This window comes from Gluconobacter japonicus (assembly GCF_015244665.1).
Classification (GTDB): domain Bacteria; phylum Pseudomonadota; class Alphaproteobacteria; order Acetobacterales; family Acetobacteraceae; genus Gluconobacter; species Gluconobacter japonicus.
This window is the reverse complement of the sequence record NZ_JABCQN010000012.1, coordinates 1-52,410: the sequence shown is the minus strand read 5'-3', so window position 1 is coordinate 52,410 and position 52,410 is coordinate 1. Positions and strand designations below refer to the sequence as shown.

Below are 52,410 nucleotides of genomic sequence, written 5' to 3'. Positions count from 1 at the left end.
ATAATTTCGGGCGAAGACTCAAGACCCTCAGTGGCCTTACCCCTTACGAATACGTCTGCAAAATCTGGACTTCAGAGCCGGAAAGATTCATCATCAATCCAACCCATCAAATCCCGGGACTAAACACCTAGAACGCCAGCATCCGGGTGACGCATGGCGTTTTTCCTGTTTGATGCAAATCCCAGCATCGCAGCCAGATCACCCTCAAGAAAAATCGCTAGTTCTCCACTCTCGGGAATAAGGCGGATCCGCGTGATCAGAGAACGGATCGCTTCTACCGTCTGTGTTCTGCTGACTTCATTTTGAAGACTCTCGTGGAGCGTCGCGATCTTCTGGCGATACAATTCCGCCATGTTGGGGTGCAGCAGGTGCGTCGACCAACCGTGTTTCAATCTCTGCCTTGCGGGCTTCGAGTTCTTCCATGCGTGTCTTGAGAGCAGGGCTGGCAAAGCCGTCGAGGATCGCCTGCACGGCCTTGTCGAGTTCGCGCTCGATTTTGGGGAGTTCGGATTTCAGAGCGACCAGATCGGCCCCTTTCTCCATGCGCAGACGATTGACCTCACGCGTGAACTCCTCACAGAATTCTTTGAAGAGTGCGGGCTTCATCATCTGGGTCCGCAGGCCGTTGAGTACGGATTTTTCCAGAGCATCCCGGCGGATCGTCAGGCGGTTCTCGCAGGTGCCTTTGTTGCGGGCTGTCGAGCATTTGCTCTGCCGGGCTTTGACCGCATCCCAGAGATCCTGTTCGATAATCCGGAGGCCAGGCACGTTCTGAAGAAACCATTCCGATTCAGGGTTGAGGCGGGAGACGCGTTTTCCGGTGCTCGGATCCGAGATGTGTTGCATCGATCATCAGGCGCTTCGAACGACCGGCCTGTTCTGTCAGGGCGATAAAGATCCTGTCAAAGACACCCAGGCGGCTCCAGCGGATGAAGCGGTTGTATAAAGTCTTGTGCGGACCATACGCTTTCGGAGCGTCTTTCTACTGAAGACCATTGCGGATCACATAAACGATCCCGCTCAGAACACGCCGGTCATCCAAGCGTGGCACTCCACGCGCCAGAGAGAAAAATGGCTCAATCCGCTCCATCTGCCTTTCAGACAGCAAAAACACGTCACTCACAGCATCACCTCCACCGGTAAGCCTGTGAATCACGGAACACCGTTCAGTTCAATGAATTAACAGGTCTTGAGCCGAGACCGCGACACGTCCAGTTTATCGCCGGAGGGCCGGCCCGATATGGGGTAGGTTATGCCAGATCCGGAGTTGGTAGGCGTGGTTGAAAATAGGGGTTGCGGAATTATAGTTCCCGACGCGCTCCCAGAACTTCCGACTATCCGCGGGAGTCGAGGCCCCGATATTGCGCGACAGTATCCACGCGCCGACATGGACGTTCAGGCAGTCATCCGCAAGAAGAGCATCACGGCTGATACCAAGGCGCGCCAGTTCGGGTAGATGGATGGAGTTGATCTGAGCGGGACCGATATCGTAGCTGCCGTTGCTGTTTTTGGAAATAGTGCCCCGTTTGCCATTCTCGGTTTTCAGGACCGCCTGAAGCAGAATGACGGGAAGATGATATCGGGAGGCCGCTGCGGTCACACAGCGATTATCGCTGGACGCGACAGACGCAAGAAGCGGTCGAGACCCGGTCGACCGAGGCGCGAGCCGGGCGCGCGCCATCAGCCATGTTCCGGCGGCGATATTCACGCACATATTGCGTCGGACGGCATCTTCGGAAAAGCCGGAGCTGGCGAGGAGCGGCAGGCTGGCCGGGCTGATGGCCATCGCGCCGACGCCCCGCCGCGTTCGGGTGAAGAGTTGGTGTTCCACCGCGCTCGCCGGAACATGATAGGCTGCGGCCGCCTCTATGGCGCAGGGCGGCAGCGTCACGGCTGGTAGGCCTGCGTGTCGGCGGCAGAGTGTGATATTGGGTCTGCCGGAACATCAGTCATGCGTGTCAGGACACTGTCCGCCGCATCTCCGCAATGTGACGCGCAGTTGGCGACGAGGTGGGCCGTGTTGCGTGTGGTGCGAAGGGCCCTGCGTAGGATGACCGCGCCTGTCGGTCCCATGATGTCCTGCAACACGGTCGCGAGGCGCGCGACGTCATCCGGGCTCACGATCTGGAAAGCGGGGTTGCGTATGGCAGCATGGACCGCATTGCGAAATGCCGCGATATCCGCAAAACGGTCCGTCGGGTTTTTGGCAAGCGCGCGGTCGATTACCTCTGCCAGTGCGGGCGGGAGATCGGGGCTAAGGGTCAGAAGCGGCACATGGGGATGGCCGACGATTTGTATGACCGTGCGGGTATAGTCGCTGCCCTGAAAGGGAAGGTTCCCGGACAGGAGGAAGTAGAACAGACATCCTGCCGAGAAAATGTTGGAAGACTGTGCCCAAGGCTCCCCGACTGCCTGTTCTGGCGACATGAGTGCTGCGTCCTCCGGGCGGGCGAGGGCGGGGTTCAAAAGGTCTCCCACGTCGCCCGGTGTGATGCCGAACTCCAGAATTTTCAGGTCATGGGATGGCGTTACGAAGAAATTTCTGAGCCGGAGATCGGTTAGGTCAAGCTGCTGTCGGTGGGCGGCCTCGAAGGCATCGAGCGCCTGCAGGATCAGGGAAACGGCGATGTCCACGGGCATGCCCCGGCGCTCCTCAAGAGGCCGGGCCGTAGCCAGAGGGTCCATGATGATGAAGGCATCATCACCCTCTACGACAAGTCCGTGCGAATTGAGGACGGCAGGATGGCCAAAACCCGAGACCTGCTGGATCTGACGGCTGATGCGCGCGCGATATGCGTCCCTCTCCCTGATGTCGAACTGGCGCAGATCGATCTGGCGGAGGCTGACATCGGCCAGGCTCTGACAGTCGATGGCGTTCAGAAGCACACCACGCTGATCGCGCCGGATGAACGTCGTAACCTGAAAGCGGTGTGGGGTGTCGGACGAAGAGGGCGATTCCGCTGTCATGCTCATGCCGGATATTGACGCAATGCCCCGAGGGCAGAGCCTGTGTGATAACAGTCTCTGGGCAGATGTGCGAGCGCGAACAGGATGCAATCAGGTTGCGGGTGTGCTTTCGTCCGCATCCAGCAGGCGGATAGCCCCGGAATAGCCCCGGCGCAGGCGTGTCATTGCGCGTGACATGTGCACCGCATCTGGATCGGGGTCGTTCAGTACCGGCGCGTCGTCGAAATGGCCCAGACTGAGCGAGACCAGACTTGAGGTGACGATTTCCAGACGGCGAAGGACTGTTAGTTCCACCAGCAGGCAGAGCGCGGCCAGTGTCAAGCACCATAGCACCGACAAGCCGATATCTTCTCCCCAAGACCCGGTGCCCCAGAGTGGATGGGTCAGCAGCGCGAGAACACCCGGTGCGCCCACAAGGCCGAAACGCACGCGCAGGGCCCTCCGCATCGGGGCGGAAGGCGACAGGGAGGACAGAATGCGAGACATCAGCATAACGCGACAGACCAGTTTTGACGGAAGCGGGTGCTGCATGATGGACAAAGAATGCGGTAGCGTCACCCTATCATTAGTCTGGATCATTATCCGGGGTGGGGGCGCTTGACCTCGTTTGACTCCGAATGTTTCTATCGGCTGCGGCCTGGGTAATCCTCCGGTCAGATGGCTTCGCAGAGGATGATGAATTCACGATGACCATGCCCGATATGAGCCTCCGGACACGATCGTCCGTGCGTATACTGGCCCGGATGGGAACCGCAGGCCTGTTTCTGGCGTGCGGACTCGTAGGGGGGTGTGTGTCTACGTCAGACGTCCAGTCCCAGAACGCCTCGCGCGAGCGCAGGGCGGCGCAGGATCCCGAGGCGCTTGCCCGGATTGGCGATGCCGCCGCACGCCAGAACGATATGAAGACAGCGGCTGCTTTTTACGGAAAGGCCGTGGCGCTGAAGCCCGACGATCTCCATTTTGCCCTGTCCTATGCGGAGGCGCTCGCGTCTTCCGGCAGAGCAGAGGAGGCGATTTCCGCTGTGCGGGGCGCACTCCCGCACATGGCTGAGAATGGGAAGATGCGACTGACGGTCGTTCTGGCTCGCCTTTTGACGGCCTCGCGTCACAATCAGGACGCGATCGCGCTTTTGCGGCCGGCGATCGCGTCCCGGCCCGATGATGCGGCCCTACAGATCGCAATGGGTGTGGCGCTCGATACGGCACAGGATCATGCGGGTGCCCAGACCGCTTATCGCAGAGCTCTTGCGATCGACCCGTCAAGCCTCTCGGCCCAGAATGATCTTGCATTGTCTCAGGCTCTGGCCGGACATAAAGCCGAGGCTCTCTCCGACCTCCGTCGATTGCGGACACTGGCTGTGGAGCAGGGCGCATCGGACGCGCAGATTGCGACCATCGATGGCAATATCGCCATCGTCTACGCGTTGGAGGGTGACGTTCAGAATGCTCGCCGCTCTGGAACGGGGGCGGCCGCCACGGACAGCGACCGCCGCGAGAATGCCCTCTTCTATTCATTGCTCGCGGCAGGGGGCGGGGGCAGGGACGTCATGCCGTCCACCCCTGCCGACTGACCGGTATTTCCCAGAAGCGCTGCACTCCCTGGCGTCCCTGTCGATCCTCCGCTGCCTCCCCCCGGTCCGGTGACGGAAGAACTGCCTGAAGATTGCTGGCTACCTTTCTCCTGATGCTTCTCCCACAGTTCGACAACCTGCCCGAAGCGGGCGCCGTTTGCGGGCTGAAGCTGTGCAGGATCGACCAGATCTCCAGCGTTATCGAGTTCCTGCCCGAGGGCGCGGGCCTGTGTGCAGGTGCCAAGAGCCGTCATGCTGCCTGAAACATCGCCAAACCACGAGCGTCGGAGCGCCCCCCCGCATTCAGGGAGGACGAGCGTATAGGCGTACAGAACGAACGTCATGGACGGATCGGATGTGTGTCTGATCCGGGCTGCGTTCACACCGGATCGAATCAGCGCCGCCTCCGTCAGGGCCGAAAGCCGCGGGTTTGCGGTATTGATGACCGCATGGATATCGCGGCCCGGCCCCAGAGAGGCGATGGCCTGCCGGATATCGGAATCAGGGCTATAAGCCGAGAGCGAACCCCTATGGACCAGTTGTCTAAGCAGCAGAGGGGGGGAAACCGCTTTCTGGATGGCGGTATTCTCGTTGCACCCCGCGAGAGCGGTGAAGCTGAGGCACAGGACAATGAAAGCTGCGCGTATCATTGGTAGAGAAAGCCTCCCGCGCCGTGAAGATGAGGCATGCGCTCTGGGTCGGGTGATGTCTGTGTGCTGACGGCGGTTCGGTTGAGCAGTAGGGATTCCAGCGCCGTCGTCGGGCGCACGTAATCGGTTGGAAGTTCGGGAACGCTATCTCCCGGATGCACGACATAGGCCGTGACCACGATAATCAGTTCGCTCTCATTGCGCTGAAAGGATGTGGAGCGGAAAAGCGCACCCAGAACCGGGATGTCTCCAAGGCCCGGAACCTTGGAGATTGCGTTCTGCGCATTATTGGAAATCAGACCGCCAATGGCAAAACTCTGACCTGATGCAAGCTGTATGGTCGTATCAGCACGGTTTGTCCGGATTGCGGGAACGGATGAGCCGTTGGTTCCCGGGAACGAGTAGGCACCGTCATTGGCCGCGGTCGAGATCGTGCTGACTTCGGGGGCGACATGCATGGAAATCGTTCCGTCCGCCAGAACGGTGGGTGTAAAGGCGATGCTGACGCCGAAACTCTGATAACTGATGCCCACCGTGCCGAAGCCTTGGGGGATGGGAACGGGAAACTGGCCCCCTGAGAGAAAGGTCGCAGGCTCGCCAGACATCGTCGTGAGGTTGGGTTCGGCGAGCATCGTAGCCAGCCCTTCTGACGCCATGGCATCCAGTGTTCCGGTAACGGATCCGTGGCCGTTGGTATAGCTGCCGGAAACGCCGTTCATGCTGCGGGCAGCATCGGTAATGAAATTTGCAGCATTCCCTCCGAGGCCGCCCGTTGCAGCACCGATGGCGAATGACCCGACATTATTGAAAACCGTACTCCAGTCGAAGCCAAGCTCTTGCGAAACGCTGCGCTGCACTTCCGCCACGCGCACGCGGAGGCTCACCTGAACGGGGGCGCCAATCGTCAGGCGATTGAGCACGGCCTTGCCGTCTCCCGCATATTGCCGCGCCAGTTCGCCCAGATGAGCGGCGGCGCGTGCGTCGGGAACGGACCCGCTCAGCACTACGCCCTGGGGAGATTCCTGAACCGTGATATTATGTCCGCCTTCAGCGAGAATGGCGCTTTTCATGGCGCTCATATCGTCATGAACCGTCACGTCGGAAGACAACATCGTCTGGCCGTTACGGTCCAGAATGATGATGGTTGTATGGCCCGGTTTCTTCCCGAACAGAAACAGTGTGTTATGTGCCGTGTATTGAACGTCCATAATTGCAGGGTCGGCGATCATGATATTCGACGTCGCGCGTGGCAAATGGATAATCTGGCCGCCACCCACGCTGATCTCCATCGCCCGGGAAGCATGCCATGTGCTTTTCTGAGGGGCGGGCTCCTGGGCCAATGCAACGCCCACCCCCTGACCGAAGACAAGGCCGGACAGGAGAAAAAGGGAACGAAGTGTTCCGGTGGATGATGACAAGAGGAACTCCCGTGTTTTTGGGTTTCCCGGCCGCAGGTTTCGGGACGGGAAGGACCCGGTGGACCGGACCGCGTTCTGCCGGGATATTGATTTGCGGAACGGCAAGCTAGGTTGTCGCATGGGAAAGGGACGGAATTGCCGATCTGTGCGCGTGAGCCGTATATCCACCGGGGTCGGCGGCCTGCGTTCGGGTGCGCGTGGTTTTGCTTCTGGGGGCCAGCCTGTAGCCGACGCCGCGCACAGCCTCAATGGTGAGCGACGATCTAACGCTGCCGAGCTGACGCCTGATGCGGCTGATGCGCACCTCAAGCGCGTTCGGGCAGCAATCGGCCAGCGCGCCATAGGCGTCGTGCTCCAGCCCCGAACGTGGCACGACCTTTCCCTTGCGGCGGATCAGTGATTCCAGAATGGCCGTCTCGCGCCTCTGGAGCGGCAGGAGGACGTCATTGACGCGCACTTCCCGGCTTTGTAGGCAGAGGGAGAGTTCCTCAAACCGGTAATGCTCCTGCACGGACTCCTGTGGACGCCGGAGAACGGCCCGGATGCGCGCCACCAGCTCGCGGGGATTGACGCTATGGCTCACACAGTCGTCTGCGCCGTTCTCAAGCGCGAAGATACGGTTCTGCTCTTCCGTCGCGATCATGATGACGTAGGGCGTTTTTACGACATCGCGCCAGTCCCTTTCGAGAAGATAGCATCCCTGTTCCTTGTTGCAGAAATACTGATCCACCACGATCAGATCGTAACTGTTGGCGAACAGGGCCTCTCTGGCCTCTGCTGAGGAATGAAAACTGTCCACGCCATATCCTGCGGCATGGATGGTCTGCACGAGGTTCCGGAAGCCGGTTTCCTGTTTGAGCAAGGTCATCAGTCGCATCGTGTCAGCCTTCCCTTATCTGTGTCATGGCGGGGATTGCATGGCGTCGTGCGCGCACGCGCTGCCAGAAATAATGGTGCATGGTCATCAGGCCTGCGCCGCAGTGGAGATTTCTCCGGCAAGCCCCAAGCTGATCGACCCGATGGGATGGACGGGAAATTCGGTGGCGAGATCCTGATAGGAGAGCACAGGATGATCGAGATCGTTACGTACGAGAAAGCCGCGTACAAAACGGCGTATATCAACAGAGGTAATGACGATCGGTGTCATCTGGGCCGCGTTTTTCGGACGACCCTCGACTGACAGCCGCGTGCGGAACGCTGAGAGCAGACGCTGGGAAACATCCGGATCGAGCGCGAGAAACGAGCCGCCGGACGTGTCCCTGACGGCCTGACGCACAGCCTGTTCGACATCCTGGCCGAGAACGAGGCCCGCCATCGCCTTGTGAGAGCCCGCGTGGCGGTGGCAGATCTGCCGGGAAAGAGCCTGCCGGACATATTCCACGAGCATGAGGGAGCGGGTTTCCTTCTCCCCCCACTCCACGAGGGTTTCAAGAATGAGCCGCATGTTTTTCAGTGGCACGCCCTCCTCGACCAGACGTCTCAGAATATCGGCCAGACGCTGGGTCGGGACAATCCGCATGGCCTCGCGCACTAGGTCGCCGTAACCGGGCTCGAGACGCAGGACGAGACGGCGGGCTTCCTGAAGGCCTATGAACCGACCAACATGTTTGCGCGCGATCGTTCGAAAGCGGTTCGCGATGATGGCGGGCAGGTCGAGATAGCCGATACCGGCTGCCTTGAGGCGTGTTTCATCGGTCCGTGCAATCCAGAGCGAGGCCCCGCTGTCGGTCAATGGTTCGCCGCTCTGACTGGCTATCCCGGCGAGATCCAGATGAACCGGATCGTCGTGGAGGAGGAGATGATTGGGCAGAGCATCGTGCTCTTCGACCGGAACATCTTCCAAATCGATCGAGAAATGGAAGGCGTCGGTCTCCGCGGTCGATCGGATCGCGGGTTTCGGGCAGACGACGCCAAGATCGCTTTCTACATCCTCGCAGGCAATGGCCAGCAGCCGGTCTAGGCGCGGTTTGTCCATGACACGCATGACGGCGGGTGACAGGGATATGGCCAGAAGGGGGGAGAAACTGTCGGCGATGGCCGTGGCAGCCGTAGATTCCGTCGTGACCGACCGGGCGAATTCTTCCGCTTCCGCGCTTTCGAGGGAGGTTCGGGAAAAACGACCCCAAAGTTTCTTCCAGTCAGGGCGGCTGCCCAGAAGAAATAAAATCGACAGCCCCAGAAACACGGACTTGGGGAAGCCTGGAATCATCGCCATGATCAGCAGCATGATCGCGGCGACCAGAAGCGCGCGCCGGTCTGCCGTCAACTGCCCGACCATTTCCTTTCCAAGATCCTGCCCGTGGCTGCCTACTCTCGTGACGACAACCGCCGCTGCGATGGACAGGAGCAGTGCGGGGATCTGCGAGATCAGTGCGTCACCAACCGTCAAGAGTGTGTAGGTATGCATTGCGTCGCTCAGGCTCAGTCCGCGCTGTGCAACTCCAATGCCGATTCCACCCGCCAGATTGACGCCGATGATCACAAGGCCCGCGATTGCGTCGCCCTTTACGAATTTGAGCGCGCCGTCCATGGCGCCGTGCAGGGCGCTCTCGCTGGCGAGTTCCTGACGCCGCTTCCGCGCCTCAGCCTGATCGATGTCGCCTGAGCGCAGATCGCTGTCGATGCTCATCTGTTTGCCGGGCATGGCATCGAGCGTAAACCGGGCCCCGACTTCTGCAACGCGCTCCGTACCTTTCGTGACTACGATGAACTGGACCGTCGTGACGATGGCGAAGACAACGAGGCCGACGACAATATTGCCCCCGATCACGAATTCTCCGAACGTGGCGACGATCGTGCCTGCGTCTCCGGACGTAAGGATGAGGCGTGTCACCGTGACTTCCAGAGCCAGGCGGAAAACCGTCGAGACGAGGATCATGCCCGGAAGCGCGGTCAGATCCAGCGGAGAGCGGAGATAGACCGCAACCATCAGCAGTAGCGCGGAGAACGCGAGATTGCACCCGATCAGTATGTCAGCCAGCGCGGCGGGCATCGGCATGATCAGCATGGCAACCGTCAGCACCAGCACGGCAACTAGTGCAAGATCCTGGCGTTGAGAGACGAGGCGAAATGCGTTCTGGAAGTTCTTCATGAGGCGAGAGCCCGAACATTCGACTGGGCGAAGACTGAGAAAGCGGTCTGTGCTTCCTTGAACCGGCCGGTTCTGTGAAGGGCCCGTGCGCGCAGGAGAGCATCGCCGGGCTCCTCGGTAGGGCGAAGGCGCCTGATCCTGTCGAGTACGACAAGCGCCAGCTCACCGCGTTTCATCGCGGTGTAGACATGAGCCAGAAGACGCAGGCAGTCACAGTCATCGGGGTTTTCAGCCGCGACAAGCAACAATAACGGCAGGGCACGTGGCTCGCGATCGCATGACGCATACATGTAGGCGAGCGATAGAAGAAGGTCGCGCTGGGCCTGATCCAAGACATCACCCTCCGATGAGACTGTCGCGGTAGCGCATGAGCAGTTCAAGATTGTGCAGCTCGAAAGACAGTGCCTCCAGGCCACCGGGCACGACGGGGCCGAAACTGCTCTGCGCTCGAGCTTCCAGGCGCGTCAGAAGTGTTTTCCGCTGGTCGGATCTGAGAATGCCAGCGCTTTTCAGGTGTGGCATGAGATGGAGGAAAAGCGCGTCCGTCAGCGTCGGAGGCTCGATCCCCTCCGATGCATGTTGGCGCACCGACAGGGTCTTGTGGAATGCGACGAGGTCAGGTGCGATAGCGGCATCCGGCGTATTGGCCACGACCTCCTCGATTGCATGGTCAAGACGGATCATGGGTTGGGATGGGATGCGGCTCATGAGAATAACGCTCCTCAAATGACAATCTGATCAGTAAGTCACGAGAAATTCATCATGTCCATCAAGAACTGAGACTTTGTGGGCGGAGATACCAGTAATTTTCTGGCCCGATTCCAGAATGGATCCAATATAATATCTCTGCCCTTTTATGGTCACATTTGCCCTTTGTCCCAACCATATACTTTGTATCGGCAAGGACAGTACTTTATTTGGCGATTCTTTGACGTCGGAAATCCACGTATACTGCTGGCCATAAGATGCGTCAAACCATTGCTCCGCATCCCGGAACGCTGTCAGCCGCTCATGGGGGACTGCGCCGCTCACTGTTACGACACCACCGGAAACACGGACGGCCAGCCCGAAAAGATCATGGTTGCGAAGTTCGTGGATCACGGACTCTCCAAGATCGTGATCGCTCAGCGCCATGTTCTGTTTTCGCGCTGGAAGATCCGAGACTGCCTCTGATCCTGTCGAAGGCGAAGACGCGGGCTGAGCAGGGCTTGAGGCTGGATGCCAGAAAATCCCTTCCAACAGGAGAAGTCCGAGTATGCCTGCGACACATATGACGATGTTTCGTGTCAGGCTTTGAGCACTGAAAAGGGCTGGGAGCCGGGAGATGGGGAAAGCGCTGGTATGGCCAGTCTCTGCGGTTGCGGTGTCCGTAATGCTCAGTGGAACGGACGCAAGCCTGATATCGATCGGGAGCGCAAAACTATGGCTTTTTCCGCTGTCCAGAACGTGGTCATTGATGATGACACCTTCAGCCAAGGCCGTGCATCTGAACTGTCCGCCCGGAAGTGGGGCGACGGCGAGATGGGATGGCTGGATACCCTCGTCGAGCAGGGTGATGTCCGCGTCTGACCCGGAGCCGATCGTTACGGGGCGATCGCCGATTTCACATGTCGCATCCGCGTGTAGGCCGGAAAGAACGTGGAGGGCGAATGAAGGAGCGGAAAGCAAGTGAATTGCCGTTTGTCCCAGAGCAATGGATGATTGGAAACAGTGGAGAGATCGGAACCAGCAGGCGCTGCTAAGATAGGTTTCTGTTTGTAACTTAATCTTGCTATCAAGAAACTATCGACTTGTGAGGAACCTGCAAAGAAGATTCACTAAATTTTCATAATTCTGATTGGGTCGCGATGGGAACCCCACTGACAAGACGTGTTGACCTTTATCGGGGGGGTATTTTCTGCATCGTAGAGCCACGATAGATCGTCACGCCATCGCTTTGAACTTCGCCCAGTGCGGCAATCGTCTGGTTGACCAAGGCGCGGAAGCGGGGTGGCCCGAAGACGGTAATATGTTGCCCGTCAGGCGTGCGACGCACGAGAAAGCGTGCATCGGAAATCTGGCGGGCTTTCAGGGATTCCGTCAGGGTCGGAAACGGCACGCCATCGAGTGCGACATCCTCGGAGACGGTTTCCGACGCAGGCGTTACGAACAGGGTCTGGCCATCGAAATACCAGTCGAGATGGTAGTCCGTGCAGATACGGTTGAGAAATCCACGTGGGGTAGAGGCCGTCAGCCCTTTCCGTACTGGCTGGGTCAGGGACGGGTCAGATGAGACGTGCAGATCGATATCCGCGCCAAACTGATCCAGAGCCTGAATGACGCTGCCCTGAAGCATCGTGAACTGCCCCGTTTCGGGAAGGTAGAGCGGGGCTGCCCGGAGTGGCTGTGACAGAGCGATCACTGTCAGCCCCACATGGACGGTGGTTTTTGCAAGTGCCCACACAGAGGACCTAGTCGCCCTGTTGTTCGGGGAACTGACCTGAAGACCGTCACCTGTCGGCGTCATGGCAAATGCAAATCCTTAATCGGCGACGCCGGGCAGACGTGATGCTTTCGTGTTCGGATGCATGAGGGGGACGGTTTGGTCAACCGATACAATTGTCGCCGGGACGAGGTAGGGTGCAGAGCTGGTCAGGTTGAAGTCAGGATATGATGCGAGGTCTGGGGCAGCACGAGACTGGCGAAGGTCGACACGAAAAAGGGAGAAGGACGATGTCTGGATTGGCCGGAATTGCCGCCGTCGCTGCCAGTCAGGCTGCGTCTGCCACGCCCTCGCTTACAGCCCCTGCGCCGGTTGGGGCGTTTCATCAGGCTGATGTCGCCGCGTTTCACGATACGGCACGGACGCAGCTTGCTTTTTCCGAAGCCATTCCTGCATCTCCCATAAGTCAGATCGTTCCCGTACAGTCGGAGCCGACACTGGGCGACCGTATTCTCGATAGCCTGAGTCGTATTGGCAGCAGCTTCGGCCGGCTCGATGCTCTCGCTCCGCAGGGGCTAGCGCCGGACCGTGCGGGACCAGCGATATCGGCTCAGACGCTGTCTGACAAAAATGGCGTGACGACGGGTATGGATACGGGCGGTGGGATTTCGCATCCTTCCGCAAAACATGATGTCCTGGCGGCTCATCATGCGGGTGCCCGTTCGGCAACAGATCCCGAAAGCCTGCTCGGGCGGATCCAGCAGCAGGGCGAACAGCTTTATAATGAGTCGATTTCACGTCAGATCGCACTGACGAATGCCGAGTTCGAGACGCATGTCATCACCGTGGCGTCACAGGATATGGCCAGCACGCTTAAAAGTCTATTGAGCCAGGGTGGATGATGGGAGTGAGATGGGTCTCTGCTTCTCTGCTGATCCTGTGCCTTGGGCTGACGGCGTGCCAGTCCGAACTTTATACCGGGCTATCCGAACGGGATGCGATGCAGATGGTTGCCATTCTGCTTCAGCACGGGATCTCTGCTGACCGCGTGATCAGCAAGGATGGAAGCAGTGCGATTGAGGTGTCCAGCAGCCGGATTGCCGATGCGGTCAATGTCCTGAAGGCCGCGCACTATCCGCGGAATGAATATGCGAGCATGGACAAGGTTTTCCAGCAGCAGGGGCTTATCAGTTCTCCTGCGGCGGAACGTGCCAAGCTTTATTTTGGGATCAGTCAGGAGCTTGACCGCACTCTGAATGATATTGATGGCGTCGTAGATGCGCGGGTTCATATTGCGGCGTCAGCCAGTGATCCTGTGACAGGTGTGGAAAAACCGGCCACGGCCGCCGTTGTCCTGCGTTACGACGAAGGAAGCAGCGCCGGGACGCTGATCCCGAAGATCAAGCAGCTCGTCGCCAACGCCGTGCAGGATTTGAGCTATGACCGAGTTTCGGTCATTTTGATTCCTGTTCAATCACAGAATATTCCGCTCACGCCCGCAGGCCCCGGTCCTCTTGCAGTAACAGGATGGGTTCTGGCTGTATTCTGGCCGTCGCTTGCGGGAGGGTGGTATCTCTGGAGGCGCTTTCGTGGAAAGAGGTTTACCTCCAGAACGACGCAGGTTGCAGTGGTTTCCGACAGGGCCGCATGAGCAGGGCGAACGCGACCGAAACACTTGTCGACCTTCATCCGTCCCATTTCCAGCGCGCGATGCCGATGCTGCGGCGCGAGACGGTGGAACGGATCCAGCGGTGTGACCGTCTGGCGCATCGTCTGGCAAAACTCATAGACTATCGCATTGACCGCCCGGAACAGGCCGCGTCGGATTTCGACGTTCTGGCGTACCGTCCGCGCTTTGAGGTGGAAGTGGCAGGACGGCATATGGGGGCTCTGATCTTCGGTCGGGCTCTGGCCCGATATGTCGATACGGCGTCAATAGCCGTCCTGAACCGGGAGGTAGGTACTTCGGCGCGTATGTTCGGGATCCGACATTCCGTCCAGATTGTTTCGCCCATTGTGCTGCCGACTATTGAGGGAGGCGCGGAAGAGCTGGCTTCTGCGATCAATGACTGGGGTTGGCGTTGCTTGGTGCGATGGCGCGATCAGGTGTCACCGACCTGTCAGAAAGCGGCTACGCTACGTCTGCCCGCTGTGGGGCTGCCGGATGCTGCGCCTGAGACAAGCGATGCCATCATCCGGCACGTTATCGCGACTTTCTTCGCTCCCGCAAACGTCAAGGAAGATGAAGCATTAGAGGAGAGTGGTATATGACCGAATTCGCCACGCTCTCTCCCGAACAGCGTATCCTGAACCCTGAAGAGATGACCCTGTGGTGTGAGGCGCAGGCAGCTTATCGGAGCGCTCTGGCGGACGCCAGTCGGCTGAGGGCCACCGCCAGAGCCGCTTACGACGCAGAAAAGCAGCGTGGTCTGGAGGAGGGCCGTGCGCAGGCGCGCGTGGAAATGGCGCAGCAGATCATGTCATCTGCTCAAGCCGCGTCGCAGGTGCTGCAAAATCTTGAGTGCAGCCTGCCAGAGATCGTCGTGGATATCGTGGCTGACATGCTCGGGCGCGTGGATATCAGCGACGTCCTGCCACTGGCAATCGAGCATGGCTTGTCACGCATCCGGCGCGGGACGGTAGCACAGCTTCGGATTGCCCCGGACTGTGTCGCGCCTCTGGCGGAGTTCATGTCCCTTCTTCAGGACAGCGACGGTGGCGTGCATATCGAGGTGGACGCAGGTCTGGCGTCCGGCCGGTGTGTTCTGGAGAGCGAGTTCGGCGTGTCTGAGCTCGGCATCGCCGACCAGACGCGTCTTCTGCGCGAGCGTCTTGCGGCGCAGTGGGATCAGTTGGCCGATCTGGCGGACACGCCGGGGCACGGATCATGACATCACGGCCAGCGCTGTCGGACACTGAGGTCACATCGGTACAGCAGGATATCTCGCTGCTAGCAGCCTTGTCGTCCGCCCATTCCACCTTGGCCTCTACAGAGGATTCAGGGCGAAGTATTATAGCGGAGAACCCACGACCTTTTATACCGGAAGAGCCAGTCAGGCCGGTCGGACCGGATGAACATCCGCCTGAAGGCGCCGTTGTGGGTATTTCGATCAGGCGTGACGGACAGTCGGGCGGTAGCCAGGGCGACGATTCCGGGGAGGCAGGGCCGAATATGGCGGGTGGTGCGTCCGTAACAAGCCCGTGCGGTGAGCGTGACATATCGGTCCCGCCCTCGCGTGATGGTCTCGTCGGGACGCGGAGCCTGAAGCGGCTGCGAGCGGCGCCGGAAGGCCCCGATTTTGGCGAGTCTGCTTCTCCTGAGATAGTGCGGACTGACGAAAGCGCGCAACGACGGATCGGGGAGCCGCCTCCGCGGGGGAGCAGCCGTGGGTTTTCGAACGGCGATTCCGGCATGCCCGATCTTGCGGAAGGGAGGGGTGACGGCAAAGACCCGGGGCATGTCGTCGAGCGGATGCGGCACCTGCTTCCACTGTTGCGCTCCAAGGCGGCATCGCTGGAATCCCATCCGGTCCAGGGGCGCGTCGTTGCTGCGACCGGAACGATCATCCGCGCGATTTTGCCCAATGTCGCGGTTGGTGATCTCTGCCTCCTGCGGGACCGCAAGCGGGACTGGAGTATGAACGCTGAAGTTGTGGGGCTGGTCGGGCGTGAGGTCCTTCTGGCGCCGATGGGCAATCTGGAGGGCATTTCCGCTGAGACGGAGGTTCTTCCGACGGGCGGGCGACGTCAGTTCCCGGTCGGGCAGCGTGTTCTGGGGCGCGTTCTGGATGCGCTCGGAGCGCCCATGGACGGTAAAGGACCACTCCCGTCCGGCCCCAGCGCCCCGATTACAGCCCGCCCGCCCGATGCAATGCGACGCAGAATGATCGACCGCCCTCTGCCGATCGGCCTTCGCGCGATCGACAGCGTCCTGACCTGTGGGGAGGGGCAGCGTCTGGGGATCTATGGTGAGGCAGGGGGCGGAAAGTCCACGCTGATGGCCTCCATCGTCAAGGGAAGTGATGCGGATGTCACGGTTGTCGCGCTGGTCGGGGAACGTGGCCGTGAGGTTCGGGAATTCATAGAGCATAACCTCGGGCCTGATGGGCTGGCCCGTTCGGTCGTCGTGGTGGCAACGTCGGACAGGCCGGCGGCGGAACGTGTGGCCTGTGCACAGGCTGCGACCGCGATTGCGGAGCATTTTCGCGATCTGGGGCTCAAGGTCCTTCTGTTCGTCGATAACGTTACGCGCTTTGCACGTGCCCTGCGTGAGATTGGTCTTGCCGCCGGCGAGCCGCCGACCCGGCGGGGCTTTCCGCCGTCCGTTTTTACGGCTCTTCCCAAGCTCATGGAGCGGGCGGGAATGGGAGAACGAGGTTCCATCACTGCCTTTTACGCCGTTCTTGTGGAAGACGGGCAGAGCGATCCAATCGCGGAAGAAACACGCGGGATTCTAGATGGGCATATCATCCTTTCCCGCGCGCTTGCGGCGTCGGGGCATTATCCGGCAATCGACATTCTGAGCAGCCGGTCGCGTGTGATGAGCCTCGTGACGTCTGCGGAGCATCAGGTTCGAGCCGATCGGCTCAGGGCACTCTGGGCGCGCTATCAGGATGTCGCGTTCCTGTTGCAGGTTGGAGAATACAAGCCCGGTGGTGATCCTCTGGCCGATGAAGCCATTGAAAAAATCGATGAGATGAGGGGGTTGCTGCGGCAGGGCAACGAGGAGCGGACAACATTTGCGGAGATGACGGAATGGATGACCCGACTGTTGGGCTGATGGCGGTCATTCCCGTTCCGATGGCGCAGAAACTCGTGCGCCTGCGCGAGCTGCGCGCGGCACAGGCCAGAAAGACCGCTCTGCTACGCACCCAGGAGGCCCATGCCGGGTGGGAGGACGTAAAACGTAGCCAGACCGTGCTTGACAGCCACCGTGAGCACTGGCGTGCGGTGGAGGCGGAAGGTACGGCACGCATGAATGGTACGGTCAGTCCGCAGGCTCTGCGGGACAGGCACGATCATCTGGGGGCGCTGGCAGATCGAGCCATTGCGCTCCAGAAGGATGTGGGTTTGCGGGCTGACACGGCCAGAAAGCAGGACGAGGCTGCCGCGCTCGCATGGCGGGCGCACCGGGAGTTCGACCAGCGTTGCGGTCATGCTGCACGCCTGCTCGACGGAGCCCGGAACGCAGAGAGGCGCGAACAGGAAGCGTTGGACGAACAGGAGCTGGAGGATCTGGCTCTAATGCGGCATGCCGCCCGGGATTTCGAGGGGTCATGAGCCGGAAAGATACCGTACGCCCGTACAGGGCGCCCACGCTTGCGTATTCTCCTGCCGTTTCGGAGTTTTTCGGTCGGTACCCGCTCAAAATTCCGGTTGAACCGGATATCTGGAGTGTCGCGTTCCTGCCCCCGTTTTCGCCGGGGGAAGACTGGCTCTGTCTGCAATTGAAGATCGGCGCGCAGGAAGGGCAATGCCTGTTGCCACGCGGTCTGTTGCGAATGATCCTGCGTCTGGCCGAGCCTCAGCCGCGCGCGCCCCTAAACAGCGATATCGCTATTCTTCTTGTCGAGATGGTGTTTAACGAAGCTCTGATGGATCTCGAGACGCGACTGGGCTGCACACTGTCCATCCTGCGCTTCGATAGTTGTGCCAGACCGGTCGAATTCGAGGAGGCCGTTTCTGGGCAATCGCCACTGCGTGTGGGGTTCAGGGTCTCATTTGGTGCGCAAGAGGTGTTCGACGGGCTGCTTCATCTTGCGCAGGAAACGTTTTCGGCGCTCAGGCCGCATTTTCCGGCTCTGATCCGCACGTTCGAGGCGCCGCCGGTGGCGGTCAGCCTTCGTGTTGGGGGCATGTCTCTTTCCGTGGCAGAGGTGCGTGCGCTCAGGCCGGGCTGCGGGATTGTCATCGGCCCAACTGCCCGGCGGAGCGTGGCGCTCGTGGCCGGAGAGGCGCTGGCGACCCTGGCGGTTCACGATGGATACAGGATCGTCATACAGGGTGGTTGGCAGGATATTGCACAATTTTCTTTACCGGAATGGATCGGACACATGACAGACGGATCGGCCGCCCCACCTCTCTTTTCCTCGCCCGAAGCAGAGCAGTTTCCGGAAACCGAAGTCCCTGAAGTGCAGTTCGATACCGTTCAGGTGCCGCTGAGTTTCGAGATCGGACGCAGGGTTTTTACTCTTGGCGAGTTGCAGGAAATCGGTGAGGGGCATGTTATCGAAATCGGCTCCCTGAGTGACCAGAAAGTATCGGTGCTGGCGCATGGGCGGCGCATCGGAGAGGGCGAACTGGTGGAAGTCGGAGCCGCATTGGCTGTCCGGCTGACACGGATCAACGCCTGATGCAGGGGGCAGGAGCAATGATGGGCAGCGGGCTCGCGTCCACGAATCTCGTCACCGCGCTGATTTTGACGCTGGCATTCGCACTTCTGACGCTGGCGGTGATTTCGACAACTTCTTTCGTCAAGATTTCAGTCGTCCTGTTCCTGTTGCGCACTGCGCTCGGGATTCAGCAGTCCCCCCCGAACGTGGTGCTTTATTCGATTGCCCTGATCCTGACGCTCTTCATTTCCGCCCCGATGGGTAAGGAAGTTTATCAAAGTGTCACGGATGCGGGCCTGAAATACGAGAGCATCAGTGATTACGTGCAGGCTTACGAAGTTGCCCAGGCCCCGGTGGCCCAGCATCTCATGCGCTTTACCCAGCCACGCGAGCGGGCATTCTTCGTCAATTCGGCGCAACGGCTCTGGCCGGAAGACATGCGGGCCACTCTCGCGCCCGACTCTCTTCCGGTCCTGTTGCCGGCCTATCTGACCGGGGAGCTCAAAAGAGCTTTCGAGATCGGGTTTCTTATCTATCTGCCTTTCATTGTGATCGATCTCGTCGTCACGACGATCCTCATTGCCATGGGATTGTCACAGGTGCAGCCAAACACGATTTCTGTTCCGCTCAAACTGCTCCTGTTCGTTCTGGCTGGCGGGTGGACACGGCTGCTGCATGGTCTGGTGCTGAGTTATGCATGATGGAAGGGAGGTTTGCCGATGGATGACGGAGGACTGACGCAGCAGCTTTCAGCCGCGCTTTTCCTGTTCGCCTCGATTGCAGGACCACCGCTGTTGATCGCTACGGTGATCGGTATTGCAATTGGAATACTGCAGGCGGTGACGCAGCTTCAGGATCAGACAATGCCACTGACGTTCAAGGTCGTAGCGGTCTGCGCCACACTTCTGCTCATGGGCGGGACACTCCTGCCGCCCCTGCTGACGTTTACGGAGCATATTTTCGACGATTTCCCCGTGATGACGCGCAGCTGACGATGCCGGCGGCACATTTCACGACCAGTCTGATGCCGCTGCTGTCCGCGGTTGCGATTGCGATGGGGCGGCCTGCGGGTGCGGCTCTGGTTCTTCCAGTTTTCACGCGGGCGCAACTGGGAGGCGTCGTGCGGGCGGCTTTCGCTTTCGTCGTAGGGCTGCCGGTAATTCCCGGACTCTACAGAGACCTTCAGCAGACGTCCCTCAACCTGCCTTCGCTGGCTTTGATTGGCGCGCGCGAGATGATGATTGGCGTCATCATCGGTTTCCTTGCAGGATTGCCGATATGGGCCGTGCAGAGCGCGGGGGAGTGGCTTGATACCCAGAGAAGCGCGACACAGGGACAGGCTTCCGAACCCGATGGGGAGCAGGAGTCGCTGTCGGCCTCGCTGCTGGCGATGACGACTGTCGCGCTGTACGTCATTGGTAACGGGCTCGGGCTTCTCGATCAGGCTATCGTGGATTCAGAGATTGCATGGCCTCCTCTGGTTCTCGCTCTGACCCCACAGCCCGGTTTTGCGACGACCGCACTGGGTCTGCTCGACCGTTTTGAAATCCTGTCGATGAAAATCGCGGTGCCGGTCATTCTGGCCATGCTGCTGTGTGACGGGTGCATCATTTTGCTGATGCGCGCGATCCCTAAACTTCATCTTTACGATCTCGCGCCCACCCTCAGGAATCTGGCCTTCACGTTGATGATGTGTGGATACGCATCCTGGCTCGTTGTTTATGCGCGCAGGGACATTCTGGATATGTCCATTATGCATGATCTCGGAGGGTTGCTGGCACCATGAGTGGCAGCAGCGAAGAGCGGAACCTTCCGGCATCCGCCAAAAAACTGACGGATGAGCGCAGAAAAGGTCGCCTTGCCAAGGCCCCCGACATGCAATCCGCCATGGTCTCGATCGTTCTGATCGGCTGGGTGCTGATGGGCGCCTCGTCTATTTCTGCACGGCTCGGGAGACTCTTTGCGGTGGTGGGCGCGGCTACGACCCTTCCTTTTGATGAAGCAGTGCGCGATATGTCGGGCGCGATAAAAGGCGCATTGCTTCATTGCGCGCTTGTGCCGCTACTTCTGGCTATCGGGGCAGCATTGTTCGCGGGTCTGTTGATCAATCGCGGATTCATTTTCTCTATCGATCCGCTGATGCCGAAACTGGAGAAGCTCAATCCGATCGGTGGTTTGAAGAGCATATTCAAGCCGAAGAATTTCGTTGATCTGGCGCTTTCGATTTTGAAGGTCCTTGTATTCGGGGGGGCGCTTGCAGCGATCGCCCTGCACGAAGTGAACGATCTAATCCGTGTACCGGAAATGGCTCCAACAGAGTGGCCGAAAATTCTCTCGGCGTTGGTGGTGCCGATGATGCTGGGTGCGTGTGCTTTTTATCTGGCGACTGGTATCGCCGATCTGATGATCCAGAAGCGTTTTTTTATGCGTGAAATGCGCATGACCCAGACAGAGTTGAAAAACGAGCGGAAGGAAACGCAGGGTAATCCGCAAATCAAGATGCAGCGGATGAGAATTGCCAACGAAAACCGCCGTGCCCCCGCGAAACTTGGTCCCAAGCAGGCAACGCTGATGATCTGTCAGGAGGGCGTAACGGTCGGAATACGCTACAAGCCGGGAGATACGCCTGTGCCGCGCGTGGTGTGCATCGGGCAGGGGGGCGCTGCCGAGAAATATCGGACGATAGCGCGCGAGCAGGGCGTTCCCATGTACTGGAACCGCGAACTGGCGGGTGATCTTAAAAAGAATTTCAGGCCAGGCATGACCATAACGCAGGCTTTTTTTAATTCCGTTGCGCATGCGATCCAGAATACGTCCGTGTGATATGGAAGAGTATGTTCTTGGACCCTCGCAGCGTGCGATGAGAGCATAATGTCACATGAGATACTCTTTTATCGGCTGAGCAGTCATGCAAGTATTTTGAATAGACTCCAGACTGCTTTACTTTGAGGATATCGATATGACGATCTCTAACGTGTCGTCGTTGGACGACATCAATAAATTTTCACAAGGGCTGGAAAAAGCCGGCATCGACCCGTCAGAGCTTATCCGAATGTTTGATGCCGTGATGGCGCAGGAAGGAGAGAAAAAAAATGCCTCTCCAGCCGCATCTGCTCCCGCACAGGGCTCGGCTTCGCCGGCCGCATCCGTATCGGCAGCTGCAGCGCCATCGGCTACTCCTGTCGCGGCTGCGGAGAAGGCTGCGGGAACGGGAGAAAATTCGGTCAGTATCTCCAATACCAGCAATCACGACGAAAAAATCGGTGAGTTCCTGAACGGTGGCTCAACGACAGCACCTGTGGCGGAAATCACGCTCAAGCCTGGCGAAACTGGAAAACTGAGTTACGCGAACGGGCAGGGCGGCTTTATGGCGGAGGCAGATTCCTCCGGCGCGTATAAGCCCAGTGCATCGCGCCTCGAGTTTTATGCCGATGCCAAGGGAATCAATAATACGGATGTGAGTTATATCGACGGGCGGAACGCGGCGATTCAGGTTTCTGACGGCAAGGGAAAGAGCGCAGGCGACACGCAGAATATCGCGTCGCAGGCCCCGTCGGATATCGTCAGTCATGACAGCGGCGGCAATGCGACGGTTACTGGCTGGTATGATGGTTCGAGCGCCGCGATGCAGGCAGGGGGGAGCTTCATGGAGCAGAAACTGGGAACCGGGAACGCATATATTCATCCCGATGACGACCAGAAGAGAACGCAATCGGCAAATCCGATGACGATGGCGCAGGACAGTAGCCAGAATTATACAGCCAGTTTCGGCGATGCCTGAAGAAGTCCTGGTACGGTTCAAAAAAACGGGGGACGGAGAGTCCCCCGTTTTTTTTGGACAACACAAGATTTATCGTGTGAGTGACAAGTTTTCTTTGTCACGGTGGCTTCATAAATTTTTCATATATTTCTCAATTCTGTAACGACGTATGTCGTATCTTCATTTCGATTTCATTCGTAAAAAATTTACGAAAAAACGGTAATATGTGGCTGTTTCCAGAGAATTGCGTAGGGCCGGACTGACTGCATCTCGGGTTTTTCGTGTTGTTGCGGCCCCGTGCGACACGTCAGGTTCTGATCAGCTTCGTAAAATAACAATGATGGGCAGGAGAGGGCGATATCTGGTTGCCAGGTCGGGACTTCTCTCATTGTGCAGACACTCCGACGATAAATGTCGGGTTCAGCGTTATCGATTTTGTATCGAAAGGTTTTTCTTATGAGCGGCACCACTTCCGATATGAGCAGCACACTGTCTTCGATCATGCAGCAGTCTCAGGCGATGGAAGAACAGAACCTGCAGGAACAGTTCGAGATGTCGAAGCTTTCCAACTCCCAGTCTCTCGCAAACAACTTCGAGCAGACCATGGCCAGCAATGCCAAGCAGGCCTTCTCCAAGGACTGATCTGCGCTTTTGGCTTCAGGGGGTTCTAACGAGTACCGTTCGGAACCCTCTGCCCACTAACTTTAGATTTTTTGCCGCTTTACGGCAGTATAAACATTATTTTATGGAATAAAAAAATGTCTGATGTGTCGTTGAGCGGTAACATGACGATGGACGTGCAGACCCTTCAGTCGATGGTTGATCAAGGGGGCGCGGCCGGCAATCAGAGTATTCAGGATTTCGCACTTGCTGTCATGCGCGAGGCGCAGCAGAAAGGGAATGGCCAGGAAGCTCAGGCCGCTTCGAATATCGCGGGCAGCCTCAACGACGGGACGTATAGTCAGGGTGCGAGCAATGATGCCCTCTACGCCAGTCTGCAGGGCCAATCTGTTGATTCGGCTGGTCTCGGGATCGAAAACACACGCAATCGCATCGTGTCCGGTGATTCGTCATCTTCAATCGCCCACGATCTAGACGCACTTGGTACCGAGATTGGCGGAGATGACGGGGCCAAGCTGAAGGCAATCGCTGCTCAGGTTTCCAATGGCACGGCAACCACTACCAGTGCAGTGTCTCTGCTCAACCAACTGGGGCAACAGCATGGCCTACCAGATGTGACGACGGGATCAAGCTCTGGCGCGGCCACGACAACGCCGCTTTCCGTCAACCTGCGGGGCGGTGTGGAGCAAGGTGAGGAAGCAGGCGCTTTCTTCGCTGCCATGTTTGGCAGCCAGCAGCTGAAATTTTCCTCAACTGATGAATTTCCGACACTTGATAAGAATGAAAAAAATGCCTGAGGAAATTGTACGGTACTCGCCAGGCGGCGATCACTGAACTCTCAGGACATAATAATCACCCGAATTGCAAATGTAAGGAAATAAACCATGGAAGCTGTAAGCCACCCAACCTCTCCACACCTCCCGGAAACTGTTCCGACGGAGACTGGAGGGACAGCCAAGCCCAACGCCACGCATTCGTCCGGTAACAGCGCAGGCAGCGACACGACTGCGATCGAACAGTTTCTCCAACTCCTCCAGCAGGTTGAAGGTTCTGTATCGGGGTCCGGATCTGCAAATCCTAATCTTGGGCAGCTTGGGAGCGCTTTTGGTGGCGGAGACGGTACGCAATCTCCGACCAGCACAGCCCCCTCAGACAATCCCCTAGGTTTTGAAGGCAGTCAGGGCGCGCAGGGTTCAACCGCAACCAATGCCGCCGGCCAAACTGACTTCGCCAATGCAGTTACGGATCTGCACGGCAAGGATCAAGAGGCATTCGATCAGTTCCAGAAAGATGCCAACGACGGTAACGGTAACGCAATGGTCAATGATATCATTGCTGACTACAAAAACGGTGACCTCACGAAAGACCAGGCCAACTCTCTGGCGCTGGATGTGCAGCAGGTGGCCAACGTCAATGGCGGTGGCAAAATCAACAAAAAAGAGCGTCATAAGTTGCAGGATGCGCTGGGAAACAATGGTGATGTCATCACGAATGGTCACACCAAGGCTGCGGACTGGTGGAAAGAGCACGGCAGCCAGTTCTTAGATGGACTTGGTCTCGCAGCCCAGGTCGGTACGGAAGTTGCGACAAAAGCCTAGGTCACGTTGGCAAAAGATCCAATCTAGAGCCTTGCTGCGGCGATATTGAGGAAACTCACGAAGGACGGGGCGGTCTTGTTGTAGTGGATCGCAATGCGGCGCATCTGCTTGAGGTGGTTGAAGATCCGCTCGACGCGGTTGCGGTCCCTGTAACGTTGCCAGTCTGTTTTCTGTGGAACACTGCGGCCTTTTTGTGAGGGAATAACCGGCAGGATCCCGTGGATCAGCAGGTCCTGGCGGAAACCGTCGCTGTCATAACCCCCGATCAGCCAGCATGGCCCTGGGGTTTGGAGCCGGAAGTTCCAGCAGGGCATTTACGGCTTTATAGTCCGAGACCTGCTCGTCGGTGAGGACAAAACCAAGAGGACGTCCCTGATTGTCGCATCGGGCGTGGATTTTGCTCGTAAAGCTGCCGCGTGACCGACCAAAAGCTTCCGCATGAGCCCCTCTTTTGCGCCAGTTGCCTGTGAATGGGCACGAACCACGGTACTGTCGAGCATATGCTGCCAGTCATCCAAGGTTTGCAGCAAGGCGTCCCACACGTCCTGTTCAGTCCAACGGCGAAACCGAACATAAACCGAGTCCATTTCCCGTAGCGTTCATGCATGTCCCGACAGGGACAGCCTGTACGCAGAACATGCAGCATGCCGTTGGACGTGTCACGGTTTAGTGCCGGACCTTTAAGACCGAAGATGGTCATGAAGGAGAATTGGAATGGGACGAGTTTACAAAGCTGAGTTCAGACACGAGGCGGTGCGTTTAGCTCTGAGCAGCGGTCTGTCGCGTGAGCGTATTGCACGGGATCTGGGTATCGGCTCCTCGACGTTGAAGAAATGGATCCGCTATGCGCAAAAGCTTGATACTGTAGTCGCTGACACAACGGATCATACGGCGCTATTGCGTGAGAATGAGAGATTACGCCGTGAGAACCTCCTGCTGCAGGAGGAGAGGGAGCTGTTAAAAAAGGCGACACAGTTCTTCGCGAGCCAAAGGTCGTGAGGTTTGCCTTTATTTCTCGATATAATGGGCCGCTTTCACGCGAACGGGTCTGTCGCCTGTTTGGCGTCAGCGACCGGGGTTTCAGGGCCTGGCGACGAAGCCCGGTCTGTGCCCGCAAAAGACAGGATGACATCCTGATGGTCCATATCCGCGCCATTCACGCTCAGAGCAGGCGAAGCTACGGACGCCCCCGTATGACAGAAGAACTCAGGGCTGCGGGTCTGTCTGTCGGGCATCGTCGCGTTGGACGTCTGATGCGCGAGAATGCCATTCGTGTTGTCAGGACACGACGCTTCAAGGTGACTACGAACAGTTCGCACAAGCACAGTATTGAACCCAACCTTCTGAGGCAGGATTTTTCAGCACCAGCGCTGAACCAGAAATGGACAGCGGACATCACATATATCTGGACATGTGAAGGCTGGGTTTACCTGCTGTGGTGCTGGACCTCTTTTCACGAAGAGTCATCGGCTGGAACCTTGAGGTCCGTATAACCGCAGGTCTTGCCACGACTGCGTTACAGCGCGCTATTGCCTTGCGTCAGCCACCACCAGGCTGCATCCATCATGCGGATCGTGGCAGTCAGTATTGTTCAGAGGCTTACCGGAAGCTCCTTTCTGCTCATGGTTTTCTCGTGTCCATGAGCAGAAAGGAAAACTGCTGGGATAATGCGGTGACGGAGAGTTTCTTCAAGACCTTAAAAGCGGAACTCCTGTGGCGGCAAGCCTGGATGACGCGTCAGGACGTCGAGCAGGTCATCACATCCTACATTAATGATTTCTATAATCCGCAGAGGCTGCACTCTGCACTTCAATGGAAAAGCTTTCTGGATTATGAGCGCAACGCCCCTTAACAGATAACCCATGGTCCGGAACTAAACCGTGACACGTCCACTTTTCGCCAGCACACTTTACTGCCGCTGGATGACTGCCTTTATGCCCTGCAGGCCAGCATTCCCCATCTGATACGTTTGGCCCTGCATCGCTGCTTTCAGCGTCACAAGATCTCACTGCTTCCGGACATGAAGGGAGACAAGCCAAAACGACAGCGATTCAAACGCTATCCCATCGACTTTTTTCACATCGATATTGCCGAAGTCGAGACTGCTTAGGGTAAGCTGCATCTCTTCGTTGCTATCGACCGGACAAGCAAATTCGCTGTCACACAACTGGTGGGGAAAGCCGATCGGAAGACAGCCTGAGAATTCCTCGAACATCGTCCGACGAAACCCAATCATTCCTGGACGAACGATCAGGTTGAGCGGATAAACCGGACAATCAAGAAAGCAACCGTCAAGCGATTCCATTACGACAGGCATGAGCAATTGAGGACACACCTCAACGACTTCATGGCGGCTTATAATTTCGGGCAAAGGCTCAAGACCCTGAACGGCCTTATCCCTTACGAATACATCTGCAAAATCTGGACTTCAGAGCCAGAAAGATTCATCATCAATCCAAACCATCAAACCACGGGACTAAACACCTAGAATTCCGATACTTTACCCCAAGCCGATTTTTTAAAGCGATCAAGTTTATACTGTTCAACTTCGGTAATTGGTTCCCGCCCCAACAATAGATCTGCGATAAGATGTCCAGCACCGGGCCCGATGCCAAAGCCATGCCCCGAAAAACCGGCCGCAATGAAGAGGCCTGGAACGCCACTCTCCGGGTCAATAACGGGAACCCCATCCGGTGTACTATCAATGTATCCTGCCCATTCGGCCTGAACAGACACCTCTTTCAGCGCAGGCAGAAGTGCTTGGGCGTTTTCAAGGGTTTTACGAATGGTTCTAGCATCCGGCTTCGGATCCAAGATACGTGTTCTTTCCATTTGTGTCGGCCGATCGAGTTTCCATTTAGCGATGGTATCAAAACCATATCGCCAGCCCTGAAAATCGCCAGGCGCAAGATGGCGCCATCGTCGGGCAAACATTGGGAGAAATTCTGTTGCACTTTTCAGTATCCCAGGTGTGGGATCGACGCGACCATTTCCAGAAATAGCGAGTGTGTAGCCGCCATCGCCGCGCCTTGTGACAGATGCATCATGAGTATGCAGAGCGTCTGGAAGGCCGAATGCACCCGGTTTGACAGAAAGAATTGACGATCGGACAGATGCTTGCGGAAGGTTAACCCCAACCTGATTCAGGAAAGACCGAGCCCAAACGCCTCCAGCCATGACAACCTGTGATGTGCGAATGGTTCCACGTTCCGTCACAACACTGCAGATAGCTCCGCCTGACACCTCCACGCCACGAGCTGCGCAGTTCTGAACGACGTGACCACCGTGTTTGAGGACTCCCTTGGCAATCATGGGCGCGGCGAGTGACGGGTCAGCAATGCCATCAGTCGGAGACCATACGCCCCCAAGCCATTTTCGGTGTGTAGCGTTTCCTCGCTCTGCGGCTTCAGTCGCGTTCAGCATTCTGGTGTCTACGCCTTCGCCTCTGGCAAATTCGCCCCAGCGTGTCCATCCGTCCAGCTCAACCTGACTGTTTGTCAGATACAGTAACCCACAGCGGCGGAAGCCAAGATTTTCACCGATGTCTGCTGTCATGTCTTCCCAAAGAGAAAGACTTCGGGTGGAGAGGGGTAGCTCGCGTGCATCGCGATTTTGCTGGCGACACCATCCCCAGTTTCTGCTGGATTGCTCAGCTCCAACCGTACCTTTCTCGAGGAGAAGGACCTTCATTCCCGCCCTGGCCAGCCAGTAAGCTGCTGAAACACCCACAATTCCAGCACCGATAACAACGACATCTGCTTCTGCAGGAATGTTGGAACTGGTCTGAATCAGGTGCAGTGGGGCAGGCATGAAAGTCTCCGTGCTGGGTGCGGACGAGTGTAGGGGTATTCAGACAGGTTTTGACACTGCAAACCCTGCCTGAATGGCAGAGTATTGCGAACTTCAGCTCAGGTTCAGTAGGGACACGGCATATGATCATTCCACGAAGACATAGATCTTTTTGACTGTTTCTATTGTTTCCCACGTTCCAACAAAGCCGGGTTTCATAATGAAGCTATCTCCAGCTTTGAAGAGATAGGACTCTCCTTCGTTTTCCGTGATTCTGACAAGGCCTTCAAGGATATGACAGAATTCGAAAGCTTCACCCTTAATGGATTTAGTTGTGCCGGGAGTGGCTTCCCATACACCTGTGCGAACATTCCCGTTGCGGGACGTATCTAGCGCCCATGTTTTAAAAGCTGGAGAGCCTGAAATGAGACGTTCTGGAGTCGATACGGATTCACGTGGGGTAAAGTCCGGGCTCGTCTGAACAGGAAGAAGCAGGCTCATGGAAGATCTCACACAGTGGGGATTTGCAGATCTAATGTGCTGCGTTCTGCGCCGGTTCTGATCCTGATTTTTAAACCTGGGCAGCAGAGCGTGCTACATCCTCGTTTGAATATGAAATTTCCTGCGTCAAACAATAAAAACCTGATAACGACTATCGGCCTGAAGGCGGCATCATAACGATTATGCCAGACAGTAATGGCCTCACAAGGAATCGTATATGACCTTCCGTCCCAAGTTCATTACCTTTGACTGCTACGGCACGTTGACATTTTTCGATATGGCCGGTGCGGCCCGTAGGATCTACGGTGAAGTACTGAGTGAGCCAGCGATGCAGCTCTTCATCAAAAATTTTGCCGCTTACCGGCTCGATGAGGTGCTGGGCGCATGGAAACCCTATGCGGAGATTGTGCACAATGCTCTGGAACGGACGTGCAAGAAGAATGGCGTGCCATTCCGTGAGGAAGATGCCTTGCAGATTTATAATGAGGTTCCAACCTGGGGGCCTCATCCCGATGTGCCTGCGGGTCTTGCCAAGGTTGCCAAGGAGATCCCCTTGGTCATTTTATCCAACGCCATGAACAGTCAGATCATGTCGAATGTCGAGAAGCTGGGTGCACCGTTTTACAAGGTCATCACGGCTGAGGAAACGGGCACTTACAAGCCGCAGATGAACGGTTTTGAATATATGCTTGATATTCTCGGTTGTGGGCCAGAAGACATCACGCACGTATCATCGTCTTTCCGCTATGATCTTATGACCGCTTACGATCTGGGAATCCGGTCAAAAGTCTGGGTCAACCGGGGTCATGAACCCGCTAATCCCTTTTATGAATATGAAGAAATCAAGGATATCAGTGGGCTTTCCGGCGTCTTCGGCCTTTAACGATAGTAAGCCAGCAGGAGGATCACTCTCCCGCTGGCTTATCTGAAAACATTAAAGATATTTGTCCTTAGCACGATAATAGGCACCCACGACGGGCATGAAATGCGTTGCTAGTCCGTAAGCTGGGATAGGCTGCCATGGACGGTTCCACACAGGAATATCAACCTGTTCCCCGGAAAGCTTTTGTCCTAACAGGTGACCAAGATGGACGGACATTTGAACGCCATGTCCGCTCAGGCCCATCGCATAGGTGACGCCATTCCACTCACCAGCATGTGGCAGGCGATCCACGCTCATGTCGACGTTGCCGCCCCAGCAATAATCGATTTCCGTGCTATCAAGTTCAGGATAGATTTCTGTCAGCGCGGCATGAAGAATCTGCCCTGACTGAATGTCAGACTTCTCGCTGGATTGCGAAAAATTGGCGCGGCCGCCGAAGATTAGACGTCGGTCTGCGGTCGTCCGAAAATAGTTATGGATGTTTCGGGTCGTGACGACATTGCGACGCCCGGGAAGAATGCGGGAAAACAAATCTTCCGACATGGGCGCCGTGGCAACAATGAAGCTGCCAACCGGCATGATGCGGCGGCGGAACCAGTTTGGTGCTTTTCGGCTTGTTCCGGTTGCCAGCAGCACATTTTGTGCCTGAATAACACCCGCGGAAGAGGAAACTTCAAACACGTTGCCTGCACGGCGAAGTGCTGTCATAGGCGTGTTTTCGAAGATTTTCGCACCTGCGGACATGGCGTTCGCTGCAAGCGCACTCCCAAATTTTCCGACATGCATCTGTGCGCTTTTGCGATACAGCATCCCGCCTTCGAATGTTGTAGAGCCACCGATTTCTGCTGCAACGGCGTTGCGGTCGAGAAGATCAGTTTCTGGGTCAACATGCTGTTTTACAGCGTCCTGATCCGCCCGCAGACCAGCCAGATGCTTTTCAGTCCAGGCAACTTTCAGCTTTCCGCATCGACGGAAGTCACAGTCGATGTTTTCGGTCGTGACGATCTGCTCGACCGTATCTACAGCATCATCAAAGAACCGGTACAGTGCAACGGCCTGTTCGAGGCCATATTTTTCGACCATGGTCCGAAAATTGCCAGCCGTCCCGTTGTTGACGTGTCCGCCATTTCGGCCAGAGGCATGACATGCAATCTGGTCTGCTTCGAGGACGACAACAGTCTTGCCGGCCTTGGCTAGGGTTCGAGCGGCTGAGAGGCCAGTAAAGCCGCCGCCTACAACCACGACATCTGCACGGGTAGGAAATTCCGACAGAGCATTACCTGATACAGGTGAAATGCTATCCAGCCAGTAGGGAACAAGTTTCATGGAATGATCTCCGTTAGGAGGCGCAGATGGAAGAAGAGGGTGATTGGGTCTGGGAAAGAGGTTCTCCCAAGGACGCATTCTTTGTTTCTGGAGCCCAGATCCAACTGATAAGCAGTCCTGCCAGCATGAAGCTGGCTGCTATGAGCATCATGGGTTGCATCCCAAATTGCGTATATCCCAGAGGAAGCAGAAACGTTCCGAGTGCTGCACCCAGTCTGCTGAAGGAGCAGGCCATACCGACCGCACTGGCACGGATTGCTGTTGGAAACAGCTCGTTAGGATAGACAAACTGCAGGCCGCTTCCTGCTGCCTCGGATACCGAATACAGAATAAACCCGGAAAAGATCATCCAGCTGGCAGGTGTGGTTGAAACTCCGAGGAGCAAAAGGCCCAGCATGCTGATTGCAAAAGTGCCGATCAGTAACAGGCGCCGGCCCATCAGATTGATCAGCCCAAGCGTAACGGGAAGAATTCCCAGGATGGTCAGTCCGGTAATGCAGAGAGATCCGAGAAGCGCGTTCTGGACGTGATACTGATGCAGGAGTTGAGCCTGAAGAGTGTGGATGGCAAATCCCGGAGCGCTTTGCAGGATCCAGAACGCGCTGACAAACACGAGTGCCCCACGATAGGGAGATCGAATGATCTGAAGCAGGGAGAGATGCCTCTGATATTCTACGCTGGGGAGAATATCCGCCTTCAGGTGCTCGCGTATAACGTTTCTTGCGTCTTCGGTCCGTCCCTGCTGAACCAGCCAGCGGGGAGATTCAGGCAATCCCATACGCAGGCAGAAGAGCACAATTGACGGAATGGCGCTGGAGACCAGCATGATCCGCCACGAGATATCCGGGAAGAAGGAAAGTCCATAGCCCACGGCGTAGCTTGCGGTATATCCTACCCACCAGGCGAGGATTAACCCGGAAAGAATTGGACCGCGGAGTTTACGTGGCATGAATTCTGCGACGTAAGACGTCGCAATTGGATAATCCGCACCAACTGCTACACCGAGCAGGAAGCGAAGGGTTACCAGTAATACAAGACCGGAGCACGTTCCCTGCAAGAGGGAGAAGATTACGAACGCTGCGATGTTTAAGGTAAAAAGAGGCCGTCGCCCAAGGCGATCCGAAACTGTGCCCCCCAGCATTCCGCCTGCCAGAACGCCAAGAAGGGCAGCCGCTCCGACGAGGCCTGTCTCCGCGCCTGTGAGATGAAGTTCCCGCACGATGGATGGGAGAGCAATGCCGATGATCCCGAGGATGTAGCCGTCACAAAACGGTCCCCCGGCAGAAATCAGGGCCAGTTTTGAATGAAAGCCGTTAGCAGGCAGATCATCCAGAGTGGTCGGTCCAGAGGAGGAAACTTCAGGTGTCATGATGGGGCAACCTTCTGCTTCCTCCTCTGGCGTGGTCAGGCTTTGAGAGCGCTGGCTACGGCTGGATCTTCCATTACGCGGTCCAGTACCGAGACAATACCGTCACAAAGCTGATCCATTTCGGCGATCGTGCTACACAGTGGGGGAGCAAGTCCGATGACATCGTCGCCAAAGGCTCGGAAAAGAATACCTTGCTCATAGCCATAGCGGCTGAGTTTTCTGGAAATGCCAAGCTGGGCATCCGGTTTGGTTTTATTTGCCTTGTCGGTCACAAGTTCAATGCCGGCAAGCATTCCAACAGATCGGGTTGTGCCGACGAGTGGATGATTGTCTAGACCGCGCAAACGCAAAGCAAGATGCTCGCCAACACGGGTTCCATTTTCAAGCAGGCCGCCTTCATAGAGATCCAGTACTGCGAGGCCGATGGCCGCACTGACGGGATGGGCGCTATAGGTCTGCCCATGTCCGACTGAGACACCTGACGGGGTCTTGTCACGGATCGTCTCGTAGATTGTATCAGACATGAAAACGCCACCCATTGGGGCGTAGCCAGCCGTTAGACCCTTTGCAACGGTCATCATGTCCGGTTCAATGTTCTCATGAGCACAGGCAAAGAGAGGGCCGGTTCGCCCGAAACCTGTGATGACTTCATCAACGACGAACAGAATATCCAACTCGCGGCAGGCTGCCTGCATTGCCGTTGCCCAGCCCTTTGGCGGGATAATGACGCCGCCGGACCCCTGAACAAGTTCGCAATAGAAGGCTGCAACATGCTGTGGACCGCCAATTTTTACGATTTCATTATGGAACGCCTGTACCGAAGCCTGAATGATGGCTTCAGCGTCCGGTCCTGCAGGATGGCGGTAGGGATCGGGGCTTGGAATATGATGCTGCCACGGGAGTGGGACATCTGCATCACGATGGAAGGCCGGAAGCGCAGTCAGGCCTGCGCCGACGAAGGATGAACCATGATAGCCCTTCTGTAGCCCGATGACATGGCGCTTTTCGGGCGTACCCCGTGCATGCTGGTAGTAACGAATGAAGCGAAGCGTGCTGTCCACCGCATCGGAGCCACCAAGAGCAAAATAGATGTGATTGAGGTGCCCTGGAGCATGTTGTGTCAATCGTGCTGCCAGTTCGATAGCGGGCTCATTTGAAAAGCCGAAATATCCAGTGGCATAGGGAAGCTTTTCAAGTTGGCGACGACCTGCCTCGATAACGCTCTCGCAGCCGTAACCGGTATTGACGCACCAAAGCCCAGAAAAACCATCCAGAAGATGGTGGCCTTTGCTGTCCGTCAGCCAGACCCCCTTGCCAGTTTCGAGAATGGTCGCTCCACTGGCTTCGTGCCCCTGCCATGACGAGACGGGATGGATGAGGTGTTCGCGGTCAAGCGAGACGAGACGTGGCGTATCCATGATGATTCCTGTCCTGATCCTGTAGGTGATCATCACGCAAAGCCTGCGATATGTAATGCAAGAAAAGCCAAGATCCGGAGCATAAAATGCTGTTGGTGCGGTCGTAATAGCAGGGATATTCAAATGTGCTGAGGAAGTATTTTGCCGTTTGCTCCACATGTCCTGCTGCGCACATTGTATCTCTCTCGCAATGGTCTTTCGCAGGCATGAATGATGACAGGCATTACCTTTAACCCTGCCCAGGTGGCGCTACCAAACGCGCATTTTGTGGGTGGAAAGCTTCTGAAAGGTGAGGGCGTTATTCCTGTTCGCGCGCCTTCGAATGGTCGGTTGATCTGTCATCTGCCGGAAGCCGGTGCGGATCTGGTGGATTATGCGGTCTGCCTGGCGAGAGATGTACAAGTGCGTTCTGGTTGGGCGACCTGTGCCCCGCGGGAGCGGGGGCGTGTGCTGAGGCGCTGGGCCGATCTTGTAGAAGGCAATGCTGTGGAACTGGCGCGTCTGGAGACAGTCTGTTCGACGCGCCCTATTGCAGAGACAACGGGCTGGGACGTGCCTTTTACGGCAGAGGGCATCCGCTTTTTTGCCGAATATTCCGATAAGTTGGGCGGGGAGGTCGCTGCGACCCAGAGTGACATGTTAGGCTTTGTTCTAGCTGAACCATATGGCGTCATTGGGGCCATTGCTCCTTGGAATTTCCCTCTGGTCATGGGGAGTTGGAAAGTGATTCCGGCGTTGGTGGCTGGAAATGGTGTCGTTCTTAAGCCGTCAGAAATGACGCCTTTTTCGATTGTTCGTCTGGCGGAACTGGCTGTCGAAGCGGGTGTTCCGGCAGGCTTGTTCAACGTTGTGCAGGGAACGGGTCCCATCACGGGCGATGCTCTGGCACGACATCCGGTCTGTGGAAAGCTGACATTCACTGGTTCTACAAGAACTGGCATCGAAATCATGAAGGCGGCAGCGGAGAGCGGCCCCAAGCCTGTTACGCTTGAGTTAGGCGGGAAAAGTCCGCAGATCGTTTTCGATGATATTCGTAATGTAGATGGTGTTGCTGACCGTATCCTGAGAGCTTTCACGGGAAATGCGGGACAGGTCTGTGTTTCTGGATCGCGTCTTATTGTTCAGAGGGCGGTTCATGATGTCCTTGTGGAGAAGATCGTTGAGCGCGCGCAGGGCCTCGTTGCCGGTGCGCTTGAAAAGGCCGAAACACGGTACTCCCCGATTATCTCAGAGCGACAGGCGACATCCATTGAGCTTGCGGTTCAGGATAGTGTGCAGGCGGGAGCCTCAGCGTTTCTTCCTCTCAGCCGTCTGAGTAGTTCAGGAGGGACATTTCTCTCACCGTGCATTCTTACCAATGTCACGCCGCAGACGCGGGCCGTAAAAGACGAGCTCTTTGGCCCGGTGCTGACGGTTCAGACATTTGATGACGAGGCTGAGGCACTCTCTCTGGCGTCTCATGCCACTTACGGTCTAGCTGCCGGGGTTCATACGTCGGATCTCGGGCGTACCATGCGGGCTGTGCGGAACCTGAAAGCTGGCACCGTCTGGGTTAATCGGTACGGCCGCTCATCAGACTTTGTGATCCCTACTGGCGGGTATGGTGGTTCAGGGATTGGTAAGGATCTGGGGCGTCAGGCTGTTGAAGCCAATCTACGCTATAAAAGTGTTCTCATGGCGTTTGAGGGCTGACGCCATGGATCTTGCTGACCTCATTGCGCTGCGAAAAGATCTTCATGCTCATCCTGAGCTGAGGTTCGAGGAGTTTAGAACATCCGATATCGTGGCGAACGTTCTCACGTCTCTGGGGTACTGCCCATCTAGAGGACTGGCAAAAACTGGAGTTGTGGCCTCTCTTCAAGGAAAGAAACCTGGTCCATCCATCATTTTGCGGGCAGATATGGATGCCCTGCCGATCAATGAGCAGGGAGATCATTCGCATAGCTCTCGCCACCCGGGTCGCATGCATGCTTGCGGGCATGACGGGCACACGACCATGCTTCTGGGGGCGGCTGCCGAGTTGGCTCTTAACCCGCCGGAATGCGGGACAGTGCATTTCGTTTTTCAGCCCGGGGAAGAAGGGGGAGCAGGAGCCAAAATCATGCTGGAAGAGGGGTTATTGGAGCAATTCCCCGCCGGGCGTGTTTTTGGAATGCATAACTGGCCTGGCCTTCCAACAGGTTCCATGGCGACCCGTACGGGGCCGATTATGGCCGGTGGTTGGCGGTTTCTGGTCGATATAAAAGGGAAGGGATCACATGCGGCCCAGCCCCAATTGGGACGGGATGCACTGACAGTTGGCGCGGCATTCGTTCAGGAGGCCCAATTATTGGTGGCGCGCCGTTCAGACCCTTTGGTGCCAGCGGTTCTTTCCATCTGTACGTTTCATGCGGGAACAACGGACAATATTCTTCCTGAGACCGCAACGCTTCGCGGCACGATCCGCGCTCTGGATGTTCAGGTGCTCAATGACCTGAAAGACGGGATGACACGTCTGGCTGCAGGGCTGGCTCTCGCGCATGACGTGACCATCACAGTACAGTTTCACCAGCCATATCCTGTGACAGTGAATACTGCGAACGAGACGACATTGGCGCGTGCAGCTATGGCGCAGGTTGTTGGCGCGCAGGGCACGGTTATTCCTGACATGACACCCAGCATGGCCTCTGAGGATTTTGGCTTCATGCTGGAAAAAAAACCAGGCGCGCTTGTCATGCTGGGAAATGGTGCTTCAGCGCCTTTGCATGCCCCAGACTACGATTTTGACGACACAATCATTCCGCAGGGCATAGCCTATTGGGTAGCACTCGCCCACATGTGTCTGCGCATCAATCAGGACGTTTGATCATGCCAATTTACAAGATTGCTGTTCTGCCGGGAGATGGCATTGGCAAAGAGGTTATGCCGGAAGCCATCAAAGTGCTCGACACTGTCGGGGACCTTTGTGGGATCAGGTTTGATTATACCCACTTTGACTGGAGCTGCGAAACCTGGCTCAAGACTGGGCAAATGATGCCTGAAGATGGCATGTGCCGGTTGGCGCAGAATGACGCGATCCTGCTGGGCGCCGTGGGATATCCCGGTGTTCCGGATCACCTGTCCTTATGGGGCCTTCTTCTCAAGATCCGCAGAGAGTTTGATCAGTATGTAAACCTGCGTCCTGTTCGGCTTTTGCCGGGGATTCCGTGCCCTCTGGCCAACAAGAAGCCGGGAGATGTGGATTTTTGGATCGTTCGGGAAAATGTTGAGGGCGAATACTCCCAGGTCGGAGGCCGGTTTGCAGAAGGAACGGAGGCGGAAGGTGTTGTTCAGAGTGCTGTCTTTACGAAACTCGGCACAGACCGGATCCTGCGCTATGCCTTTGAACTGGCGAGGAAGCTAGGCCGTCCGCATGTAACATCCGCCACCAAGTCCAATGGCCTGTATCATTCCATGCCGTATTGGGATGAACGCTTTGCCGCAATTGGTGCGGAATACCCGGGTGTTCGTATGGATCAATATCATATCGATATTCTTGCCGCGCGTTTTGTGATGTCTCCAGAGCGATTTGACGTTGTTGTGGGAAGCAATCTGTTCGGTGATATTCTGTCTGATTTGGGACCCGGAATGACAGGAACAATTGCTGTTGCTCCGTCTGCCAATATTAATCCTGAGAAAATATATCCGTCCATGTTCGAGCCTGTACATGGGTCTGCTCCGGACATTTTCGGGCAGAATATTGCCAATCCGATAGGGCAGATTTGGGCAGCCTCCATGATGTTGGATCATCTCGGAGAGGCCGAGGCTGCGGCTCTGATTTTGAAAGCCATGACAGACGTTCTTTCCACCGAGAGTACTCCTCGTACGCCCGATATGGGAGGCCTTGCCAGGACGTCAGATGTAGGGAATGCCATCGCAAAAGCGCTGACTTCAGGCGCTTGATAAGCATTGAAGATTAACATGGGGAAACCGTTCCAATAATGGAATCATATGCTGCTCAAAGAAGGGAAACGGGAGAATGAACTGAACCGAATATGCAACGAATTGTCTGACAGAAAGAATGCGAATACGGTTCTCTGAGAATTCGAGGAGAGCCCGCTACCGATGGGAACAGACATGTCAGATTCAACGCAAATGTTCGTTCTTCAATGTTTCGGTTCCAAGGCTCTCTCAAAAGCGGCAAAGAGGCCGGGACGCTTGGTTCTCCTCACGCTCTCAACCTGGCTGTCCATGCAAGGAGCGGTAGCTGCAGACGTTGCTCATCACTGGCATGCTCACCCTTCCAGCAAAAACGTACACCATGGTGTAAGCTCCTTTGAGGGAAAGACTCCCGCGGCGGCTCCTGTGCATCATGATGTTGAGGCTCACGCAACGGAAAGCGTTGTAGTACACAGGGGCGTAGCCTCAGCTACCGGTGTGACGAACACAACGCCGGGAGGTGGTCTGATGCCTCCACAGACCGTGGCGAAGTCACGTAGCGGTATCACGCGGGACTTCATCGCAAAGCAGAGCCCGACTGCAAATCCTGTTTCTATGGTAGCCAGTCTTCCCGGGGTTGTTTACTCTGGGAATGACCCTCTGGGCACAAATGATGATCAGCAAGGGCTGAGTGTTCGGGGTTTGGATCAAACGGAAATCGGATATCTTTACGAAGGTATTCCCACTGCTGCTCCGGTCTATCTTCTGCCATATACGTCTTCCACAGCGGATAACGAAAACATCCAGAGCATTACCTTGACGCAGGGATCGCCTGACATCACGTCGCCTCTATACAACGCGGTGGGGGGGGAGTTGACGGAAAGCCTTCGTGACCCGTCACACAAGTTTGGTGGCCTTGCGAACTTCTCTTACGGCTCTTTCAGTCTGAAGCGTGAATTCATCCGTATTGATACCGGAGATATCGGTCATACAGGAATTCGTGGATTTCTATCTTTTTCGGCTAGAACGGCTGATGAATGGCGCGGTGTCGGTCAGACGCGGCGTTATCATGTGGATGGGAAATTCGTGAAGGAGTGGGGAGAGGGGAACAAAGCATCCTTCGTCCTTTCCTATAATGATCCTCTTCAGTATTATCTGCGCGCGCCTACAAAGTCGCTGTGGCGTCAGCAGGGCGTGAACTACAATTACGCAGACAAGTATAAAAAAGGAAGTTCAGATTACTATAAGCTTCAGGAAAATGTGCACCGCACGCTTATCCTAGGCGCGCCGGTTAATCTGAATCTCGGTCATGGGCTCAGTTTCAATACAACGCCATATTTCACCTACGCTACCGGATACGATAACGGCGGTACGACACTGTCGAGAAATGGCAGCTATTACGGCAATCAGCCTGCTGGAACTCTGCAGAACACAGGAACCAGTAGCGGGAGTTCTTTTTCGGCGGTTTCGATCGATAAGTATGATCTGTATTACAGTGGAATCAATACAACTCTGTCCTGGACCAAGGGGAATAACACGCTAGCTGTTGGATATTGGTATTCCTACTTTGATCAGTCCGAGCCGTCTCTGTACGAAGCGCTCGGTCCGTATGGGCAGGTGTCCAGTATGTATGGACAATGGGCAGTTAAAACGCAGGATGGATCACTTCTGTCCCAGTATAATATTCATCTGATCCAACAGACAAACTCTCTGTTCATCAACGATACTTACAAGGCCCTGAATGATCGCCTGACTCTGACGGCCGGTTTCAAAGAAACGATGGTGACTCGTAAGGTAACGCAGAATATACCGGGGACGAATTATCAGAATGGGCAGAGTGATGCTGCGCCGCTGCCTCAGGTCTCCATCAGTTACAAAATTACGCCTCATGACCAAATTTATATTAACGGGACAACATCCTTTCGTCTGCCAGCTTCCATCATGTCATATGTCGATCGTTATAGTGTCTCTACCGGGGTACAGACGCGGTCTCACACTGTTAACCCCAAATCTGAATATGCGATCGGAGAGGAAATCGGGTATCGTCATACTGGTCTCGTCAGTGTTGCACTAGCACTCTTCAACTATAATTTCACGAACCGGCAGATCAATACGACGACGTATGCCAGCGGTACGCCTGTGACAGAGTCTATCAATGGTGGTGGCCAGACAGCTCGTGGTGCACAGATTGAGATGGGACTACGCCCCTGGCATCATTTCAGCCCGTATGTTTCAGCACAGTATTTGCATGCGACGACGGACAACAACCTTCAAGTTGGTAATGATTACGTTCGGTCTGCTGGAAAAATTGCTGTTAAAAGCCCGAAGGTCACGGTTGCGGTTGGTTTGTCTTATGACGATGGAAGCCTCTTCGGGGCCTTCAACATGAACTATGTCAGTAAACAGTACTCAACGTTTATGGATGATGAAAGCATTCCATCCTTTGAGACGTTCAATCTTAATTTCGGATATCGCTTTCATAGTTATATGTATCTCAAGCATCCACAAGTTCAGCTTAACCTTATGAACATTGGCAACAACGGTTTCCTTTCCGGGGTGAGTGGCCTCAGCACGAACGCCAAATCTACAAAAGGTGTGTACGGAACCACCATAGCCGGAAGTTCGCCGACCTATTTTGTTGGCGGAGGCTTTGCTGGAGTTCTTTCCTTCACCACTGGGTTCTAATCAGCTTTTTTCAGGAAAATTCAGATCATGACATGCAAACCTAAAGTTCTGACATTCGACGTGGTTGGAACGCTGATCGATTTTGAAAATGGGATGAAAAACGCCCTTCTGAAAATTTTGGGAAAAGAGGGTAAAACACTGGATTTTGAAGCATTTTTAACGGAATACCGGGCCTTGCGGAACCGTCCAGACAAAATGCTGTTTCCAGAAGATTTGGCACCTATCTATCTGATCTTGGCAGAAAAATTCTCCCTTCCAACAGGGCAAGGAGAAGAAAAGGCGTTTGTTCAAAGCGCTACGTCATGGCCGGCCTTTAACGACAGTGTGGAAGCTCTGAAAAGATTGCAAAAACATTTCCATCTTGTCGCCATGACGAATGCACGGAGATGGGCATTTGATGGTATGGACAAGACGCTCGAATACCCTTTTTTCAAAGGGTTTACGGTAGACGAAAGCGGTTTTGAAAAACCTGATCCGCAGTACTTCAGCTATGTGCTGGAACAGCTTGCGCCACATGGGTACACGAAAGAAGATGTGCTGCATGTTGCCCAGAGCCAGTTCCATGACATCGGAATTGCACGAGAGCTAGGTTATACCGTTTGCTGGATCGAGCGGCGGAAGGCGGTCGGCGGCGGTTTTGGAGGCACTGTCGCGGTGCAGGAACTGACGACACCTGATTATCATTATCATACCCTTGCTGAACTGGCGGATGCTGCGGACCGCGGTGAACTCGTTATGGTTGCCTGAGTGCGCCGTTGAATCTGCTGCATGATCAAAACCATTCAGCAGATTTCTCTGCAATGAGAAGTATTTTGAGTAAAATAATTAGCTAATCCGTGTTTATATCGAAATGAAAGTGGCCTTCTGGGAGGCTTGTATGATGGCAACGGAGACTTGAATGATTTCTTTCAATCAGATGTTTGGCTCTGTTGTTTTGCATGCTTCTTTGCTCACGCACTTCGCTTTCTGAAGAATGAAGATGCAGGTAGGCTCTGTTCTTCATCGGCGATCTGTTCTGAAAGCGACAGGGCTTCTGGTTGCTGGAATGACGTCTCACTCTGTGAAGGCAGCTCCTGTTTCTGGGGGGCATTTGAAAGTAGCAGGTGCAGTCGGATCGTCTTCAGAGACTCTTGATCCGGCACGTCAATCCATGGCAACGGACTATATCCGAGGTCATTTGTTCTACGATGGCCTGATTTCGCTGGATGACAGGCTTAATCCTCGCTTTGCACTCGCCGAGGCACTGGACAGCAACGATTTTCTAATCTGGAAAATTCGTTTGCGCCGAAATGTTCAGTTTCACGATGGAACTGCCCTGACAGCAGATGATGTTGTTTTTTCTCTACGAAGACATCAGGACCCTGGGGTGGGATCGCAACAATACGCCCTAGCTCGCACCATGCAGTCTGTGCGCGCCGTATCGCCGGGTTTGGTAGAAATCGTTCTAGATGCCCCGAATTCGGATTTTCCAGCTATTCTGGGGATCAGTAATTTTGCTATTTTGAAAGCGGGTACAACAGATTTCAAAGTGCCAAATGGTACAGGTCCTTTTCGGTGCCAGGAATTTACACCAGGTATCAGGACGGTAGCTGTAAGAAATCCGGAATTCTGGGGTGATAGACCCTATCTTGAGAGTGTTGAACTGATTGCTATCCCCGATGAGATGGCACGGCATAACGCTCTGATGTCTGGGGATGTGGACCTGATAGCAACTGCCAACCCGCGGCTTGTTCAAATGCTTAAACAAGGTGGTTTCGGCGTTGTGGAAAGTCCGGTCGGAACCTACACGGACTTATCTATTCGGCTGGATCAGAAGTATGGACGCTCACCGGAATTTGTCGAAGGCATCAAATTCCTTCTTAATCGGGACCAGATCCGGCAATCTGTCTTTCTCGGCTTTTCGCGGGTTGGGAATGACCAACCCATTCCACCGGAAAGTCCATACTTCAATAATCAGTTGCCCCAGCGCACTTACGACCCGGACAAAGCGCGGTTTCTACTCAAGCGAAGTGGTTTCCTGGGCGAAACAATTCCGCTGGTCTGTTCTCCTGCTGCTTTAGCATCCGTCGATATTGCTGTTGTCCTGCAATATGCAGCATCCCAAATCGGGCAGAAAATGGCGGTGCATCGTGTTCCCGCAGATGGCTATTGGACGCAGTACTGGATGAAGGCCCCTTTGGGCTTCGGCAATATCAACCCGAGGCCAGCGCCCAGCCTGACATTTGAGCTTGGTTTTGCAAGTACATCTCCGTGGAATGAATCCCGCTGGCGTAATCCACATTTCGACGGCCTCCTGCGGGATGCCAAATCGACTCGGGATGATAGCAGAAAGCGTCAGCTTTACTGGGACATGCAGGAGCTTGTGTCGTCTGGATCGGGGATATGTATCCCGAATTTCACGAATAGTCTTGATGCTTATGCCCCGCATGTCTGTGGGCTTCGCCCCAGTCAGGCTGGTCAGTTGATGGGCTATGATTTTGCGCGTTCGGTCTGGCTCAATGAAAATCGGGGGAGGAAGGTTTGAACAGCCAAACCCTGAAGTCGATTGGTTGGCGTTTTTTTGCCGCAGCAATGTCGCTTGTCTTTGTGATCGTGACTGTTTTTGCCATCACAAATGTCCTTCCTGGGGATGCGACAGATGCGGTTTTGGGTCAGGGTGCGACGCCGCAGGCGGTAGCGGTCATGCGGCATGATCTGGGTCTGGACCGACCTGTATTTTTTCGTTTCTGGTTCTGGCTTTGGGGTGTTCTGCATGGTGATTTTGGGCACTCCCTCTTGAATGGTCTGTCCGTTGCGGATGCTATTGGTCCGCGTCTGCACAACTCGCTACTCCTTGCGGGCGCTTCTGCGGTGGTTTCCGTCCCTCTCTCGCTCTTTTTGGGCATCACGTCGGCCATCTGGAAAGACACGGTCTATGATCGTGTCGTATCGATTATGACGCTGGGGATGGTGTCCGTCCCTGAGTTCGTGATCGCTACGATGGCGGTGTATGTTTTTGCTGTGCGGTTACACCTTTTGCCTGCACTGGCAGACGTCGGAAGTGTCCATTCGCTCAGGCAATTTCTCTCTGCCTTTTTTATGCCTGTCGCCAGCCTTGCGCTCATAACTCTCGCGCAGATGGTTCGTATGACGCGTGCTGCGATGGCCGATGCATTGTCCGCGCCCTATATCGAAATGGCTCTTCTCAAAGGTGTTGGCCCGATACGACTGATCCTTGTGCACGCCATTCCCAATGCGATCGGACCGATCGTCAATGCTGTAGCTCTGAGTCTTTCTTCCCTGCTTGGTGGGGTTGTCGTGATTGAAGTTGTGTTCACATACCCTGGAATTTCTAGCCTGATGGTGGATGCTGTCAGTTCACGCGATGTTCCGACGGTACAGGCCTGTGCGCTTGTTTTCTGTGTGACCTATCTCTTTCTCACAACGTTTGCCGACATTGTTACGATTTTGTCTCTGCCGAGAGGGAGAAAAGTATGATCGCCATGATCGGTAAATTCCGCAGCAGGCATGACAGGGCGCTTCTATTGATTGTGTTCTGGCTTCTTCTAGCGCTTTTCGGGCCGCTGTGCTCGTCTCACGATCCGGGCGCGATTGGTAGCCAGTCTGTCTTTTCGGCTCCTTCAGTCGCTCATCTTTTGGGAACAGACTATCTTGGACGAGACACACTGGCGAGGTTGCTGAACGGTATTCGACACACAGTGCTCCTGTGCTTCGCATCGACGCTAGTGTCATGTTCTGTCGGCACATTCCTAGGGATTGCGGCGGTTACGGCCAAGCCGTGGGTGGAGGCTCTGACAGGAAGGCTGGCAGACGGGTTTTTGTCCATTCCCAGTCTACTCTTCGCTCTGTTGGTCATTGCCGTATTTGGAACATCGACGACGGCTCTGATTGTAACGATGGGAGTTATTTATACGCCCGGAGCATATCGCACGAGCCGTGCGTTGGCTCAAAGGATCGCACGGCTCGATTTCGTGACCGTGGCGCGAGCCAGAGGCGAAAGCACGCCTTATATAATCCTGCAGGAAATTCTTCCCAACATGGCAGGCCCGATGATTACAGACGTAGGGCTGAGATTTATCTACTCGGTGCTGCTGCTCAGTAATCTTAGCTTTCTCGGGATTGGTGTTCAGCCGCCGGAAGTTGATCTGGGCTCCATGGTTCGGGAGAACATGCTGGGTATGGCATATGGTTCGCCTGCAATGATCGTACCGGTCGTCGTGATAGGAATACTGACGGTAGGCATTAATCTTGCGCTAGATTCCAGCAGTGGAAGGCGCTGAACATGACTGCCACCATTCAGGTCGACACTCTTGAGATCGTGGGGCGTCGAGGAAAGGGCACGGAACTTCCGATCGTCTGTAATGTCAGTTTTTCGGTCCAGCGCGGAGAAATGTTGGCGCTGATTGGGGAATCCGGCTCCGGCAAGACCACGGTGGCACTTTCACTGCTCGGCCACATCCGGAAAGGATGCCGAATTGCCGGCGGGACGATCCGGGTTGCGGGATATGACGTGACGGCTTTGACTCCGCATGAATGCCGCTCCATTCGGGGGCGAGTGATCAGCTATGTCGCGCAGAATGCCGGAAGTGCCTTCAATCCGGCATTGTCCATCATGCGGCAGGTCGTAGAGCCAGCTTTGGTTCATCGCACTTTGCCCAGGCGGGATCTGGAAGCCAGGGCAGTTTCCCTGTTCCGGGCGCTAGCGCTTCCTGACCCCGAAACAATCGGTGAAAGGTACCCGGGAGGGCTGTCGGGTGGCCAGTTGCAGCGGTTAATGGCCGCCATGGCTCTGATGACAGACCCAGAAGTCGTCGTTTTCGATGAGCCGACGACAGCTCTGGATGTCACGACCCAGATTGAAGTGCTTTCTGCCTTCAAGGCCGTTTTCGCAGAGCGCGGCATAACGGGCGTGTATGTGACGCATGATCTGTCGGTTGTGGCACAGATTGCCGATCATGCTGTCGTCCTCAAAGATGGAGCCATCCGGGAAGCCGGAACGGTCTCGAAAATCCTGTTTAAGCCCGAGGATCCTTATAGTCAGGCCCTTCTTGCCGCTGCGGAACCCCGTTCACGACAAGCCGACCTTGCCAGACAGCCTGAGCAACGTAGCCTGCTGGACGTGCGTAATCTGGTGGTGGGGTACGGGTCACGCACCGCCGCTGGACTGCCAGAGAAAGTGGTAGTCAATCATGTCAGCTTCAGTGTTCCGAAAGGACGTATGCTGGGCGTGATTGGGGAATCCGGTTGTGGAAAGAGCACCTTGGCGCGCGCGATTTCCGGCCTTCAGCCCTGGGCAGCCGGAGAGCTTTTGCTGAATGGAGAACCGCTGACTGGGAACGCGAGAGAGCGTACGCCTGATCAGCGACGCCATCTGCAGCTTGTGGCTCAGAACGCAGATAGCGTGCTGAACCCTTCGAAACCCATAGGACAAACCCTTGCGCGGGTCGTTCGTTTTTATGGAGGTTTGCGAGGGGCTGCCGCCACACGGCGTGTGAATGAGTTGCTGGATATGGTTCGCCTTTCACCCTCACTCGCATCCCGTCTGCCTTCGGAGCTTTCTGGCGGCCAGAAGCAGAGGATCAACTTTGCACGGGCACTGGCAGCTGATCCGCAGATCGTATTGTGCGACGAAATTACAGCGGCCCTGGATACGGTTGTGGCGGCTGCCATCCTAGATCTGATGAAAGAATTACAGCGTGATCTGGGGCTTTCGTTCATCTTTATTACCCATGATCTGCATGCTCTTCAGTCCATCTGTGATCTTGTTGCCGTGCTGTATGCGGGACAGGCCGTGGAGGTTGGTCCAGCTATGGCATTGGGGAAGGGCGTGCATCATCCTTACACCCGGCTGCTGCATGATTCCGTTCCTCTCATGGAGCCAGGGTGGCTGGAAAGTACACGAATAAGGCGCGCGGATGAAACAATGCCTGCGACCCTATTAAATTCACTCTCTCTTGATCCAGAGCTATGCTGCTTTCTTGCGCGATGCCCTGATCGTGTGAGCGGCCTCTGTGACAGAGTTCCTCCTCCTGTTCGCTCTGTTCCAGCAGGCCCCAGAGTTCTTTGTCATTTGCCTGCGCCAATCTGTTCGGAGTTTTTGACATGACATTTTTCCTGAACGATCCAGATCTTTTCCGTCAGACTGCCTTTCTCGGAGGAGACTGGAAAGCATCCACGAGCGGCAAGACCCTGACTGTCGATAACCCTTCAACAGGTGAGATCATCGGCAGTATTCCGGCCTGCACGGCTGAAGAAACCCGTGCTGCCATCGAAAGCGCGCGGATTGCGCAGGGTAAATGGCGTCGGAGCTCAGCCGCAGAGCGTGCCGGTCTGCTGATGGCATGGTACCAACTGATGCTGGACCATGCTGATGATCTGGCCAAGATCATGACACTTGAGCAAGGCAAGCCTCTAACAGAAGCCAAAGGAGAGGTTGCTTATGCTGCGTCTTTCCTCAAATGGTTCGCGGCTGAAGCTGAGCACGTACAGGGCAGTGCTCTGGTGCCGACCGCCGAGCGCCGGGTCATCATCCTGAAAGAGCCAGTGGGAGTGACGGCGGCCATTACGCCCTGGAATTTCCCTCTTGCCATGATTACCCGCAAATGTGCCCCGGCTCTTGCCGCAGGGTGCAGCATGGTGATCAAACCGTCCGAACTCACACCGTATTCTGCTCTGGCTCTAGCCGTTTTAGCAGAACGTGCAGGTCTTCCAAAAGGACTCCTGTCTATTGTGACGGGCTATGCGCAGGAGATTGGTCCGGAACTAACCTCAAGTCCGGTTGTGCGCAAACTGTCTTTCACGGGCTCTACTAAAGTTGGGGCGCTGCTGATGCGTCAGTCCGCGGACACGATCAAAAAGCTCAGCCTTGAACTGGGCGGGAACGCTCCTCTCATTGTCTTTGATGACGCCGATCTTTCTGTTGCGGTGTCCGGAACAATGCTGAGCAAATTCCGGAACGCCGGACAGACCTGTGTTTGCGCGAACCGTGTTTACGTTCAATCCGGAATTCATGATGCATTTCTGGAGAAACTCGCAGCAGAGGTGATGACTCTGAAGACGGGCGATGGATTTGATCCGCAAACGCAGATTGGGCCGCTGATTAACGAAGCTGCTGTCGCCAAGGTGAAAGAACATGTAGAAGACGCTTTGGCTAAGGGCGCTCGCATTGTGGGTAAACCACTGGACATTAACGGTCGGTTCGCATCTCCCCTGCTACTGGCGGATGTGACGTCCGAGATGCGGATTGCACAGGAAGAAACGTTTGGTCCGGTCCTGCCCGTTTTTCGCTTCGATAACGAGCAGGATGCAGTTCAGCAGGCCAATGCTACCCCCTTCGGTTTGGCGAGCTATTTCTTCACGAGTGACATCGCGAGAGGTTGGCGGGTTGGCGAGGCTCTCGATTTCGGCATGGTAGGACTGAACACTGGTTCCATCTCCCTTGTGTCAGCACCCTTCGGGGGCGTGAAGCAGTCCGGGCTCGGCCGGGAAGGGGGCGCACTGGGCCTCGAAGAATTCCTGGAAGTGAAGAGCTTTCACATTGGACTGCCGACTGCACAATGACCTCCGTTGAAGAGGAAATGGCCTGACTTATGGCAATCGCGCCCAAGCTTGATCGTATTGATCTTAAAATCCTTGCTCAGCTGCAGAAGAATGGTCGGCTGACCAATGTAGAACTGGCAAACCGTGTCGGGCTGTCTGCCAGCCCATGTCTCATTCGTGTCAAGCGGCTGGAAGCAGCCGGCTACATTGTGGGATATGGGGCGCAGATTGCCCTGCAAAAAATCTCAAGCGTTATGACTGTCTTTACAGAGGTCACACTGTCAGATCACAGACGGGATGATTTTTTTCGCTTTGAGACTGCAATGCAGAAAGTGGAATCTCTGGTGGAGGCGCATCTTATCAGTGGTGGCTATGATTACTTGCTGAAATTTATGGTTAGAAATATTGATCATTATCAGGGAACAATAGAGTCTCTTCTGGACCAAAATATCGGCATCGAGAAGTACTTTAGTTATATTGTTATAAAGTCCCCCATTTTAAAGCCGGCATTTTTGATTGAAAGTCTTACCAGAAACACGGAGCGTTCGTTATGAGCCTAGAAAACGCGAATGTACGTGAACAAACGGCCATTAACCTCCGGAGTATGACCGAGGAAGATCTGGGGGCTGCATCGGGTCTGTCAAAGGTATTGGGGTGGCCACATCGTCTCGAAGACTGGGATTTCATGCTGCGTCTTGGTCATGGGTTAGTGGCGATGTTGGAAAATGGAGAAATTATTGGCACCATTATGTGGTGGTCGTTTGGGGAACGTCACGCCACAGTCGGGCTTATTATTGTCAACGGTGCGTGGCAAGGGCACGGGATCGGCACAAACATGCTGACCACCGTGCGCAGGCTTCTGCCGGGCTGCTCAATATCCCTTAATGCGACGCCGGCTGGCCAGCCGCTCTATGAAAAACTGGGTTTTGTTCCGACGGGGATTGTGGAGCAGCATCAGGGTAATGGTGTGTCTTCTCCCATCATTGCTCTGGATGCGGGCCAGCGGCTGCGTCCGGTTGTTCAATATGATCTTCAGGATCTCATAGCGTTCGATAGGGCCGCTACGGGGATGGATCGATCTGCGCTTGTTGAGGAGCTGGTGCAGAACGCCAAAGGCGTGGTGATCGATACGGAAGAGGGGATCAGGGGATACTCGTTCTGCCGTCGGTTCGGATGGGGATGGCTGATTGGTCCTGTCGCAGCGGAAACGACAGAGCAGGCAAAGGCGCTCATTTCTCATTGGATCGGAACGTATGGTGGAGAATTTATCAGAATTGATACGCCGACTTCATCTGGTCTCTCAGGCTGGCTGGATGAAATGGGGCTGATCCGCGTGGATGTCGTCAACACAATGTCGACCGAGCCTGTGGTGATCTCTGAAAATGCTCCGCAATATTTTGCTCTGACCAGTCAGGCTCTCGGTTAAGGATTATTGAAATGTCTTTTGTGCTGAAATCTACTGAAGAGCGTGCACGTCTGTGGAAGCCAATGTTCGCCAGCGAACTGCCTGAGCTTGCGTTTCATGTCTGGCCTGAGACCGGCAATCCGCAGAAGGTTCGCTATCTCGCTGCGTGGCAGCCACCGGAAAATCTGGCAGAAAACTTTCCTAATCTTGAAGTGCTTTTTTCTGTTGGTGCAGGTGTGGATCAACTGAACCTTGCCTCAATCCCCGAAAATGTCCGGGTCGTCCGTATGATGGAGCCAGGCTTGACGGAGGGAATGATAGAATACGTCCTCTGGGCTGTTCTTTCTTATCATCGGAATATGTTCCAATACGCGCGTCAGCAAGGGGCGCATGTCTGGAAAGGTGCGCCAAATGTATCTTCAAGTCTGTTTCGGGTTGGGATGATGGGCATGGGAGCGCTTGGTACGCCTGTTCTAAAAAAGCTGTCGCAGTTTGGATACGTCTGTCATGGCTGGAGCAGAAGTCGACATGACATTCCCGGAATCAAAAGCTATGCAGGGCCTGAAGAACTGGATGCTTTTCTGGCGGCCACAGATATCCTTGTATGCTTGATGCCCCTGACTGAAGCCACAAAAGGCATCTTAAGCCGGAAACTGTTTGAAAAGCTTCCAAAAGGGGCCTGTCTTATCAATTGTGGCAGGGGAGGGCATCTCGTACAGGATGATCTGCTCTGGGCACTGGATAATGGCCAATTGAGTCAGGCGGTTCTTGACGTGACCGATCCCGAACCCCTCCCTGAGGGTCACCCACTCTGGGATCATCCGTCAATTGTTCTCACACCCCATATCGCCAGTTCGTCTCGTGCAGCAGCGGGTGGAGAAATGATTATAAAAAATATTATGCAGTATGAAAATGCACTGAATATGATCGGAGAGATTGACAGATCTTTCGGATACTAAAAATATTCGAAAGCGAGCTGATGCTGCCGAGATATGAATGGCGTTGTCGCGGATTATAAAATCCATTGATATATTGGAAGATGGCACTGGTTGCCTGCCGCCTTGTCGGTCATGTCTGTCACCAGAGCAGTTCTGCTTTCAGGCTTTTGAAGAAGGTCTCAACGGCGGCATTATCAAAGGAGTTTCTCTTGCCGGACATGAACGGGATCATTTTATATTTCGTCAATTCCTGCTGGAAATCATGAGAGCAGTATTGGCTCCCGCGATCAGAGTGGAAAATACAGCCAGGCGAAGGCATGCGCAGACGCAGACGCAGACGCAGACGCACGGTCATATCAAGCGCTCTGATGACGAAATCTTTCTTCATCCGGTCGCTTGCTGACCAGCCTATAATGCGTCGGCTGAACAGATTGATGACGGCGGCGAGAGTATTTAAGGCGAAACCTAGAGTATCTCGGCTGTCGGTCGTAACTTTATGCTGGCGGGTACGCACGAGACGGATGCCGTTGAGCTTCATCAGCCACCCGACACGACGTTCGCCAAAATTGAGCCCTGCCTCTTTAAGTTCTGCGGTCATCCCGGGCCAAATCTGCCGCCATGCGGGTCCGTGACAAACCGCTGCTCAAGGCAATCCTCACTGACTCATGGCGAAATTTTTCTGTGTGTGTCATTGCCATGGTTCCGTGCCTCTCTTGGTGCGAGCATAAAATGCTCAGTGAACCGACACAAAATCATCACAAGTCAAGTCTTTCAGGTCGAACATGGCACGCCGATTTTCAGGACTGATTACACACAATGAGCAGTACATCTGTAAAAAACGTCGTAGGCAGCGTAACCGGCCTTGCGCTCCGCAGACTGGTTTGGGTGATGTTGATGGTGGCCGGTCTTGGGGGCGGGTGGATGCTGCTAACGGTATGGAAATTAGAGCGTCTACAGAAGCGCTATTTTCCGCGATAAGCCGGCCTTCGGGTCCCCCCTCAAGTCAGTCGAGCCCCAGAGAAATGATTCCAAGCCTACGTGGGTCGAAATGTCTCTGGCAGAGCGGGCCAGAGAAGGTCAGGCTGTCTTTCCGGGAGTGGACTTCGCCCTTGCATGAGCGTCTGTGGGTCACACCTGGAAGACCCCTGCGGGTCTTTTTTGCGCCCCGTACCCTATGTCCGATAAAAGAGATTAACGGATGTAAATTTACCTTGCCAGACCTACTGAGAGCGGTCGTCTCAAATGAGGCAGGGAAGGGGGCTCTTAGGTCAGTTCAAGGCAATGGGAATTCTGTTACGTAGAGCCTATCTTTACATTAGAAACGTAAAGCTATAGGTTACATTCATGGAGATCGACAGCATCAGTCACAAAGGTCTGCGCCGGTTTTTCGAAACAGGTAATGCTAAAGGTCTCGTTGGTGATGTCAGTCGGCTTCGAAAAATGTTGGCATTCATTGATGCTGCAACGTCATTAGACGAACTTGCTGTTCCTCCAAATTATTGGTTGCACCCATTGACGGTGTCTCGCGCAGGCACCTGGTCAATGACGGTCCCCAAAAACTGGCGTCTGACGTTTCGCCTGAACGAGCAGGGTTCTCTCTGCGATATGACACTGGAGGATTATCATGGCGCTTAAAATGCATGCCTCGCTAGCCGTTCATGTAGGTGACTGGATCAGGACAGAAATACTGGGACCTTATAATATCAAGGTGAACACTGTTGCGGAACATTTTGGTGTCTCGCGTCAGTCGATCAGCGCTCTTCTGAACGGACGGTCCAACCTGTCTGCTGACATGGCCATTCGGTTTGAGAAGGCCTTTGGAGTACGAGCCGATACTTTGATGCGTATGCAGAGTGCTTTCGAGTTGGCTCGGGCACGAGCGTATGAAGCCAATTTGAACGTTCAGCATTTCAATCTCGTCTCGCCTTCCAGGACTGAACAACGGAATATTTAAGGTCTATTTTTTGGGAGGAGAAGCGGAACATCTGCTAACGGACTGCATGAATATTATAGCTGACGTTCATTGCGGCGGCGTTTCTCAAACCTAACCCCTTTGAAAAAATTCCGACTGTCCGGATAGCTGTCCAATCGGGGAAAGTGTTGGTTAAACCTTCTACCTTAGGTCATGTTGACAAAAAATCTGATCCAGAGCTTTGCGGCGGCGAGATTGAGGAAACTCATGAAGGACAAGGCGGTCTTGTCGTAGCGCGTCGCAATACGGCGCATCTGC

The 52,410-nt window shown here is 55.4% G+C and carries 52 protein-coding genes and 5 pseudogenes; 36 read left to right on the top strand and 21 right to left on the bottom strand.

All coding sequences use genetic code 11. The features are described 5' to 3' along the window. Window positions 1-131 (top strand): annotated as a pseudogene (locus HKD32_RS14780) (IS481 family transposase); the annotation flags it as partial. Between the two features lie 166 nt (window positions 132-297). Here HKD32_RS14780 and HKD32_RS14775 read toward each other — a convergent pair. The 5 genes and pseudogenes from HKD32_RS14775 to HKD32_RS14755 form a co-directional block, all read right to left on the bottom strand. Continuing rightward, window positions 298-846, bottom strand: coding sequence for a hypothetical protein (locus tag HKD32_RS14775; protein WP_456305926.1), 549 nt, complete (start codon window positions 844-846; stop codon window positions 298-300). Next, a pseudogene (locus tag HKD32_RS14770) lies at window positions 833-1,123 on the bottom strand (transposase); the annotation flags it as partial. The gene HKD32_RS14775 and the pseudogene HKD32_RS14770, both read right to left, overlap by 14 nt. Window positions 1,124-1,216: 93 nt before the next feature. Next, window positions 1,217-1,891, bottom strand: a complete 675-nt coding sequence (locus HKD32_RS14765; RefSeq protein ID WP_061928656.1) for a transglycosylase SLT domain-containing protein — start codon at window positions 1,889-1,891, stop codon at window positions 1,217-1,219. Beyond that, the gene (locus tag HKD32_RS14760) at window positions 1,888-2,967 is read right to left on the bottom strand and encodes a protein kinase domain-containing protein (RefSeq protein WP_061928658.1); all 1,080 of its coding nucleotides are present in this window, start codon (window positions 2,965-2,967) and stop codon (window positions 1,888-1,890) included. Before HKD32_RS14760 ends, HKD32_RS14765 begins: the two co-directional genes overlap by 4 nt. 90 nt (window positions 2,968-3,057) lie before the next feature. Beyond that, a complete protein-coding gene (locus HKD32_RS14755) occupies window positions 3,058-3,498 on the bottom strand; it encodes a hypothetical protein (RefSeq protein ID WP_167347197.1) in 441 nt (146 codons plus the stop codon). 155 nt (window positions 3,499-3,653) lie between these two features. Here HKD32_RS14755 and HKD32_RS14750 point away from each other — a divergent pair, with 155 nt between their 5' ends. Next, window positions 3,654-4,538 carry a tetratricopeptide repeat protein gene (locus tag HKD32_RS14750; RefSeq protein ID WP_167347198.1) on the top strand — a complete coding sequence of 295 codons (885 nt, stop codon included), beginning with the start codon at window positions 3,654-3,656 and terminating at the stop codon, window positions 4,536-4,538. On the opposite strand, the gene HKD32_RS14745 is transcribed toward HKD32_RS14750, so the two are convergent. The 7 genes from HKD32_RS14745 to HKD32_RS14715 all read right to left on the bottom strand — a co-directional run bounded on the left by HKD32_RS14745 (window position 4,475) and on the right by HKD32_RS14715 (window position 10,831). Continuing rightward, window positions 4,475-5,188 carry a hypothetical protein gene (locus tag HKD32_RS14745; RefSeq protein ID WP_061928663.1) on the bottom strand — a complete coding sequence of 238 codons (714 nt, stop codon included), beginning with the start codon at window positions 5,186-5,188 and terminating at the stop codon, window positions 4,475-4,477. The two genes, HKD32_RS14750 and HKD32_RS14745, sit on opposite strands and share 64 nt — an antisense overlap. Continuing rightward, window positions 5,185-6,606, bottom strand: coding sequence for a type II and III secretion system protein family protein (locus HKD32_RS14740; RefSeq protein ID WP_194258372.1), 1,422 nt, complete (start codon window positions 6,604-6,606; stop codon window positions 5,185-5,187). Before HKD32_RS14740 ends, HKD32_RS14745 begins: the two co-directional genes overlap by 4 nt. A gap of 106 nt (window positions 6,607-6,712) precedes the next feature. Further along, a complete protein-coding gene (locus tag HKD32_RS14735; RefSeq protein WP_061928667.1) occupies window positions 6,713-7,483 on the bottom strand; it encodes a response regulator transcription factor in 771 nt (256 codons plus the stop codon). An 87-nt stretch (window positions 7,484-7,570) separates the two neighbouring features. After that, complete coding sequence (sctV, locus tag HKD32_RS14730; protein ID WP_061928669.1) at window positions 7,571-9,697, bottom strand: type III secretion system export apparatus subunit SctV; 2,127 nt, start codon at window positions 9,695-9,697, stop codon at window positions 7,571-7,573. Continuing rightward, the gene (locus HKD32_RS14725; protein ID WP_061928671.1) at window positions 9,694-10,029 is read right to left on the bottom strand and encodes a tetratricopeptide repeat protein; all 336 of its coding nucleotides are present in this window, start codon (window positions 10,027-10,029) and stop codon (window positions 9,694-9,696) included. Before HKD32_RS14725 ends, sctV begins: the two co-directional genes overlap by 4 nt. Window positions 10,030-10,033: 4 nt before the next feature. Continuing rightward, window positions 10,034-10,405, bottom strand: a complete 372-nt coding sequence (locus HKD32_RS14720; protein ID WP_194258371.1) for a hypothetical protein — start codon at window positions 10,403-10,405, stop codon at window positions 10,034-10,036. A gap of 30 nt (window positions 10,406-10,435) precedes the next feature. Continuing rightward, window positions 10,436-10,831, bottom strand: a complete 396-nt coding sequence (locus HKD32_RS14715) for a SctD/MshK family protein (RefSeq protein WP_059431480.1) — start codon at window positions 10,829-10,831, stop codon at window positions 10,436-10,438. Between the two features lie 84 nt (window positions 10,832-10,915). Here HKD32_RS14715 and HKD32_RS14710 point away from each other — a divergent pair, with 84 nt between their 5' ends. After that, window positions 10,916-11,266, top strand: coding sequence for a hypothetical protein (locus HKD32_RS14710; protein WP_061928673.1), 351 nt, complete (start codon window positions 10,916-10,918; stop codon window positions 11,264-11,266). 310 nt (window positions 11,267-11,576) lie between these two features. Here HKD32_RS14710 and HKD32_RS14705 read toward each other — a convergent pair whose 3' ends face one another. Further along, complete coding sequence (locus HKD32_RS14705) at window positions 11,577-12,203, bottom strand: hypothetical protein (protein WP_061928675.1); 627 nt, start codon at window positions 12,201-12,203, stop codon at window positions 11,577-11,579. 206 nt (window positions 12,204-12,409) lie between these two features. On the opposite strand from HKD32_RS14705, the gene HKD32_RS14700 reads away from it, so the two are divergent. From HKD32_RS14700 to HKD32_RS14630, 15 genes are all read left to right on the top strand, one after another. Further along, window positions 12,410-13,021 (top strand): hypothetical protein, encoded by a 612-nt coding sequence (locus HKD32_RS14700; RefSeq protein ID WP_194258370.1) that lies wholly within the window; start codon window positions 12,410-12,412, stop codon window positions 13,019-13,021. Next, a complete protein-coding gene (gene sctJ, locus HKD32_RS14695; RefSeq protein ID WP_082905273.1) occupies window positions 13,018-13,770 on the top strand; it encodes a type III secretion system inner membrane ring lipoprotein SctJ in 753 nt (250 codons plus the stop codon). The genes HKD32_RS14700 and sctJ overlap by 4 nt, the downstream gene beginning before the upstream one ends. Next, complete coding sequence (locus tag HKD32_RS14690) at window positions 13,767-14,390, top strand: hypothetical protein (protein ID WP_010505134.1); 624 nt, start codon at window positions 13,767-13,769, stop codon at window positions 14,388-14,390. The genes sctJ and HKD32_RS14690 overlap by 4 nt, the downstream gene beginning before the upstream one ends. Further along, window positions 14,387-15,010 carry a type III secretion system stator protein SctL gene (gene sctL, locus HKD32_RS14685; protein ID WP_061928682.1) on the top strand — a complete coding sequence of 208 codons (624 nt, stop codon included), beginning with the start codon at window positions 14,387-14,389 and terminating at the stop codon, window positions 15,008-15,010. The genes HKD32_RS14690 and sctL overlap by 4 nt, the downstream gene beginning before the upstream one ends. Then, window positions 15,007-16,899 carry a FliI/YscN family ATPase gene (locus HKD32_RS14680; RefSeq protein WP_273498887.1) on the top strand — a complete coding sequence of 631 codons (1,893 nt, stop codon included), beginning with the start codon at window positions 15,007-15,009 and terminating at the stop codon, window positions 16,897-16,899. The genes sctL and HKD32_RS14680 overlap by 4 nt, the downstream gene beginning before the upstream one ends. After that, the gene (locus HKD32_RS14675) at window positions 16,875-17,399 is read left to right on the top strand and encodes a hypothetical protein (protein ID WP_061928684.1); all 525 of its coding nucleotides are present in this window, start codon (window positions 16,875-16,877) and stop codon (window positions 17,397-17,399) included. Before HKD32_RS14680 ends, HKD32_RS14675 begins: the two co-directional genes overlap by 25 nt. After that, the gene (locus HKD32_RS14670) at window positions 17,396-18,472 is read left to right on the top strand and encodes a FliM/FliN family flagellar motor switch protein (protein ID WP_061928686.1); all 1,077 of its coding nucleotides are present in this window, start codon (window positions 17,396-17,398) and stop codon (window positions 18,470-18,472) included. The genes HKD32_RS14675 and HKD32_RS14670 overlap by 4 nt, the downstream gene beginning before the upstream one ends. Then, a complete protein-coding gene (gene sctR / locus HKD32_RS14665) occupies window positions 18,472-19,152 on the top strand; it encodes a type III secretion system export apparatus subunit SctR (protein ID WP_082785474.1) in 681 nt (226 codons plus the stop codon). Before HKD32_RS14670 ends, sctR begins: the two co-directional genes overlap by 1 nt. A gap of 18 nt (window positions 19,153-19,170) precedes the next feature. Next, window positions 19,171-19,443 (top strand): EscS/YscS/HrcS family type III secretion system export apparatus protein, encoded by a 273-nt coding sequence (locus tag HKD32_RS14660; RefSeq protein WP_010505123.1) that lies wholly within the window; start codon window positions 19,171-19,173, stop codon window positions 19,441-19,443. 2 nt (window positions 19,444-19,445) lie between these two features. Beyond that, window positions 19,446-20,237, top strand: coding sequence for an EscT/YscT/HrcT family type III secretion system export apparatus protein (locus HKD32_RS14655; protein ID WP_061928688.1), 792 nt, complete (start codon window positions 19,446-19,448; stop codon window positions 20,235-20,237). Next, on the top strand, window positions 20,234-21,274 hold the full coding sequence (locus tag HKD32_RS14650) for an EscU/YscU/HrcU family type III secretion system export apparatus switch protein (protein ID WP_061928690.1): 1,041 nt from the start codon (window positions 20,234-20,236) through the stop codon (window positions 21,272-21,274). Before HKD32_RS14655 ends, HKD32_RS14650 begins: the two co-directional genes overlap by 4 nt. A gap of 136 nt (window positions 21,275-21,410) precedes the next feature. Then, window positions 21,411-22,232 (top strand): hypothetical protein, encoded by an 822-nt coding sequence (locus tag HKD32_RS14645; RefSeq protein ID WP_061928692.1) that lies wholly within the window; start codon window positions 21,411-21,413, stop codon window positions 22,230-22,232. A gap of 435 nt (window positions 22,233-22,667) precedes the next feature. Next, window positions 22,668-22,853: a hypothetical protein gene (locus HKD32_RS14640; protein ID WP_010505115.1), complete on the top strand. Its 186-nt coding sequence runs from the start codon at window positions 22,668-22,670 to the stop codon at window positions 22,851-22,853. A 116-nt stretch (window positions 22,854-22,969) separates the two neighbouring features. Beyond that, on the top strand, window positions 22,970-23,629 hold the full coding sequence (locus HKD32_RS14635; protein ID WP_010505112.1) for a hypothetical protein: 660 nt from the start codon (window positions 22,970-22,972) through the stop codon (window positions 23,627-23,629). A gap of 87 nt (window positions 23,630-23,716) precedes the next feature. After that, the gene (locus HKD32_RS14630; protein ID WP_061928694.1) at window positions 23,717-24,430 is read left to right on the top strand and encodes a hypothetical protein; all 714 of its coding nucleotides are present in this window, start codon (window positions 23,717-23,719) and stop codon (window positions 24,428-24,430) included. A gap of 23 nt (window positions 24,431-24,453) precedes the next feature. On the opposite strand, the gene HKD32_RS14625 is transcribed toward HKD32_RS14630, so the two are convergent. Both HKD32_RS14625 and HKD32_RS15540 read right to left on the bottom strand, forming a co-directional pair. Then, window positions 24,454-24,744, bottom strand: coding sequence for a transposase (locus HKD32_RS14625; protein WP_194258369.1), 291 nt, complete (start codon window positions 24,742-24,744; stop codon window positions 24,454-24,456). Continuing rightward, window positions 24,683-24,826 carry a hypothetical protein gene (locus HKD32_RS15540; RefSeq protein WP_408870759.1) on the bottom strand — a complete coding sequence of 48 codons (144 nt, stop codon included), beginning with the start codon at window positions 24,824-24,826 and terminating at the stop codon, window positions 24,683-24,685. The genes HKD32_RS14625 and HKD32_RS15540 overlap by 62 nt, the downstream gene beginning before the upstream one ends. Window positions 24,827-25,144: 318 nt before the next feature. On the opposite strand from HKD32_RS15540, the pseudogene HKD32_RS14615 reads away from it, so the two are divergent. Next, a pseudogene (locus tag HKD32_RS14615) lies at window positions 25,145-26,282 on the top strand (IS3 family transposase). A gap of 42 nt (window positions 26,283-26,324) precedes the next feature. Next, window positions 26,325-26,918 (top strand): annotated as a pseudogene (locus HKD32_RS14610) (IS481 family transposase); the annotation flags it as partial. Here the strand turns inward: HKD32_RS14610 and HKD32_RS14605 are convergent. Next, window positions 26,915-28,240 (bottom strand): NAD(P)/FAD-dependent oxidoreductase, encoded by a 1,326-nt coding sequence (locus HKD32_RS14605; RefSeq protein WP_061928735.1) that lies wholly within the window; start codon window positions 28,238-28,240, stop codon window positions 26,915-26,917. The pseudogene HKD32_RS14610 and the gene HKD32_RS14605 overlap by 4 nt on opposite strands. Before the next feature lie 126 nt (window positions 28,241-28,366). Further along, window positions 28,367-28,720: a cupin domain-containing protein gene (locus HKD32_RS14600; RefSeq protein WP_061928733.1), complete on the bottom strand. Its 354-nt coding sequence runs from the start codon at window positions 28,718-28,720 to the stop codon at window positions 28,367-28,369. Between the two features lie 217 nt (window positions 28,721-28,937). Between HKD32_RS14600 and HKD32_RS14595 the strand changes: the two genes are divergently transcribed. Further along, on the top strand, window positions 28,938-29,603 hold the full coding sequence (locus HKD32_RS14595; protein WP_061928731.1) for a haloacid dehalogenase type II: 666 nt from the start codon (window positions 28,938-28,940) through the stop codon (window positions 29,601-29,603). A gap of 51 nt (window positions 29,604-29,654) precedes the next feature. Here HKD32_RS14595 and HKD32_RS14590 read toward each other — a convergent pair whose 3' ends face one another. The 3 genes from HKD32_RS14590 to HKD32_RS14580 are packed head-to-tail and all read right to left on the bottom strand — an operon-like array spanning window position 29,655 to window position 33,716. Further along, window positions 29,655-30,929, bottom strand: coding sequence for an NAD(P)/FAD-dependent oxidoreductase (locus tag HKD32_RS14590; protein ID WP_156471960.1), 1,275 nt, complete (start codon window positions 30,927-30,929; stop codon window positions 29,655-29,657). Window positions 30,930-30,942: 13 nt separating this feature from the next. After that, window positions 30,943-32,298, bottom strand: a complete 1,356-nt coding sequence (locus HKD32_RS14585; protein ID WP_061928726.1) for an MFS transporter — start codon at window positions 32,296-32,298, stop codon at window positions 30,943-30,945. A gap of 35 nt (window positions 32,299-32,333) precedes the next feature. Continuing rightward, entirely contained in the window at window positions 32,334-33,716 is a 1,383-nt protein-coding gene (locus HKD32_RS14580) for an aminotransferase class III-fold pyridoxal phosphate-dependent enzyme (protein ID WP_061928724.1), read from the bottom strand. Between the two features lie 210 nt (window positions 33,717-33,926). Between HKD32_RS14580 and HKD32_RS14575 the strand changes: the two genes are divergently transcribed. The 13 genes from HKD32_RS14575 (at window position 33,927) to HKD32_RS14515 (ending at window position 50,201) form a co-directional block, all read left to right on the top strand. Beyond that, the gene (locus tag HKD32_RS14575; protein WP_061928722.1) at window positions 33,927-35,408 is read left to right on the top strand and encodes an aldehyde dehydrogenase family protein; all 1,482 of its coding nucleotides are present in this window, start codon (window positions 33,927-33,929) and stop codon (window positions 35,406-35,408) included. Window positions 35,409-35,412: 4 nt separating this feature from the next. After that, window positions 35,413-36,561 carry an amidohydrolase gene (locus HKD32_RS14570; RefSeq protein ID WP_061928720.1) on the top strand — a complete coding sequence of 383 codons (1,149 nt, stop codon included), beginning with the start codon at window positions 35,413-35,415 and terminating at the stop codon, window positions 36,559-36,561. Window positions 36,562-36,563: 2 nt separating this feature from the next. Continuing rightward, window positions 36,564-37,637 carry a tartrate dehydrogenase gene (locus tag HKD32_RS14565; protein WP_228119075.1) on the top strand — a complete coding sequence of 358 codons (1,074 nt, stop codon included), beginning with the start codon at window positions 36,564-36,566 and terminating at the stop codon, window positions 37,635-37,637. 255 nt (window positions 37,638-37,892) lie between these two features. Continuing rightward, a complete protein-coding gene (locus tag HKD32_RS14560) occupies window positions 37,893-40,298 on the top strand; it encodes a TonB-dependent receptor (RefSeq protein ID WP_228119074.1) in 2,406 nt (801 codons plus the stop codon). Between the two features lie 27 nt (window positions 40,299-40,325). After that, window positions 40,326-41,045 carry an HAD-IA family hydrolase gene (locus tag HKD32_RS14555; RefSeq protein WP_061928714.1) on the top strand — a complete coding sequence of 240 codons (720 nt, stop codon included), beginning with the start codon at window positions 40,326-40,328 and terminating at the stop codon, window positions 41,043-41,045. A gap of 232 nt (window positions 41,046-41,277) precedes the next feature. Next, window positions 41,278-42,822: an ABC transporter substrate-binding protein gene (locus HKD32_RS14550; RefSeq protein WP_061928712.1), complete on the top strand. Its 1,545-nt coding sequence runs from the start codon at window positions 41,278-41,280 to the stop codon at window positions 42,820-42,822. After that, entirely contained in the window at window positions 42,819-43,775 is a 957-nt protein-coding gene (locus tag HKD32_RS14545; protein WP_061928710.1) for an ABC transporter permease, read from the top strand. Before HKD32_RS14550 ends, HKD32_RS14545 begins: the two co-directional genes overlap by 4 nt. Next, window positions 43,772-44,578: an ABC transporter permease gene (locus tag HKD32_RS14540; RefSeq protein WP_061928708.1), complete on the top strand. Its 807-nt coding sequence runs from the start codon at window positions 43,772-43,774 to the stop codon at window positions 44,576-44,578. Before HKD32_RS14545 ends, HKD32_RS14540 begins: the two co-directional genes overlap by 4 nt. A 2-nt stretch (window positions 44,579-44,580) precedes the next feature. Beyond that, window positions 44,581-46,404, top strand: coding sequence for an ABC transporter ATP-binding protein (locus HKD32_RS14535; RefSeq protein ID WP_061928706.1), 1,824 nt, complete (start codon window positions 44,581-44,583; stop codon window positions 46,402-46,404). Then, entirely contained in the window at window positions 46,401-47,858 is a 1,458-nt protein-coding gene (locus HKD32_RS14530; protein WP_061928704.1) for an NAD-dependent succinate-semialdehyde dehydrogenase, read from the top strand. Before HKD32_RS14535 ends, HKD32_RS14530 begins: the two co-directional genes overlap by 4 nt. 29 nt (window positions 47,859-47,887) lie before the next feature. Then, window positions 47,888-48,391 (top strand): Lrp/AsnC family transcriptional regulator, encoded by a 504-nt coding sequence (locus HKD32_RS14525; RefSeq protein WP_023941688.1) that lies wholly within the window; start codon window positions 47,888-47,890, stop codon window positions 48,389-48,391. Beyond that, the gene (locus tag HKD32_RS14520) at window positions 48,388-49,263 is read left to right on the top strand and encodes a GNAT family N-acetyltransferase (protein WP_061928702.1); all 876 of its coding nucleotides are present in this window, start codon (window positions 48,388-48,390) and stop codon (window positions 49,261-49,263) included. Before HKD32_RS14525 ends, HKD32_RS14520 begins: the two co-directional genes overlap by 4 nt. A gap of 11 nt (window positions 49,264-49,274) precedes the next feature. Beyond that, entirely contained in the window at window positions 49,275-50,201 is a 927-nt protein-coding gene (locus tag HKD32_RS14515; RefSeq protein WP_010504994.1) for a 2-hydroxyacid dehydrogenase, read from the top strand. Here HKD32_RS14515 and HKD32_RS15360 read toward each other — a convergent pair. Next, a pseudogene (locus HKD32_RS15360) lies at window positions 50,140-50,784 on the bottom strand (IS3 family transposase); the annotation flags it as partial. The gene HKD32_RS14515 and the pseudogene HKD32_RS15360 sit on opposite strands and share 62 nt — an antisense overlap. A gap of 740 nt (window positions 50,785-51,524) precedes the next feature. Between HKD32_RS15360 and HKD32_RS14505 the strand changes: the two are divergent. Together HKD32_RS14505 and HKD32_RS14500 are read left to right on the top strand one after the other, a co-directional pair. Next, entirely contained in the window at window positions 51,525-51,815 is a 291-nt protein-coding gene (locus HKD32_RS14505; RefSeq protein ID WP_061928700.1) for a type II toxin-antitoxin system RelE/ParE family toxin, read from the top strand. Further along, window positions 51,805-52,134 carry a HigA family addiction module antitoxin gene (locus tag HKD32_RS14500; protein WP_010505000.1) on the top strand — a complete coding sequence of 110 codons (330 nt, stop codon included), beginning with the start codon at window positions 51,805-51,807 and terminating at the stop codon, window positions 52,132-52,134. Before HKD32_RS14505 ends, HKD32_RS14500 begins: the two co-directional genes overlap by 11 nt. The last annotated feature ends 276 nt before the right edge of the window (window positions 52,135-52,410 follow it).

What these genes read in the sequence shown, in the direction of transcription:
- HKD32_RS14775 (WP_456305926.1), bottom strand. Translation starts at nt 846, where the DNA reads ATGCAACACATCTCGGATCCGAGCACCGGAAAACGCGTCTCCCGCCTC.
- HKD32_RS14760 (WP_061928658.1), bottom strand. Translation starts at nt 2,967, where the DNA reads ATGACAGCGGAATCGCCCTCTTCGTCCGACACCCCACACCGCTTTCAG.
- HKD32_RS14755 (WP_167347197.1), bottom strand. Translation starts at nt 3,498, where the DNA reads ATGCAGCACCCGCTTCCGTCAAAACTGGTCTGTCGCGTTATGCTGATG.
- HKD32_RS14750 (WP_167347198.1), top strand. Translation starts at nt 3,654, where the DNA reads ATGACCATGCCCGATATGAGCCTCCGGACACGATCGTCCGTGCGTATA.
- HKD32_RS14745 (WP_061928663.1), bottom strand. Translation starts at nt 5,188, where the DNA reads ATGATACGCGCAGCTTTCATTGTCCTGTGCCTCAGCTTCACCGCTCTC.
- HKD32_RS14735 (WP_061928667.1), bottom strand. Translation starts at nt 7,483, where the DNA reads ATGCGACTGATGACCTTGCTCAAACAGGAAACCGGCTTCCGGAACCTC.
- sctV (WP_061928669.1), bottom strand. Translation starts at nt 9,697, where the DNA reads ATGAAGAACTTCCAGAACGCATTTCGCCTCGTCTCTCAACGCCAGGAT.
- HKD32_RS14720 (WP_194258371.1), bottom strand. Translation starts at nt 10,405, where the DNA reads ATGAGCCGCATCCCATCCCAACCCATGATCCGTCTTGACCATGCAATC.
- HKD32_RS14715 (WP_059431480.1), bottom strand. Translation starts at nt 10,831, where the DNA reads ATGGCGCTGAGCGATCACGATCTTGGAGAGTCCGTGATCCACGAACTT.
- HKD32_RS14710 (WP_061928673.1), top strand. Translation starts at nt 10,916, where the DNA reads ATGCCAGAAAATCCCTTCCAACAGGAGAAGTCCGAGTATGCCTGCGAC.
- HKD32_RS14705 (WP_061928675.1), bottom strand. Translation starts at nt 12,203, where the DNA reads ATGACGCCGACAGGTGACGGTCTTCAGGTCAGTTCCCCGAACAACAGG.
- HKD32_RS14700 (WP_194258370.1), top strand. Translation starts at nt 12,410, where the DNA reads ATGTCTGGATTGGCCGGAATTGCCGCCGTCGCTGCCAGTCAGGCTGCG.
- sctJ (WP_082905273.1), top strand. Translation starts at nt 13,018, where the DNA reads ATGATGGGAGTGAGATGGGTCTCTGCTTCTCTGCTGATCCTGTGCCTT.
- HKD32_RS14690 (WP_010505134.1), top strand. Translation starts at nt 13,767, where the DNA reads ATGAGCAGGGCGAACGCGACCGAAACACTTGTCGACCTTCATCCGTCC.
- sctL (WP_061928682.1), top strand. Translation starts at nt 14,387, where the DNA reads ATGACCGAATTCGCCACGCTCTCTCCCGAACAGCGTATCCTGAACCCT.
- HKD32_RS14680 (WP_273498887.1), top strand. Translation starts at nt 15,007, where the DNA reads ATGACATCACGGCCAGCGCTGTCGGACACTGAGGTCACATCGGTACAG.
- HKD32_RS14675 (WP_061928684.1), top strand. Translation starts at nt 16,875, where the DNA reads ATGGATGACCCGACTGTTGGGCTGATGGCGGTCATTCCCGTTCCGATG.
- HKD32_RS14670 (WP_061928686.1), top strand. Translation starts at nt 17,396, where the DNA reads ATGAGCCGGAAAGATACCGTACGCCCGTACAGGGCGCCCACGCTTGCG.
- sctR (WP_082785474.1), top strand. Translation starts at nt 18,472, where the DNA reads ATGCAGGGGGCAGGAGCAATGATGGGCAGCGGGCTCGCGTCCACGAAT.
- HKD32_RS14660 (WP_010505123.1), top strand. Translation starts at nt 19,171, where the DNA reads ATGGATGACGGAGGACTGACGCAGCAGCTTTCAGCCGCGCTTTTCCTG.
- HKD32_RS14655 (WP_061928688.1), top strand. Translation starts at nt 19,446, where the DNA reads ATGCCGGCGGCACATTTCACGACCAGTCTGATGCCGCTGCTGTCCGCG.
- HKD32_RS14650 (WP_061928690.1), top strand. Translation starts at nt 20,234, where the DNA reads ATGAGTGGCAGCAGCGAAGAGCGGAACCTTCCGGCATCCGCCAAAAAA.
- HKD32_RS14645 (WP_061928692.1), top strand. Translation starts at nt 21,411, where the DNA reads ATGACGATCTCTAACGTGTCGTCGTTGGACGACATCAATAAATTTTCA.
- HKD32_RS14640 (WP_010505115.1), top strand. Translation starts at nt 22,668, where the DNA reads ATGAGCGGCACCACTTCCGATATGAGCAGCACACTGTCTTCGATCATG.
- HKD32_RS14635 (WP_010505112.1), top strand. Translation starts at nt 22,970, where the DNA reads ATGTCTGATGTGTCGTTGAGCGGTAACATGACGATGGACGTGCAGACC.
- HKD32_RS14630 (WP_061928694.1), top strand. Translation starts at nt 23,717, where the DNA reads ATGGAAGCTGTAAGCCACCCAACCTCTCCACACCTCCCGGAAACTGTT.
- HKD32_RS14625 (WP_194258369.1), bottom strand. Translation starts at nt 24,744, where the DNA reads ATGCCCTGCTGGAACTTCCGGCTCCAAACCCCAGGGCCATGCTGGCTG.
- HKD32_RS14605 (WP_061928735.1), bottom strand. Translation starts at nt 28,240, where the DNA reads ATGCCTGCCCCACTGCACCTGATTCAGACCAGTTCCAACATTCCTGCA.
- HKD32_RS14600 (WP_061928733.1), bottom strand. Translation starts at nt 28,720, where the DNA reads ATGAGCCTGCTTCTTCCTGTTCAGACGAGCCCGGACTTTACCCCACGT.
- HKD32_RS14595 (WP_061928731.1), top strand. Translation starts at nt 28,938, where the DNA reads ATGACCTTCCGTCCCAAGTTCATTACCTTTGACTGCTACGGCACGTTG.
- HKD32_RS14590 (WP_156471960.1), bottom strand. Translation starts at nt 30,929, where the DNA reads ATGAAACTTGTTCCCTACTGGCTGGATAGCATTTCACCTGTATCAGGT.
- HKD32_RS14585 (WP_061928726.1), bottom strand. Translation starts at nt 32,298, where the DNA reads ATGACACCTGAAGTTTCCTCCTCTGGACCGACCACTCTGGATGATCTG.
- HKD32_RS14580 (WP_061928724.1), bottom strand. Translation starts at nt 33,716, where the DNA reads ATGGATACGCCACGTCTCGTCTCGCTTGACCGCGAACACCTCATCCAT.
- HKD32_RS14575 (WP_061928722.1), top strand. Translation starts at nt 33,927, where the DNA reads ATGATGACAGGCATTACCTTTAACCCTGCCCAGGTGGCGCTACCAAAC.
- HKD32_RS14570 (WP_061928720.1), top strand. Translation starts at nt 35,413, where the DNA reads ATGGATCTTGCTGACCTCATTGCGCTGCGAAAAGATCTTCATGCTCAT.
- HKD32_RS14565 (WP_228119075.1), top strand. Translation starts at nt 36,564, where the DNA reads ATGCCAATTTACAAGATTGCTGTTCTGCCGGGAGATGGCATTGGCAAA.
- HKD32_RS14555 (WP_061928714.1), top strand. Translation starts at nt 40,326, where the DNA reads ATGACATGCAAACCTAAAGTTCTGACATTCGACGTGGTTGGAACGCTG.
- HKD32_RS14550 (WP_061928712.1), top strand. Translation starts at nt 41,278, where the DNA reads ATGCAGGTAGGCTCTGTTCTTCATCGGCGATCTGTTCTGAAAGCGACA.
- HKD32_RS14540 (WP_061928708.1), top strand. Translation starts at nt 43,772, where the DNA reads ATGATCGCCATGATCGGTAAATTCCGCAGCAGGCATGACAGGGCGCTT.
- HKD32_RS14535 (WP_061928706.1), top strand. Translation starts at nt 44,581, where the DNA reads ATGACTGCCACCATTCAGGTCGACACTCTTGAGATCGTGGGGCGTCGA.
- HKD32_RS14530 (WP_061928704.1), top strand. Translation starts at nt 46,401, where the DNA reads ATGACATTTTTCCTGAACGATCCAGATCTTTTCCGTCAGACTGCCTTT.
- HKD32_RS14525 (WP_023941688.1), top strand. Translation starts at nt 47,888, where the DNA reads ATGGCAATCGCGCCCAAGCTTGATCGTATTGATCTTAAAATCCTTGCT.
- HKD32_RS14520 (WP_061928702.1), top strand. Translation starts at nt 48,388, where the DNA reads ATGAGCCTAGAAAACGCGAATGTACGTGAACAAACGGCCATTAACCTC.
- HKD32_RS14515 (WP_010504994.1), top strand. Translation starts at nt 49,275, where the DNA reads ATGTCTTTTGTGCTGAAATCTACTGAAGAGCGTGCACGTCTGTGGAAG.
- HKD32_RS14505 (WP_061928700.1), top strand. Translation starts at nt 51,525, where the DNA reads ATGGAGATCGACAGCATCAGTCACAAAGGTCTGCGCCGGTTTTTCGAA.
- HKD32_RS14500 (WP_010505000.1), top strand. Translation starts at nt 51,805, where the DNA reads ATGGCGCTTAAAATGCATGCCTCGCTAGCCGTTCATGTAGGTGACTGG.